This is a genomic window from Flavobacterium sp. (assembly GCF_044357305.1).
In the GTDB taxonomy this organism is placed as follows: Bacteria; Bacteroidota; Bacteroidia; order Flavobacteriales; family Flavobacteriaceae; genus Flavobacterium.
Map to the genome: position 1 here is coordinate 1 of NZ_JBIKPS010000016.1, position 57,671 is coordinate 57,671.

The following is a 57,671-nucleotide window of genomic DNA, read 5'->3' on the forward strand; positions in this document are numbered from 1 at the left end:
TAGTCAAAATCTTGGGTTCCTGTGGCGTCTTTTTGCCATATCAATCTTCCTGTTTGGTTACCATAATTGCCATATACATAATCTACATCTGCAATATTTGGTGCACCATTTATTTCTGGATAAATTAAGTGCTCCAATCTATTGAAATAGTATTTATAGGTAATAACACCGCCACTAATGGCTAAATTTGCAGTTTGCAAGTGGGTTAAATTACTTGCAGGATCGTATTTAAAGGTAGTTAATCCATTATCAGGATGGTTTACAGATAACTTTCTACCCAGGTTGTCATAGGTGTATTTAGTAACATAACCCTCGTCATCTTTATAATTCAATAATTCGCCAATTGCATTATAATTAAATTGTGTCCAAATAGCACCTGATGTACCACCTACATTTTTGGTGGCAATTACTTTACCTCTTACGTCTTTGTAGGTTTCGGTAATGATGTTTTGTGTGCCCTGATCTACTTTAGATACGGTTTTTATTGCTAAAGCACCATTATTTGAGGCAGCAATAGAATAATCCATAGTGCTAATTTTACCTGCAGGGTCAATAGTTTTTATCGGACGATCTAACTCATCGTATTGCGTAATACTATTAAGGCTGGTCATATAACTATGAAACAAGAAACAAGTTGTATTGGTTTTTGGTTCAAAATTAGGATGGAATTGTTGTATAGCTCGACCAAAATCATCGTAACTCGTCATACCACTAAAAGATAAATCTTCAACATATTCTGGGTGGCTAGTTTCCCCATTATTATACTGTATATCTTTCTTAACTTGTATAGGTCGGGCCAAACCATCTATAAAAGTATAGGTTTCTATAGGGTTGTCTGGTCTTTGCCAATCATAATGTTGCGTTCGAGCTACTGGAACAAAAGTTGTGTTTATTAGGTCATTCGGATTGTAAGTTACCCCACTATTAGCGGGTAAATTAGCATAAAATGGGTAATAATCAAATTTTATAGTGTAATCAGCTCCAGAGTAAATTTCTTTAGGGGCTATAATTTTAGTGCTTCTACCAAATTGATCATATTGGTATTTCATTTGATTTCCTGCCCTATCGGTAGTAGAAAGTATTTTATCAAAATAAGGGTCATATTCTGCAGTAGAAGAATAGGCAAAGGCATCTTCAATTCCAATTACATATTTATGCAAATTAAAAGGGTCCTCATAGGTATAATTATAGAACATTCTTTGGGAATTTTCATTTTCAGGATATTCAATATGAATTAAATTTCCATATTGATCGTACTCCATGTTGGTTTCCGAAAAGTCATTTGTATTTAAATAAGCCTTTATTGAGGTTATAGCACCAGTATCTGGATTTGCTTCGGTAGTCCTGTGTCTTACATCTTGCGATCCATTATTCACTATAATCTCTTTAGGTACATTAAGAATATTATTATTCAAAGAATGGTAAGCAATTGTTGAAAAATAATCATCTGCAGTAGAACTAAGATTGCCATTATCCATATATTCAATAACCCTGCCTTTATCATCATATTCCAATTTAACGTTAGTTACCAATTGTGGGCTTGAAGAAAGTTCATATAATTCATTAGTAGTCTCGGTTAATACCACAGCTGCACTTTTTCTACCTTCGGTACCACCAACATCAAAAGTATCTGGAAGTACCGTGTTTGTCATACTATTATTGTCAGAACTTGAAAGTTGTCTAACTTGATACGTATTGAGGGTTCTAGAGAATTTTTGATTTTCATCATTCCCTTTTAAAACAAAAGATTCTTTTAATAGCCCATTAAGGAAATAACTGTTGTTGTGGTACTTAGATACTGAAGTTCGATATGCATTTCCAATAGCATCATCCGAATAATAATAGTCAATAGTTTTAACGGTTTCAAATCCATAAAAATCTCGTTCTCTACGGTCGTATTTACCATTTTCATAAACAAAATCTTTTCTATACAAATCTTTACCGTCATTTTGTTTATCATAACCATCCTTAATAACCAAACTACTCATAGCCCATTTGGCATGCGGATTATTGAAATTCACTGGTTGCGACTTATAATTAATAGTAAAACTACCTCCTAGAGGGTTATGAACCGTTTTGAGCATGTCGGTTCTATTTATTACAGAATAAAACACTTTAATTCCTGTTCCTTCTTTTTCAATATAATCGGGATAACCATCACCATTAAAATCTTTAAACTCTCTGTTAGTTTCAGAAACGGTTAGATTAGCACTACCATCAATAGTAACTCCAAATTTACCCCATAATATTGGAATTCCAAAAATTGTGATAACTGGAAAATTATGTACATAAGGTGTAACACCACCGGAAACCGAAACCGAATTATTCGAATTATTTTTTAATAAATCAAAAGAAAGCGGAATTGCAGTATCTGAAAAACGATTCCCTAAATTATATTGAACTGTAGCATTATTGTTATTGAATTTCAATAAATCTACTAATCCATCGCCATTCATGTCTTGAAAAGAAACGTTAGTGTTTCCCCCAGAATTAGAATAGCCAAGCGAGATACTAAACGGCAAATTGGAAATACTACTTGCCATGGAAACACTTGCATTTACTCCTAAGGCATTGGGTTTAGATTCGGAGGATTCATATTGATTAAAGGATTCAAAATTATTATTGGAAAAAGAATTGCCTAAATTTAATTTATATAAAAATTGCCCATTGTCATCTTTAACTATCCTATCTGGTAAACCATCCCCATTTAAATCTGCAATGGACTCTTTTTCTTTATTCCTACCATCCAAATTAAGATTCAGTCCTAGACCTAAAGCAAAATCGGGTTTGCCATTGTCTGCTTGTTTTTGTTTTAATTTTTCCCTTCCAGCAATTGGCATAGAACCTCTACGGGATATAGCACTATTATTACTGTCATTGCCATTTAAAGGATTTAATCCATAATCTCCCGATGGAGTTCGATGTCCTCCTGTCATTGTTGTAGTTTGAATATCGTTAGACAAAAGAATTTCAGGATATCTATCACCATTTATATCAACAAAATCAGCATCGGTATTGCTATATCTTGATTTACTTTCTGAATATTGATAATTACCATATCCTCCTTGTTCACTAATGGAAACACTTTGTTGTACTTTATCTATTGCAAACATTCCAGTATCTTGATTAGGTATAAGCAACGGACTATCAATATCTGTTGGATCATTAAATAAACTGCCCAATTGAGTATCTTCCATTTCGCCATCTTTCATTGCAACAGCACTAGAATACTGACTATCAAAAATTCCTATCCATTTATTTATTTCTGCGTCTTGACTATCATAAGTTCTATAAGCCGACATGCTCAAAAAAACTAGTGAAGATTGTAACGCACTAAGATTGAAATTATCAGTCTCCATTATTTCATTAATAATCGTACTCAAATTTGAGTTATTTATAGGTACAGATGGCGCCGGAATATGCAAAGCGGCATTAATTGTATTTTGATAGCAATCATTAATTTGTTCACTTGTCCATGAACTATTATTACAACCACTAACATCTACACCAAATACGTTTGCAAGTGAATTCATATTTGATCCTGAAGGATTATCAATTATAGTAGTATTAATTAATTTACTATAATTATCTGATGGCATATTGCTAGTGTCTAATGTATCATTGTAAAGAAATTGACCCCAAGATCTATTCATACTTCCCAAATGTTGGTTATTGTTATGAAAAGCTTGAACACCAAAACGATGAAAATGAGCATAATTTGAAGTCGGAAAAGAATTAAATTCGTCATCATACCCAATAAGTACATTTCCTTTTCTAAAATTTAGATTATTGGATAAATAACTTACCGCAGCAGTATATCTATTGAATACTTCTAAATTTTTTCTATTGGATTCACAATTTACATAAAATTCGCATGAAATTTTTGGTGGATTTATTGTAGAAACAATTCCCGAATAAAAGGGTATTGGAGTGCTATCCCCATCAAAGGAAATCACTCCTGCAATCACTTTTATTTTTCTTTTTCCAACAACTAATCCATTTTTTTTTACCACAAATAAAAATTCACCATAATCATCACTTAATAGTTGAGGAGCTCCAGCATTCAATGTGGTATTTGGTAAAACTTTATAATTATGAAACCCAGACGGCAGTTGCCAAGTATTGTCACTTGCATCATTTTGCAATACGTAATCAGAAATACCAACCTCTTGAAAAATAGAATATTTTGGAGAAATGTATTTGGTAAACTCTTGTTCTTCAGACACAACATCTGGAGTGAAAGTTACATAAGGCTTCCAATTAATATTCGTCCATTTAACATTAGAATCAGAAGTAACTTCAAACTTAAAAACTATATTTTCACCAGTATTTGGGTCGCCAATTGCACCATAATTTGGAATTAAATAAGCACTGCTTATAGTAGTTGTTTGTCCCATTGGACAATTTATATTATAAACTGGATTACTAGTAACTCCAGTTGTAGTTTGAATTTCTTTGATAATTTTAAAATTAACATTATCCGTAGGATGTACTATCGTTATAGGATTCCAATTAATTACTACATTACCCGCAGCCGGTATATTAATTTCACTTGCACTGCTTAATACTAAATCGTTCCCATAATTATAAACTGCTCTGTTATTTCCATTGAAATCAATATTTAAAATATCCGATTCAGACAGACCATTTGATGTTTCAACTGTGGTATATTTTATTATTGGATTTGTAGTAAGTATATCATTTCTCCCTATTTTATTTTTATGCAATCTAAAATAAATTTTTTGCCCTTGAACTACATTAATTTCATCTATTTGATTGACCCCCAATGGAACATTGGGAACATAATTTGTCAATAAAACTTCGTCTGAAGTAGTATTAATATTAAATTCTTTCAAATACAAACGAATTGGTAAAGCCTCTTTTCTAGCCGTTTTAGATTCAATTGAATATACTATGCTACTGTTTTCATCCTCAGGACTGTATTGTATGGAGTCTGAAATGGTAATAGATCCAGTGTAGGGTGCCTGCCATACTCTAACTACATCATAATTGGTATCTACTTCAGGTGTTGTTGGGTCTGGGTCGGGAATATTGTTTACATCTAATGTATTCGGATTAGCAGTAATTACCATATTGGGTGTTAATTCACTACCGGTAACAAAAGTGTTTGAATCTGAGGAAGTATCTAATCCAGTGTTAAAATAAACTGTTTGATTATCCACAACATCGGGTAGCCCATCTCCATTACCATCCGTAATATAAATATCTGTATTTTCTCTAGTTTTAAATCGTTTATGTGACAAACCAAAACCAAAACAAGTTAAATCCCAAGATCCAAATGTGGTTTTTGTTTTTCCTTTGGTTCTACTAAAATTGCTTATATTAATAATTTGCTTGTAACTACTGTCAAAATACTGCGTTCCATCATTTAAATTAATATAGTGAGGAAAATAAAATAAATTATGATTAGTGTCTTTATATAAAATATCATCAAGTCCATTACCATCCATATCTGCCATGGTAATTTTTCCTTTATTTTTTGGATATGAAGTTCCAAAAGGAGCACCAAATACAATGTTTCTATAATTATTTCTACTTGGATACAAAAGTTCAAAACCAAAAAAAGGTTTGACTTCCCAGCTAGATTCATTGGATTCACTCGAATTTAATCGAGATGCATTTAATATATTCCCGTAGTTTAAAGTAAAATCAGAGGTAAAATCAGGAACAGCTATTGAAACAGGAGCATCAAACAATTCATCTTTACGTTCTGTTAATTCATCATAATACTCAAAGGTATGTTTATAAAATTCTTGACCAGGTACATTATTTGTAAAACTATTAGTACCACTATACTCTGCAACTTCTAATAATCTTGACTTACCAAACTTTCCATATTCATACTTTAGTCTGTATTCTCTAATTTCTTTAGACCCTAAACCTACTTTGATAGTATTCAATCGATAGGGCTCTATTTGTTTAATCCCTAAGCGACCATTAATAGTAATATCTTGTCTGTTTATTCCAACTTCATCAACAAATTGCACCCAATAATCTCCCTGCTCATTATTAAAACCGGTATAATGTATAGTGTCAATATGAAAAACTTTACCGTGGTCAAGATTGGTTCCAGCAACACTACTATCTGTTAATTCAATATTTTTATACTTATAAATCACATTATTTCCGAAAACATCTTCCGTCATGTAAAGACCCCAATGTACTATATCCCCATTGCTGTTTTTTAATACAGCATTTGGTTCTACAGCACTTTTACCTCCATACCAATTGATAGTACCGTCCGTATTGGTTACTTTCCAATGATAGGTACCTGGTGAGGTTCCTAATCGTTCCATTTTAGCGAAACTCCCTTGTTTTCTTGGTGTAAATAGTGCTTCGGCCTGATCTATTCTATTTCTTGGATCTGTATTATATATGGTTGAAGTACCTGAAGCATCATAATGTCTATTAGGCATCCAATCTACTTTATTATTATTTCCAATATTCAATTTTGGATACATCAATTGTTCCCCATTCATGGTGTAAATTTCTGTTTCGTGATCTGGGTCAAACAAGGGAGTTCCCCAACGGGTATCTATACTTATAGAAGGTGTAGTGATATTCCAGCCTTGTCCAAGCCAGCCATTACCGCCTTCATTACTATACTGAATGGCAATTTGCGGTTGCATCCCTTTTCTTCCTGCTGGAATTTTAATAGGATAACTCACATTAGCATCCCCTTTTTGAGAAACTTCTGGTGGGCTAATTAATGTCATTTCTGCAGATGGATCAGCTGCCTTGATGTCATTCATCATGGTAGGTGTAAAACCAGCTGTTTGTGGACTTTCAGGAGTTTGAATAATACCATTAATATAATCTGTAAAGTGATTAGTTGAGGAAGTAACCCGCTTATCTTTTTCATTAAGACTATCTCTTTTTACAGCTACCCAACTTTTAGAAGTAGTATTGAAATAAAATGTTTTAATATCGTTTGCAGAATATCCATTTGGAAGTAATTTTTCATCATATCCCAATTCAATTTTAACTGGGTTGTTAAACTTTGTGCCATCAGGAAGAAACCGGTATGCAGCGCTACCTTTGGTTACATTAATCATTCCCGAACTCATTGGAGGGATATCAATAATTCTAAGTTTTTGTATAGTTAATTCTTTATCTGTAACTAATGCTTCTTTCCCAAGAACTATTGCTGCATTTCCAGCACTCAATTTACCTGCTACATTTGCTTTGAAAAATGAAGATGCTTTGTCTGAAATTGTTTCAATTGCATACAATTTATCAGCTTCTAAAAGAGTGTTTAATGCAATAATTTCTTGTCCTAAAAAGCCATCAGAGTCTTGTGCTTTTACTACAATAAAATGTCTGTTTTTAATTTCGTCTGTTAGTTTTACAAATCCTTCAAAAGAGCCATCTGTCACTGTTAATAAATTATTTTCAGCAATTACTTTTACGTCGTTTTTGAAGTTTTTTATAAAACCTTTGATATAAACTTGATTGTCTTTTGAAAAATTAATTTCAGAATTGTTAACTACTAATTGTGGTAACACAGAATTAGTAGTTGCTTTTTCAAATTCAATTTTTACATTTCTAACACTGTATTGATAATCGGCACCTTTTGGTATAGAAAATAATATTTTATTCTCACCTTCATGTAGCCATTGGATATTAATTTCCTCTTTTTGATTAGTCCAGCCTTGTTGTTGTTTTACTAAATAACCGCCTGTTGCTTGTTGGTCGTTAATGCTTTTAGCAACACCCAAATTATCATTGATTCCATTCAATTCATAGCTCACATAAGCTCTATAGATTGAATTAGGAAGTTGATTAATTGAAAACTTAAATAAATTATCCGTTGCATCATCAAGAGGATTTTCTTTACTGACTCCAATAATGCCCTCTTTAATATCTGCATTTATAAATAAAATATTAGAAGAATTATTATCGACGCTAGCAATATTAGAAGTTAATAAAGGTGAATTTTTATATTTTTTTGCTAACAATAAAGGATTAAAAGATGAAACATTTGTATTAGTTCCGTTGTTACTTATAGTAGAACTATAACTACCTGCATAATAAGACTTTATCTTGCTTGGAAAATAGCAGTCATTAATCAATGTTTGCGAAGGAGCTACGACTGTGGCGTGTAACATTGCAATCAACATAAGTCTGTGAAAAAATAACACTACTTTTCTATTTACTCCAAAAATTGTTTTTCTGTTTTCCATGTTTTGAAAAATTATGTTTTTTACGATTACTTTACTATCAATTTATTGGCCTCTATTATCCCGTTTATAGAGACAAGAACTAAATAAGTTCCTGAAACAGCTAAACTTTCATTATATAAATGAGAGTCTATCAATCCTAAATCTTTACTTTTAACTATTTTACCATTGACATCGGTGATTTGAATAGTAACATTTGAAGCTTCTTTTAAATTAAATTGAATAGAAAAATTTTCATTAGTTACAACTGGATTTGGAAAAAGTTTATAACCACTAGCTGATTGGTTTTTGTTGTCTAATTTGGAGGAATTGAAAATTAAATTAATTAGATATTCTGGTGCTTTCACAATTGTAAATAAATAACTAGTATTAGTGCTAAAATTTACTTTATCAAAAACAACTTCATTTCCATCATTTTGGGTTGCTTTTATATATTTTGCGTTTGCATAGTTAAATTCCTTTGACTGTGTTGAGTCCATTGCTATCCACATAAAATCTCTATCGGGATTGCTTGAGTCATTTTCTAACATCATTAATTTTTTATTGATCTTAATTTGGGTTTTATAACTTAAGTCACCACTCGACTTAGTATTTAATTTCCAAATTCGCTTAATTCTTTTTTCTTCACTATTTTCCTGTTTAACTAACAAAGTATTCTTTCCGTTGTCTCCCCAAACAATAAAAGTTTTATCTGATACTATTGCTTTATTTCTAGCATTTGATAATTCTATTTTATCTATACCTATAGTTAATCCATCAGCAAGAGAATTACAGGACTGCATTTGATTTAAACCTAAAAAATCTTCTTTGCCTATCCCTGTAACATGTTTATTAAAACCTTTATTTTCTTTAACATCCCAAATTTTATCACCCTTTGCATTATAATAACTTTTATCTTCATTTAGAGAAATTCCGAATTTTATAGCCAAATAACTTTCAATTATATTTTTTTCGTTTTCATTTAGGAATCTAGGAATATTTATGAGTTCTACTAATTGATTCTTAAATTCCTTATCGTTTAGTAACAAATCATCAAATTCTAAACTTCCATTTTTTTTCCCTAATAATGAATTTTTGTTAAACAGATAGCTAACTAATGTTCCTGTTTGGGGATTTCCTTTATTTAAGGAAACATCTTTATCGCAAATAATTTTTTTATTACTTAATGTAGCCTTAAAACTTCCTCTTTGAATGGTTAACAGAATATTCTCTGCTTCTTCATTGCTTTTAAAAACAACAAACAGGGTAGATTTTTTTGTTACTATATTTTTATATTTCTTAAGAATTTTATCTTTTGAGAAATCAACAATAGGATTAAAATTCAACTGTTTTTTTAATATGTCTTCACTTTTAAGCTTTAAGCTATCCATAGTACCACTATTACTTTCGATTCCTTTGATCCATAAACAATCTTTATAAGTCAAATTTTTTTGTTGAGAAAACATAAAATTGTTAAAGCCAATCAAAATGATGGTAGTTAAAAGCAATTGAGAGATTGAAAATTTCATAATATAAATTATAGATTGAGGTTTAAGTAAATATTAAATACTACCATTATTGAAAATTGTTTAAAATAAAATATAGTTTAATAATATGCTAAAATAGATAGGTAGTAAAGTTCTGATTTACGGTTTTTTGGTCCTTTTTTTACGGTGTTTTTTTATTATAATATTTTTGGAGAAATACTATTTATGTAGAATTATCTGAGGTATTTCGAAAAGTGATAAATGAAAAGAGATACATCTTAATAGAAATATTAAGATGTGATTTGAAATACAAAAATAAAAAGCCCCCAAAAATATTTTTTTGGAGGCTATTTAAACAGATGATTTGGAAGTATTATATAAATCCTAAATTTTTTGCAACATCAATTAGATCTTTGTCGGAGCCATTATCCAGTATTAGTTGTTTTTTAATGTTTGCTTTTCTTTTTTCAATAGTACTTAACGATAGTGGAATAAAATTGGGGAGATTTATTGTTTTTTCTCCTTGAGCTATCAGTTGTAGTATTTTACTATCATTGTCGTCCCAATTGATGTTCTTTTGAATCATGATTTTTTGCGATAATTTAATTGATTGACTAAAATATACTTCATTTTTTTCAATGCTTTGAAACATTTCTGGAAAGCATTTGTAGTTTAAATCGCTTTTGGCTATGAAACCTTCTGGGTTAACTCCTTTATATATTTGGTTTACCCATAGAGGTTCGTTGTGCATGGAAATGATTACTATTTTGCATTGCGGGAAAACTTTTCTAATTAGCAATGCAATATCACTACCCGAAAACATTTTCTTTTCTTCATAAGCTGGAAGGCTTATATCTATAAAAGCAAAATCAATGGTTTTCTCTTTAAGAGAATTGTTATTGATGGTATTGTATGCTTGCTTACAATCAAAGGCTATAAGGTATTCTGCGTCTTTATTGGATTCTATATTAGCTAAAAGTGCTTGATAACCATCTACATTAATAGGGTGGTCGTCTACTATCAAAATAGTTCTTTTTGAATTATTGGATTTATTCATAGTAGTCTTTTTCTTGTTAAAGTGAATCAAATCTAATTAAAAAATATTAAAAATTACGGTTTTACCGTAAAATTGAATTTTGGGCCTCTATTAAATTGCAAAAAAAAAATGCAGTTTTCGTATATACTTATAGACGCTTCGGATTGTTTAGAATCTACTTTGGAACACCTTAAAGAATTTGATGATTTTTTGTGTGTTGCCATTTGCACAACAAGAACAGATGCTATTAATAGAATTCTTGAATTAAAACCCAATGTTGTATTCTTATCCATTACTAGTGCACGTAATGAAACGGATTCTATTTGCTTTTCTATATTGAGTGAGTTGCATGAGTTTTTGGACGAGTTGCCTACTATTATAGTATTAAGTGATGTTAAAGAAGGGGCTTATGAAGCTTATCAAAGAGGCGTTTCGGGTTACTTATTAACCCCTATTGATCCAAATGAATTGCGAAAATGCTTAATGCGTTACCAAAAGACGCATAAAGCTTTATATGCCGATACTATTTCAATTAAATCCAATGGTGATTATAATTTTATTCGTACGAGTGAGATTGTTTATTTGAAAGCAGATAATAACACGACTGATTTTTATTTGAAATCCGGTAAAGTAATCTCAGCCTATAAAACCCTTAAGTATTTTGAAAAATTACTACCGTTTTACTTTTTTAGAATTCATCACGGTTATGTGATTAATATTCAATATGTGAGTAGGATTAATTTAGGTAAGAACAGTTGCTATTTACAAAACAATGAAATAATACTTCCTTTTTCAAGAACGTATAAAGCCAATATTGATACTATCATTCTTCGTATTTCTTAAAAATTGTTGAGTTATTCTTAAAATACTACGTGTTACTCTTACAGGTAGGTGAGTTACTAAACACGATTAAAATCATGGTTATTAATGGCTTAGTCTTTATAAATTTGACTATTCCAAATACGGAATATTAAAGCTTTAATGGGTGTTTTAATGCAGGGAAAAGGCATTAAAACACTACTGTAAAAGACTTCCCTTCTTTTCAGAAAAATCAAATGAATTGTTGTGTCCAGAAGACACGACTGAGAAACTATTTCTAATTTTTAAACTGATTTTTTATGAAAACCAATTTTTTAGTAAAACTATTTTTATTTACCTTAGTATGTGTGTCCTTAAATTCTTGCACCGCAGATGAAGTATCAACCACACCCAAAACAAAAACCGATACCAGTACCACTGCCAAAGATGGAGAACCATTAATACCAAACCCTAAATAATAATTGAATGACCATTTATACATGGTCATTTTTTTTGATTATTTTTGAAAAAAAAACTTTGAAAAAATATCGTGTATTATTGATTTGTTTTAGTTTATTGCTAATTATATCCTGTAAGCAAGATAATGTTAGTAGTTTAAATTCCAACTTGTTTCAAAGCGAAGTCTATAAGAAAAGTAAAACAGAATTAAAAATAAAATATTTAGATTCCTTGGAAGGAATTACTAATAGAATTTCTAATGACTCCATTCTAAGATCTTTTTTATTTGAATTATCAGCTGAATATTATTATCAAAATAATAATAAAAAATCATTTGGGGTTTGTAAAAAAATACTTTGCCTCTCTTCAACTGCTAAAGATACTTTTTCAATAGCCAAAGCTTACTCGTATATTGGAGATACGTTCCAAATTTCCCAAAAAGATAGTGCTTACTATTATTATCAAAAATCAGAAAAACTATATCGAATTTTAAATAACAGAAATTATGTTGGGAAAATGTTATTTAAAAAGGCCTATATTTTGTTTTTTGAAGGTAATTATACAGAGAGTGAGATTCAAGTTTCAAACTCATTACTTTACTTGAAAAATAGTAAAGATGCTGAAATGCTATTTGCCGCTTATACTTTGATGGGAACTAATTTTGAAAAACTAGAAGAATATAAAGAAGCTCTAAAATATCAATTGCTAGCAAAGGATGTATTGAATAACATATATGGTTCAAATTCTAATCTTGAAAAAAAATACCTTCACAAGATAGAATCTGCAATAAATATTTCAAACATTTATGAAAAAACACATCAATATCAAAAATCAATTCAAGAATTGAAAAGTGTATTGATACCTGGTTTAAAAGAAAAATGGATACAAGGTTACGTTACTATCATAGGAAATTTGGGTTATTCCAAAATGAAAAGTGGAAATCTGGAAGGTGTCGAAAAATTACTAAATGAATCTTTGACGATCTCCAAATCAAAAGGTATTTATAATAATGTTGCACATAAATTATTAAATCTTGGAGAATATTATGTCAAAGTAAAAGATAGTGCTCGTGCAATAAGTTATTTAAAACAATCTCTTCAATTAGCTGAAAAACTTAAAACGGGTGAAGAAACTCAAAAATCTTTGAAGTTACTTTCTCAAATTGATAAGCAAAATGCTGCTATATATGACAAAAGATACATAGTCATTAGTGATAGTTTGGCCAAAGCCCAAAGAATCAATAGAAATAAATATGCTCGAATAGAATATGAAACTTCTGTGGTAGAAGATGAGAATAAGGTCTTGAGTGCTAAAAATACTTACATAATTATTGGGTCCTTGCTTTTGATTTTTATTTTAATAACAGTAATTGTTTACCGACATATTAAAAGTCAAAAAAGAGAAATTGAATTTAGAAAAGCACAGCAAAAAGCAGAAGAGGAGATTTTTGAATTATTGAAAGAATATCAAATAAAACTTGTAGATGCCAAGGAACAGGAACAAAATCGTATATCTAAAGAATTGCACGATAGTGTTATGAATAAGCTTTATGGCGCTCGAATGCAGTTAGGGATTTTGAATGATAGCGATGTTAAAGAAATAAAGGAAAAACGTTTGATTTATGTTGATTTACTTCAAGAAATTGAACAGGAAATTAGAACTATTTCGCATGATTTACAATCTGATGTAATTGATAATCAATTTGATTATGTTAGTTTATTGTCCAATTTAATCCAATTACAAAATGAAATTGGAACAACGATTTTTTCCTTTGAAATTGATAGTGAAATAGATTGGGATGTAATTGATAGTATAGTAAAAATAACCATTTTTAGAATTGTACAGGAATGTCTTTTGAATGTTACAAAACATGCAAAAGCTAAACAATGTATCGTTACTCTAACTGTTGGTGAGGAGTTAAATAGTTTGAAATTGACCCTAAAAGATGATGGAATTGGCTTTGATGTTGCTTCTAAAGCATCCGGAATTGGTTTGAAAAATATTAAAGACAGACTTTTACCTTTAAAATCGGAATTTAAAATCTTTAGTAATTTGGATGAAGGTACTAGTATTCAAATTACTTTTTTCAAAGTTCAATTGGATTAAGTTCCAACTTTAGCATTGTTTAAAATAAATTTTTGTTTGAGTATTTTCATATCCTCACTTACTTTTCTATCCAGAACTTTAGCATAGTGCTGGGTAGTGCGAAGGTTTTTGTGGCCTAGCATTTTGCTCACACTTTCTATTGGAACCCCATTGGTAAGCGTTACTGTGGTTGCAAAGGTATGTCTGGCAATGTGAAAGGTTAGTTCTTTATCAATGTTGCAGATGTCGGCTAGTTCTTTTAAGTAGGCGTTCATTTTTTGATTGGAAAGAATAGGGAGTAGTTTGTCTTCCTTGCAGCACTGGGGATGGTTTTCGTATTTATCGATTATCATTTGTGTTACCGGTAGGATTGGAATTTTGGAAGCGGATTCGGTTTTCTGGCGGTGGGTTGAAATCCATTTTTCACCGTCTATTCCAATAACAATATTCGCCTTGGATAAGTTGAAAACATCAATATAAGCTAATCCTGTGAAACAACTAAAAGCAAACATATCTCTCACCAGTTCTAGGCGTTTAATTTTAAGTTCTTTGTTTATTATTGTTTCGATTTCTTCTTGACTTAAATAGACTCTTTCAATTTCTCTCACTTTTCCTTTGTAACTCAAAAAAGGGTCTTTTTCTATCCAACCATTGACATAGCATTGTTTTATAATTTTGCCAAAGTTTCGGATGTATTTGATTGTGGAATTGTTATTGCAGTTTTTACTATTTCTAAGGAAAAAATCAAAGTCGTTGATAAACGCAATGTCAACTTTTCTTATTGCAATGTCGTTGCTATTGTATTGGCTTTTAAGAAACTCTCTAGTGTGGTTTATCGCTGTTTCGTATTTCTTGTGGGTGTTGATTGAGAATTCTTTTCCTATTAACTCTTTCATTCGCCGGTTATGGTCCTCAAAAATAATTAGAAGCATTCTTTGTTTTTCTTCAATGCCTAATAGTTTGTTTTTGAAGTTAAGCGCATTTATTTCCTGGTCATTATTGATCATCCATTTTTCCGTTTCGTATACTTTGTTTTTAAGTATATCCAGATGACTGTTTATTAATCGGGCTTCTTCTGAATTTCCTTTTATTTTGCCCGCAGCAGTGTTCCATTTTGATTTTTCAACATATCTGGAGGTGCTTAATTCAATTCGGATTCCATTGATGGTTATTCTTTGATAAATGGGTAGTAAGCCGTTTTTTGAAGCTTTAGAACTTTTCACGTAGAAAAGGATGGATATTTTGTGTTTCATTTTGTGGTACCTTTATTGTTATACAAATTACTTATTTAATCTTTATTTGTCAAGATGTTCATCTTTTGAACTGCTTGCTGTCATTGGCTTTGCGAGAAATTCGGTTACCCTATTTTTCTTTTTTTTGAGGTAACCGATTATGGCACCTTTGTAATGAGATTTAATGAATAATTTGAAAAGTAGTTAAAATGAAAAAGCCCATAAATCCTAAGATTTATGGGCTTTTAGTTTACTTTGAAAAGTTAATTGTGGAGTCGCCGAGAATCGAACTCGGGTCCAAACAAGCAATCAAAGAGCTTTCTACACGCTTATTTTCTGATTGAGTTTTCGTTATTTTGCTAGGCCAAAAACAGCCACAAAATACTTATCTTCTTAATTTTTCGTAACAGCTCCGAAGCTTTACTGTTCTTAGGTTCATATTTACGATTCACCTATATCGACCGCCATAAACCAAAGCTTTCGAGGTGAATCCTGCTTTCCTACCTAGTAGGAGCGTGGCTAATCTTACTATAATTCAGATTATGCAGCAAGAGCGTAGTTTCCTTCGCCGTTTGTGTGTTTTGAAAATTGATATTTACGAGCCAAAATTCAATGCTCGACGTGCTTACTGTTCAATTCCACTCGCTGTCAAAACCAGTCGACCCCAAGTATGCTTAGTCTTATTGCAAAAACCATGCCTGCAAATATACGAACTAATAATAGTGCAATCCAATCTTTTTGGATAGTCAATAAAAAAAGCTATCTCATTTGTATTTTGAGATAGCCTTTTTAGTCTTTTATAATCTTCAGGTACTAAAGTTTTGCGTCTGTTTTTTTAATGATTTTTGCAATTCTTTTTTGTAAATCTCCCATTAATTCCTCCAGTGCACTATCGCACATAGGAAGTAATTTTTCTGGACTGATAACTGGTACACCACCTACCATTACGCTTGTTTTTTTAGAATTTTCTCCTTCTGAAAAAGCAAAAACTTTTTCACCTGTTTTGTTGTACAAAGCTATTCTTGTAGTAGCTCTCATTTTTATGGTCATTGTTTTCCCAATTCCGAAACCTGGTACTAAACCAAAGTCAATATATACAAAAAGTACACCATCTACTTTGTCTGCTAAAGCTTTAGCTAAACCTTCTTCATTGTATTTTCCCATCATACCTTCATAAACATATTTGTAGTTTTGGTAAACCAAATAGTTTTGAGCATTATACTTACTTAATTCGTATTTTGGAGTAAAGGAAAGATAATTAGGATTGGATAACGTTTCTTTTTCTGAAGCTAATTCGAAAGGGAATTCTTTGCTATATTCATTAAAGAAATTGGAATGGTATTTTTCTAAAAGCGGACTTAAATTAAAGTTTGGATCATCTCTTAAGTTCAATACGTCTTTCATAATAAAATCGTATCCGCCACCAAGTTCAGTAAACGAAATCATTTTGTTGGCATAGAAAGTAACTACTGCAACTTTCTTCTTTTGTGCAAATGCACTTGTTGAAATTACTACTAATAAAAGTAGGATTAGTTTTTGAATTTTTTTCATTTTAAATTTGGGTTTAATTTTTTTTAAAAATACTATAATTTTAGTATAAAATAAGGTGTAGTGTAAAATTTTTGACAAAACAAAAAAAAGACGACTAAAAGCCGTCTTTTAAAAAGGATATTTAAAAAATTAAACTAATTTCACGTCTAAATTTTCTTTTATTGCTGCTAAGAAACCTTCGGTAGTTAAGTAATCTGCAGAAGTTAGACCTTCTGGTTTTACTAACATTGCTAAGTCTTTAGTCATTTTACCACTTTCCACAGTTTCCACACAAACTTGCTCCAGTTTCAAACAAAAATCAATTAATTCTTGATTTCCGTCTAATTTACCACGGTGCTCCAAACCTCTAGTCCAAGCAAAAATAGATGCAATTGGGTTAGTAGAAGTTGCTTTACCTTGTTGGTGTTGTCTGTAGTGACGAGTTACTGTTCCGTGCGCAGCTTCAGCTTCAACAGTTTTTCCATCAGGAGTGACCAAAACAGAAGTCATCAATCCTAAAGAACCAAATCCTTGTGCTACCGTATCCGACTGCACATCGCCATCGTAGTTTTTACAAGCCCATACAAATCCACCATTCCATTTCATGCAAGAAGCCACCATATCATCTATAAGTCTGTGCTCATAAATCATTCCGTTTGCTTCAAAATCTGCTCTGTAAGTGGATTGGTACACTTCTTCAAATATATCTTTGAAACGTCCGTCGTAAGCTTTTAAGATGGTATTTTTGGTAGAAAGGTATAATGGCCATTTTTTAGTCAATGCCATTTGAAAAGAAGAATGTGCAAATCCGTAGATGCTTTCGTCGGTATTGTACATTGCCATAGCAACGCCATCTCCTTGAAAATCAAAAACTTCCCAAGATTGCGTTTCACCCGTTTCCGAAACAAAACTCATAGTTAGTTTACCTTTCCCTTTAATAACCGTATCGGTTGCTTTGTATTGGTCTCCAAAAGCATGACGACCAATAACAATTGGTTTTGTCCAGCCTTGCACGTAACGAGGCACGTTGCTCATGATAATTGGTTCTCTAAAAACAGTTCCGCCTACAATATTACGGATAGTTCCGTTTGGAGATTTCCACATTTTAGATAAGTTGAATTCTTTAACACGCTCTTCATCAGGAGTGATGGTTGCGCATTTAATTCCAACATTGTATTTTTTTATTGCCTCTGCAGAGTCAATCGTGATTTGGTCTTTAGTAGCTTCGCGGCTTTCAATTCCTAAATCGTAGTATTTAATATCTAAATCAAGATACGGAAGAATTAATTGTTCTTTGATAAAGCTCCAAATAATTCGAGTCATTTCATCGCCATCCAATTCCACAACTGGATTAGCTACTTTAATTTTTGCCATTGTATAAGGTTTATTGTTTGTTTATTCTAAATATTTCAGTTTGCAAATATAAGGATAAGATGCTAATTTCATTATAGGTGTAATACGAAATCGATTGAATTATGAATTTAATATTTTAAAGCGTCTTAATTATGAATTTGACAATTAGGAGCTGGGTTTTTTACGCATAAAAAAAGTCTCAAAAAAATTGAGACTTGTTTTATAATTAGAAAATTTAGAATTATCTTCTTCTTTCTTTAATTTTTGCTTTTTTACCAGTAAGTTCTCTAAAGTAGTAGATACGAGCTCTACGAACTTTACCTCTTTGGTTTACTTCCACTTTTTGTAAAGCTGGCATGTTAACTGGAAAGATACGCTCTACTCCAACTGCACCAGACATTTTACGAATTGTAAAAGTTTCAGTCATTCCTGATCCTTTTCTTTGAATAACAACTCCTTTAAAAAACTGAGTTCTTGTTTTTTCACCCTCTTTAATTTCGTAGAAAACTGTGATAGTATCACCAGCTCCAAACGCAGGGAAATCTTTTTTTGTTGATAATTCGTTATTAACGAAATCTACTAAATTTGCCATTTTTAATGCTAATTATGGTTTGAAATCTGAGCAACATTCACGGTTTTCGCCAGAGGTTAGTCAAATGTGGGTGCAAATATAATTAAAAAAATCAATTTTCAAATCCCAAATCCCAAAACTTTTCAAAATTAGGTAGAGTACTTTGGAATTTGGAATTTATTTATTGGAATTTTATTCTAATAAATCCGGTCTTCTATTTTTAGTATGTTCATACGCCATATCATCCCGCCATTGATCAATTTTAGCAAAGTGACCACTAGTTAAAACCTCGGGTACTTTCCATCCTTTATAGTCTGCAGGTCTTGTATATATAGGTCCCGAAAGTAATCCATCTTGAAAACTATCGGTCAATGCCGAAGTTTCATCGCTTAAAACCCCAGGAATTAATCGAATTATGGCATCGCAAAACACAATAGCACCAATTTCACCACCACTTAAAACATAATCTCCAATAGAAATTTCTTTGGTAATAAAATGATCTCGAACTCGTTGATCGACACCTTTATAATGTCCGCAAAGGATAATGATATTTTCATACATCGAAGCGGTATTGGCCAATTTTTGATTCAAAGTTTCCCCATCTGGCGACATATAAATAATTTCGTCGTATTCTCTTTCGCTTTTCAAATGGGTGATACAAGCATCTATTGGCTGTATCGTCATGACCATTCCGGCACCACCTCCAAACGGATAATCATCCACCGATTTCTGCTTATTTGTAGTATAATCTCGTAAATTATGAAAATTAACTTCCACCAATCCTTTGTCAATGGCGCGTTTCATTATAGAAGCTTCAAAAGGACTGTGTAATAATTCGGGTAATATGGTTATGATGTCTATTCGCATTTGGCAAAGATAATTTTTTATTTTTTTTAGGAGCTATTCCCGCTATTCATTCCAATCTTTTCTTTTTTTAAAGAAAAAAAAGAAAAGGATTTCCATTTCTATCGGGGCTAAGAGAGAAAAATACTTTTGGATTTATTTTTTAGTTCCTTTTATAGAATAGACCATCGGGATTTTATTTCCAAATTGCTTAATTCGGAATTTATTTGGTTCGAATTCTTCTGTTTCATTAAAACAATTATAAGGAGAATAATCGTATTCGTTAAAACAATTGATCTCCAAACCATTGTTAATTAAGCTGTTTAAAATTTCTGAAATTGGATGATTCCAACCAATAGTTTTTGCAGAAAGTTCAGCATCTTTTTCAGCATAAGTCCCAGTTTCTTCTTCTATTATTGGTTCAACATTGAAATAATTATAAAAAACTTCCTTAAAATCATTGTCGTACATCCAAACAACAGGATGAAAATCGGCCATAATAAATTTGCCGTCAGGTTTTAAAAAATGGGAAACCACCTTAGCCCATTTATCCAAATCGGGAAACCAACCAATAGTTCCATAACTGGTGAAAACAATGTCAAATTTCTCGTCAATATATTTTGGAGTGTCATAAATATCACAACATACAAAAGTAGTATCTAAGTTTAATTTTGTTGCAAATTCTCGTGCTCTTTCAATTGCTTTGTCTGATAAATCAATACCTGTTGCTTTGGCACCCATTCTTGAAAAAGTCATGGTGTCTTGACCAAAATGGCATTGCAAATGCAAAATATTTTTACCAGAAATATCTTCCAAAAGTTCCAACTCAATAGAATTTAAAGTAGATTTTCCATCCAAAAAACCTTTCATATCATAAAATTCGGAATCAATATGAACATCCGTTTTATTGTTCCAGGTTTGTTTATTAATGTTGATGTAGTTTGTTTCTTCTTTCATTTTGTTATATTAAACACCAAATTGTCTTAAATGATGGTCTAGGTGTTTCCACATTAATTTATCCCAATCTTCATAGGTCATGTTTCCCCAAAAAGGATGTTTCATAACGGTAATAGCACTTTTTCCTTCATTAGAAAATCGGCTGTATTTTTGAATCAAAGTAGTTTTAGAAGTTTCAAAATCATAGCTGTCATCAAAAATAAATTCGGGAGCAGTTGGACTATTGTGTTGAAAATCACTATTGAATATTTTTTTCTTGACTAATTTTCCAAGAAGTCGCATCATCCAATTTACCGTTATTTCTTTCTCTCCAAAAGCCACTTCAATAGCAGCATTACAATGTTGTAGCATTTGATCTACAGTCATTTTACCCCAAACGGCTGGAGTTTCTGAAGTTAGCGATTGGATTCTAGCTATTATTTTTTCGGTATCCGATTTATCGTAAATAGAATTCGTCATAGTAATTTTTGGTTTATTCAAAGGTACAATTTTACAGTTTATATCCAATAATATATTAAATTTGCATTATTATTTAAAAAATTAAGACATGGAAAACGGAATATATGCTAAATTCAACACCACTAAAGGTGCAATTATAGTAAAACTTACACACGATTTAACCCCAGGAACTGTTGGTAATTTTGTAGGATTAGCCGAAGGGCAACTTGAAAATTCAGCAAAGCCAATGGGAAAACCTTATTATGATGGATTAAAATTTCATAGAGTAATTCCAGATTTTATGGTTCAAGGAGGTTGCCCTCAAGGAATTGGAACTGGTGGTCCAGGGTATAGTTTTGAAGATGAATTTCATCCAACTTTAAAACACGATAAACCAGGAGTTTTATCTATGGCTAATTCGGGTCCGGCAAGTAATGGATCTCAGTTTTTTATTACACACGTTCCAACTAATTGGTTAGATAATAAACATACCGTTTTTGGAAATGTTATTGAAGGACAAGATGTTGTAGACGCAATTGCTCAAGGCGATAGTATTGAAAACATTGAAATCCTTAGGGTAGGAGCAGAGGCTGAAAAATGGAATGCTATTGAGGCTTTTAGAACTTTTGAAGGTTCCCGTCAAAAAAAAATCGAAGCCGCTAAAAAACTTGCTGAAGAAACTATGGAGCGTTTAGCTGCTGGTTTTGATAAAACCGAAAGTGGTTTGCGTTATAAAATGATTCAAAAAGGCTCTGGGAAACAAGCAGAAAATGGTAAAACAGTTTCGGTTCATTATGAAGGTTCTCTAGAAAGTGGAAAAGTTTTTGATTCTTCTTACCCAAGAAAAAAACCAATTGAATTCCGTCTTGGTCAAGGTCAAGTGATTGAAGGTTGGGATGAAGGTATTGCTTTGTTACAAGTTGGAGATAAAGCACGTTTTGTAATTCCTGCTTATTTAGGATATGGAGAAAGCGGTGCGGGTGGCGTAATTCCTCCAAATGCTACATTGATTTTTGATGTAGAATTAATGGACGTTAAATAAAAGTACGAGGTTATAAATACGAGGAACTAAGTAAAAATTAATCCTGATAGTTAATTCTATCGGGATTTTTTTATATTTACTTTTTTAAAACCAATAATTATGAAAATAAGAATACTCTCTCTAACTTTAATTGCTCTAATACTTAACTCATGTGGTCCATCTAAGACTAGAGTTGCAAAATCGGAACTGGATATTTTAATTGCCAAGCAAAATGCGGGTAAAGAAATATATGAAAATAATTGTGCTAAATGCCACCAACTGTATGACCCTAAAAGTTATTCTCTTCAAGATTGGCAACCCATCTTGAAGCGAATGCAAATTGAAGCACGTTTGCAAGACGCTGATATGGATAAAATCCTTACTTACTTGTCTAAAAATTAATTTATGAAATCATTAAATCAATGGTTTGAAGAATATGCAGTAAGTCATCAAAATAAAACAAATAAAAAAATTCATTACATCTGTGTTCCTGCCATTTTCTTTTCTATAGTAGGATTATTGATGAGCATCCCAAGTGAATTTTTGGCAAATAACTTAACGTTACACCAACCAATTATTGAAAATTGGGCGGTAGTTGTTTTAGTTTTTGTTATTATTTTTTACATTCGTTTATCTATTGTAATGGCTGTAAAGATTGCTGTTTTCGCATTATTCTGTTTGATTACAAACTACTATATTGGTCAGTATGTAACTTTAAGTATATTCTCAATTGCCGTTTTTGCAGTAGCTTGGCTTGGACAATTTTACGGACATTCTATTGAAGGAAAAAAACCATCATTTTTAAAAGATGTACAATTTTTAATGATTGGTCCTGCTTGGGTGGTTCAAAATTTATTCTCCAAAAAATAACACTATGATTGATTGGAAGGATTTTGAAAAAGTTGAAATGCGCATTGGAACCATTTTAGACGCTCAAGATTTTCCAGAGGCGAAAAATCCAGCATACCAACTAATAATTGATTTTGGAGAAGAAATCGGAATTAAAAAATCATCGGCTCAAATTACTAAGCGATATTCTAAAGAAGATTTGATAGGTAAACAAATTATAGCAGTGGTAAATTTCCCAAAGAAACAAATCGGAAAATTTAATAGCGAATGTTTGGTTCTTGGCTCTGTGAATGGAGAGGATATTGTTTTGTTGACTCCCGATTTGAAAGTACAAAATGGCTTGCAAATAGGCTAAAAAAATCCGAAAAAATTAATCTTCGGATTTAGTTTTATTTGGATTTGTAGATTTGAAAATATTAAATATGGCTAAGATTACAAACAGAATTGGAATTATAATTTTTGTAGAAAAGCCTTGTGAAGAAAGACCTTCATAGATTATAAATAACCAAAACAGCATTAAAACAATGTTTAAAGGTATTTTATATTTTATAAAAATATTCATCGTTGATTATGGGATTAAATATCATCGAAATTAATATCCGTGAAGTTTTTTTCTGCTTGCGGAGTTTCTTCCTGATTATCGGAAACGTATTCTCTTTTAAAATCTTTTTGGTGTCTTTCAGAAATTACTTCTTCTCCTTTATTATTTAAAACAAAGGAAGTCATTTCTTCAAGAATTTCTTTAAAAGCTGAAAAATCCTCTTTGTATAGATAAATTTTGTGCTTTTTAAAATGGAACGAACCGTCTTCTTCGGTGAATTTCTTACTTTCAGTAATGGTGATGTAGTAATCTTCGGCCTTTGTTGATCGTACATCAAAGAAATAAGTTCTTCTTCCTGCTCTTAATACTTTAGAAAAAATCTCGTCTTTTTCTAACATGTCGTTTTCTCTCATATTTCGTTCGGTCAATTAGTAGTTTTTCTAATTCCAAAAATGCTAAAAAAAATAGTACTACGCAAGAATTATAGAACTTCTTTTTCAGAAAGTTGTTTGTAGTATAATTCTTTGTAATATCCCTCTTGGCTTAGAAGCTGATTATGAGTTCCTTGCTGGATAATTTCACCATCTTCTAGTATAAGAATTTTGTCTGCATTTTTAGCAGAGGAAACTCTATGGCTAACAATTATTGTAGTTTTGTCCTTGGATATTTCAAGCAAATTATTTAATATTTTTTCTTCGGTTTCTGTGTCTACTGCCGAAAGACAATCGTCTAACAATAAAATTTCAGGGTTTTTAATGATGGCTCGTGCAATAGAAACACGTTGTTTTTGTCCTCCCGAAAGAGTGATACCACGTTCTCCTAAAATGGTTTCGTATTGTTGGTTGAATTGGGTAATATTGTCGTGAACCGCTGCTTTTGTTGCAGCATTAATAACTTCCTCATCAGTGGCGTTTTCTTTGCCAAACTTGATGTTATTTTTTATACTATCGGAAAATAAAAAAGCATCTTGTGGTACTATCCCAATACTTTCTCTTAAATCAAATAAATTCACTTTCGCCAAAGGAGTTCCATCCATAGTGATAGAGCCCACTTTCACATCGTACATTCGGGTAATTAAAGAAAGAATACTCGATTTTCCTGAGCCAGTTTTTCCTAATATTGCTAAGGTTTCCCCTTTGTTAACTTTAAAAGAAATATTTTTTAAAGCCATAATATTGGTGTCATCATAAGTAAAACTAACATTTTCAAATGCAATAGTTCCTTTAATTATAGATTTTTCGGAAGTCGTATTTTTAATTTCAGGTTCTGTTTTTAAAAATTCATTAACTCTTTTTTGGGAAGCCTCTGCTTCTTGAATCAACGAAGAAACCCATCCGATAGAAGCAACTGGCCAAGTAAGCATGTTGACGTAGAGAATAAATTCGGCTATAATTCCAATGGTTTGAATTTCAGGATCGTGTGCGATGTACATCATCCCGCCAAAATAAATTACCACTAAATTACTAACGCCAATTAGAGTAACCATTAAAGGTCCAAATAGCGATTGCACTTTAGCCAAACTCATGCTTTTAGTTTTGCTTTCCTGGGCTAATTCGGTAAGGATATCTTGATTTTGTTTTTCTAAAGAATAGGCTTTAATTACCCGAATTCCAGAAAAAACCTCTTGAGTATAGCTCGAAATTTTAGATAAATATTGCTGAAAAATGGTGCTTCGTGTATTGATTTCCTTGCTTAATTTGAAAATGATATACGATAAAAAAGGTAAAGGTAGCAAAGTGTATAAAGTCAGTTTAGGAGAAACATTGTACATGTAAATAGTTACGACCGTAAAACGAATGATAGTATTTATCGAATACATAACCGCCGGGCCTACGTACATTCGGACTTTGGCAACATCTTCACTAATACGGCTCATTAAATCTCCGGTGCGGTTGCGTTTGTAGAAATTTTGATCTAAAACTTCATAATGTTTAAAAACTTCATTTTTCAAATCGAATTCTACATGTCTAGACATCACGATTAGGGTTTGCCGCATTACAAAAGTTAGTATTCCTGCAATGATGGTGGTGCCTATGATAAGTAGTATGTTTTCAATAAGTTGGCTTTTAACCCCATTCATTCCAATAGCATTATTGAGGTATTCTTCAATAGCTTTAAAGGATTTGCTAATTAGTTTTGGTGTGAAAAGCGAAAATATCTGCGCAACGATTGTAATAAAAATACCCAACAAAAAACGGTATTTATATTTGATGAAATATTTATTTAAATATTGTAATTCTTTCATATTATTTCTTTAATTCAGTACAATATAGCTTCTTTATTTGTTAAATGTATAAATATAATGCAATATCAATATATTTAATTAAAATTAAATTTATTAACAATATGATAATTAAAACCAAAATAAGTACGTTATTTTGAATAATAAGTTAAATTTGCTATGACTTATTGATAAAGTCGCAACCCAAATAATTATTATGACTACAGAAATCACTACCCCAAAAGAACTTAAAAAAATGGATCCTGTATTTGGTCAATTATCTTTTGATAATCATGAGCAAATTGTTTTTTGCAACGACAAAGATACTGGATTAAAAGCAATTATTGGCATTCATAACTCTGTTTTAGGGCCAGCTTTAGGTGGTACTAGAATGTGGAATTATACCAACGAATGGGAAGCATTGAACGATGTTTTACGTCTTTCTCGCGGAATGACCTACAAAGCTGCGATAACTGGTTTGGACCTTGGCGGTGGTAAAGCCGTAATAATAGGGGATGCCAAAACCCAAAAAACGCCAGAAATGATGCGTAAATTTGGTGATTTTGTAAACTCACTGTCCGGAAGATATATTACTGCGGAAGATGTAGGTATGGAAACTGCCGATATGGATACCGTTAGAGACGTTACACCTTACGTAACTGGAATTTCAGAATCTCGTGGTGGTTCTGGTAATCCTTCTCCCGTGACTGCTTTTGGCGTTTATATGGGAATGAAAGCTGCTGCAAAATACCAATTTGGTTCGGATAAATTAGATGGAAAGAAAATCCTAGTTCAAGGTATTGGGCACGTTGGAGAAACTTTAGTAGATTATTTGACTAAAGAAGGCGCTCTTGTTCAAATTACCGATATTAATGAGGCAAGAATGCAAGAGGTAAGTGCAAAATACGGCACTACTATTTATTCTGGTACGGACTTGTATACTGCCGATGTAGATATCTATGCACCTTGTGCGCTTGGAGCAACTATCAACGACGATACCGTTTATAAAATTAAAGCGAAAGTTATTGCTGGAGCGGCTAACAATCAATTGGCGAATGAAAATATTCACGGACCAATTCTTCAAGAAAGAGGGATTGTTTATGCACCTGATTTCTTAATTAATGCAGGAGGAATTATTAATGTGTATGCTGAAATTGCCCATTACGATAAAGCAGAAGCGATGCGTAGAACTGAAAATATTTACAATACTACTTTAGAGATTTTCGCTTATGCTAAAGAGCATAAATTGACTCCGCAAAAGGCTTCTATGGAAATTGCAGAAATTAGAATTGCACAAAGAAAAAAAGAAAAGGCTAATTTATAGCCTAAGGTTTTAAAAATAGTTTTATTTTTGCAAAGCGAAAGAGAACCTCTTTCGCTTTGTTTATTTTATTCAAAAATTAAAAGTTCTTATCCGTGCTAAACCGAAGACATATTAGAATTAAAGTCATGCAATCCATTTATGCAATGCACCAAAGTGGATCTGACAACCTTGAAAAACAAGAAAAGTTTTTACAAGCCAGTTTAGAAAACATAGTTGATTTATATTTAATTATGTTGTCTTCTTTAGTAGAAATCCGTAAAAAAGAAATGGAATACCAGGTTCTTGCGCAGCAAAAACACCTTGCTACTCCAGAAGAACGCAATCCAAATTTACGGTTTATAAATAACCCAATTTTAGTGGCATTAGACGATAATAATTCGTTGAGTATCGCTCTTGAAAAAAGAAAAATCACCAATTGGCAAGCCAATGATGATACAATTTTATTGCTTTTGCAAGTGGTAAAACAAAGCGAATTGTATCAAAAATATATGGCTAAAAAAAATGTTACTTTTGAGGAAGAACGTTTTTTTGTTGCCGATATGTTTTCAGAATTGATTGCGCCCAATGATAAGTTGTATTCGTATTTAGAAGACTTTAAACTTACTTGGGTAGATGATATTCCGGTGGTGAATACCCAAATATTGAAGCAGTTAAAACAAATTACAGACAAAGAACAATCCCTTAGAGTTCCTGCAATTTATAAGGATGAAGAAGATAAAGAATTTGCTACTGCTTTGTTTAGAAAAACTGTTTTAAACGAAACCGAATTAGCAAAAGAATTTATAGATAAAACTCCAAATTGGGATATTGATCGTATTGCAGAAATAGACACCATTATCTTGAAAATGGCTATTTGTGAGTTCTTGAAATTCCCATCTATTCCGTTGAAAGTTACAATAAACGAATATTTAGAATTGGCAAAAGAATATTCTACTCCAAAAAGCAGTATATTTATCAACGGAATTTTAGATAATTTAGTAAAAGATTTCCAATTAAATAATAGAATCAATAAAGCTGGAAGAGGCTTAATGTAAATAAAAATTTTAAAACAAAAATCAATAAATTATGGAACAAATAAGTCAGTTTTTGCCGTTTATTTTAATGTTCGTGGTTATCTATTTCTTTATGATTATGCCACAACAAAAGAAGGCTAAGAAAGAAAAAGAATTTGAAAGCGCTTTGAAAGTAGGGGATAAGATTATCACTAAAAGTGGTATTCACGGAAAAATTTCGGAATTAGCAGAAACTACTGTGGTTCTTGAAACCATGTCTGGAAAATTAAAAATGGAGCGTTCTGCAATTTCATTAGAAATGAGTGCTTCGTTGAATAAGAAAGCATAAATTTTTTAAATTCCAATAAAGAAATTCCAAATTCCAATAAGGAAATTTTAAATTCCATTAGAAAAATTCCAAATTCCAAATTCCAAATTCCAATTGTAAAGTTGGAATTTGGAATTTTTTCTTTTGGAATTTTATTTTATTGCAAGACCATCACTGTTTAGCCCTGACAGAAGTGGAAATCCTTTTTCAACTCCGACAGAGTTTTGAACTCTGTCGGAGTTGAAAAAGATTGGAACGGATGGCAGGAATTGCCATTACGGATAAAGCCCAAACGATTCGCTTCTACTAATTTATAAATATAAAAAAAATCCACAAATTTCATAAAGCGAAATTTGTGGAATGTATATTTTAACTATTTTCTTATTTGGAGAAATCGGTTGTGGCAGTTAATTGGGCAATTTTTACAATTACGTCTACTGCTTTTTGCATGCTTTCTACTGGTACATACTCGTATTTTCCGTGGAAATTATGACCGCCAGCAAAGATATTCGGGCAGGGTAAACCCATATAGGACAATCGGGAACCGTCGGTACCGCCACGAATAGGCTTGATTAGTGGCGTGATGCCTAATTCTTGCATTGCTTTTTCGGCTAAATCTACGATGAACATCATTGGTTCTACCTTTTCGCGCATGTTGTAGTATTGGTCTTTAACCTCGGCAATACAAATATCTTCTCCGAATTGTGCTGCATATTGTGCGTTGATTTTGGCAACAATAGCAAGAACCAATTCTTTACGTTTTTCAAATAATTGCATGTCGTGGTCGCGAATGATAAGGTCTAGTTTGGTTTCTTCTAGGCTTCCGGAAAGTCCGGTAACGTGGAAAAATCCTTCGTAATCTATAGTTTCTTGAGGGATTTCATTTTTAGGTAATTGGTTGATAAAATCGTTTGCAATAAGCATGGAGTTTATCATTTTGCCTTTGGCATAACCTGGGTGAACGCTTTTCCCTTTGAAGGTGATTTTGGCACCAGCAGCATTGAAGTTTTCGTATTCTAATTCGCCAATTTGACTTCCATCCATGGTGTAAGCCCATTGTGCGCCGAATTTTTCGACATCAAAAATATCGGCGCCACGACCAATTTCTTCATCGGGAGTGAAACCAACTCTAATTTTTCCGTGTTTAATTTCGGGATGTTGCACAAGGTATTCCATTGCGGTAACAATCTCGGTAAGTCCTGCTTTGTCGTCGGCACCAAGAAGGGTCAATCCGTTGGTAGTGATTAAAGTTTGCCCTTTGTATTGTACTAAATCTTTGAAATAACTTGGAGAAAGGATTATGTTTTGCTCTTTATTTAAAACGATATCCCCACCATCATAATTGTGGATGATTTGTGGTTTTACATCTTTTCCTGTAAAATCAGGAGAAGTATCGTAATGCGAAACAAAACCAATGGTTGGCACTTCATGGTCAACATTGCTTGCTAAGGTACCCATTACATAACCGTTTTCGTCGATGGTAACTTCGGTTAAACCGATAGTATTAAGTTCTTTTACTAATAAATTAGCAAGGACTAATTGTTTTGGTGTACTTGGTGTTGTTGGAGAATCGGCATCCGATTCGGTGTCCATAATTGCATAACTGATAAAGCGATCAATAATATGTTGCATGAAGTTTAATATTTAATTAGTGTTGCAAATATACAAATTGCAAGTGTTTTTATTCAAAGATTTTGATAAAACCAATTCTTAATTAATTCTATTTTTTTTGAACTTATAATAATAAAATTATTCAAATGTTTGAAAGTCTTTTCGTCTTTATAAACCATTACGAATTGACATATATGATAAAAAAACGCCTGAAAATATTCAGGCGTTAATTATCAAAAATAAAAATACTTTTATTCTTTTATGAATTTTTGAGAATAATCTTTATCATTTGTATCTCTTAAAAGTAGGATATAAGTTCCTTTGCTTAACGAATCAATTGCAATTGTTGTTGACGTTAATTTGGTTTCCAAAACTATTTTTCCGTTTAAATCATAAACTTGTGCAAGTTTCATTAAAAGGTTTCCATTGGTTTTAATATTTAAAATATTTTTCGCTGGAATAGGGTAAATGCTAAAATTAGAATTAGTGAAATTTTCAACAGCAAGAGTTGCACCTTCAACCACCAAAGTAGCTTGATTAATACTCGGATTTAATACAGTATCTACTAATCCGGATGGCCATCTAATAATAATTTTGGTAATTGCTGTAGCAGTTCCAATTCCGAAATGAGCATTTAAAGTGCTTTGTTGAGCAAAGCCATTACCACTTTTTATTTCTCTAATTTGCTTTCCAAAAGTGCCATAAATTTCTACTCTTGCACCAATTCCGTTGCCGTTACTTCCAATTCCTTGAAGATTAATTTTTATCCAATTATTTGCATTTGGAACATTTAAATACACCTGATTTGCATATTGAAGATCTAAAAACCCATCGTTATTCAAGTCGCCAATTCCACCTTTGCTAAACGGCATGTCATATCCTGTAAAGGTTAAATCGCCATTATTTATATACAATTCTTTGTTGTTTTGCCATAAAAAATCCATCCATCCATCGTTGTTAAAATCAGCCGCTTGAATTTCCCACGATCCAACTTGAGCTGCAATACCAGTAGTTGCATAGATGTCTGTAAAAGTTCCATTACCATTATTTCGGAATAATTTATTGGTATCCGATATATTCGATAATAAAATATCCATAAATCCATCGTTATCATAATCTTCAATTGCTGAAGCCCAAGATTGCGAACCATCATTTACTCCAGCAGCAGCTCCTGATTCAGTGAATGTGCCATTTCCATTATTTTTGTACAAAAGATTGATACGTTGTGGGTCGTCTAACGCAGCACTTGCACGACATTTAGCTATATACAAGTCAATATCACCGTCATTGTCATAATCTGTCCATTGCGATTGGTAGTTACCTCCAACGGCTAGAGTTGGCATTAATGTAGTGTCAAAAATTAAATTCCCAGCTCCATCGTTTTTATAAGAATAACTTTGAGCAGTATCATGACATGCCCATAAATCTAAATTTCCATCGTTATTGATGTCTACAAAATTGGTTCTTTGGGTAAAAATGCTTTGTGGATAAGGAACTTCAGTATAGCTATCTCCTCCATTATTAGATTTTATTACTGTCAATCTATTACTGTTGCCAAACACCAAATCGTTATAACCATCTTTATTGAAATCTCCGGCTGTTATACTCCATCCGGGTATAGTTGTAAGTCCAGGTAACTGATAAACAACAGGGTTAAAACCTCCTGTTGGTAATTGTTTTTGAATAGTCATTTGATTAGTTTCAACAGTTACAATATCGTCTAAAAAATCATTGTTCATATCAACCACATTGCAAATAGTAGACGTTGTAGAAATAGTTTGATTTGTAAAAGAAATCGCTGGTGCAATTAATGGATTTTCAGTTAATTGAAAATCAAAACCACTTCCGTTCCATCTGTTGTCCCAAGCAAGATAATAAGTAGTATTAGCAACCACATTAAAAGTTACTATAGATAAATAACCATTACCAATTACGCCGTTATCATCATCGGAAGCATAACAAACTAAGTTCCCGCAAGTTCCAGTATAAACATGAATTCGAGTGTCTAATCCAGTATTTATTGTTAAATCGGAGGTGATAGTAACTGTGTAGTTCTGAGTAGGCGTATAGGTGTACCATTCTGCAAGTGGTGTAGTTGCATTACCAGTTAAGCAATTAGGTGTTGGAATATCCGTTCCATCTATATTTCCAACAGTCGTCATTCCGGGAAATATTGGTAATGCATTAGCACAGGAATTTTGTGCGGCAACCCATTGAATTCCGAAATTTAAAATAATAAACAAGGTGATTTTTTTCATATTGGTAGAGTTTTTGTTAATGGCAATTTGCCGGTAAAGTATTGATCCAATCTTTCATTAATTGAACGCCTTCTTGGTGCACTAAAGAGCGCCCTATATATGGCATCATTATATCGCCTTGCGTGGAACTCATTCGAATAATCATTTCCGAATAATCCGCATTTCCGCCATTGATAACGAAAGGCCCATTTGGAATGTTAAACAACGGAACTAAACATACTCCAAAAGTATGTAAGTCGTTGTTGCTGAAATTAAATCGCTGAGATACATAGGCGCAATGACCGCCTTCTCTGTGGCAATGCGCACAGTTAATGTCAATATAGGATCGTGCTCTTGATTCTAATGATTTGCTAATGTCTCTCCAATCTACTGTAGAATGAATAGCTGAAAGTGCCGGAACATCCGTGCCAAGGATGCCTAGGCTTTTCCATTTGGTAATTTGATTTTCTGCACCAGTGCTGTAATTAAAGATGGTGTTTAAATTTTGAGGTTTTGGTCCAATCGGAATTGTTATTTCCCCAGTTTGATTTGGATTTATTTTATGACAAGTTATACATTCTGTTTGGGAAGGTACCCAATAGTTTACTGTTTTGTTTTCCCCATTATCATCTATCCAATTTACAGGTTTGTGCACTCCGTTACCAGTAGTTTCAAGAAGAGCATCCGTTTGTTCGTCATTCCAAACATAAGTATATGCTTGCCATCCGGTGGATTTTCTAATTAACAATCGCGTCTCCACCATTTTGGTAGTATTGCTAGGTTGCACATGATCGTAATAAAAGGTTTTTATCATTGCTGCTCCAACCGGAAATTCAAAAACATTTTCATCGCCATTATAGGTGGCATGGGTATTGTTTGGTAGCCAAATAAAACGTTTTTTATGGGCATAATCTGAAAATAAAGCACTTGCGGGTTCGTAAGGAACAACATTAGCAGTTGGGTTTTGCTCTTTTAGTGCACCATCAAAAAAATGGTATTCGGATAATTTAGCGTACGGAACCGTTGCAAGGTTAACTGAAACTTTTGGTAATGCAACATATTCTTCTTCATTAGATTTGGAACAAGAGAAAATTACGATAACAAAAAGCAGTACTATTACAGAAAAGGTGTATTTTTTTTTCATTATTTTGAATTTGTACTTCCCAAAAATACTAAAAATAGGTGTAATTACATATTAAATTAAGAATTTTTTCGACAAAATGCAAATAATTATGATTAATTACATGTTAAACTACTAATTTAATTCTAATTTCACATTGTAATTAACCAATTCCAAAATTGCTTTTTCCGACTTATAATCAAATATTTCTTCATGCAATGCTAAATCCTTTTTGATTGCAATTTGTTTTACGCAGGTGTAAAAACGTCTTAGTTCTTCATCATTGGATAGCAATAATCCAGGTACTTTGGTGTTTAATCCTTCCGCATCTTTCGCAACCATAGTAAAATAACTGGAGTTGCAATGCTTTACTTTTCCGGTTTGTATGTTTTCGGCTTCCACTCGAATGCCAACAATCATCGAACTGTTTCCTACATAATTCACGCTGGCTTTTAAGGTAACCAATTCGCCAACCTCAATAGGATTCAAGAAATTAACCGTATCCACCGAAGCAGTAACGCAATAATTTCCAGAATATTTAGAGGCGCAAGCAAAGGCAATTTGATCTAATAAAGAAAGAATATACCCTCCGTGAATTTTACCACTAAAATTAGTGTGGGAGGGAAGCATTAATTGCGAAATGGTGATTCGAGAGGATTTTACCGATTTGTAGGTGCTCATAAATTATTTATTGAAAGGCGATTTGTCTTTTTTAACTTCTGTAACAAAATATTTAGAATCTCCCCACCAAGAAAAGGTGCGGTAGCGTTCTTTGTAGGTTAGTTTTACATATTGTCCTTCCAACTCTTTTAAGTCGGCAATTACTTTCGCGTCTTTATCCAATACCGAAAAAGAAAAAACTTGTGCTCCAGAAATACCTTGGCTAATTTCACCTTCCCAGGTTTTAAAAATAATGCCTTTATGACTGAATTTAATCACTTGACCTGATCGAACCCCTTCGCTATAAGTTGCGTAATAAACAAATGAAAAGTAAGCGGTAACTATAACAGCAAGCGCTAAAACTAAATAAATAATAAATTTACGTACCATAATGAACTTATTTTAATCAGAAATTTCTTCCGAGTTAGTTACTAAATTATCCGAGATAGTGGCTCGGTTTAGGATATTATCTGGAAGCGATTTTTTAGCTTTTGCTCCCATTTTTTTTAATTTTTCTACACTAGTTACAAGATTTCCTTTTCCGTCGACAAGTTTATTCATGGCACCTTGGTATTCTATTTTGGCTTCATCCATTTTCTTGCCAATTTTCACTAAATCGGTAACAAAACCTTCAAATTTATCATATAACGCTCCCGCTTGACGCGCAATTTCCAAAGCGTTTTCTTGTTGTTTTTGGTTGGTCCACATACTATCAATAGTGCGCAACGTAGCCAATAGAGTAGAAGGTGTAACAATTACAATATTCTTTTCAAAAGCCTTGTTGTACAAAGTGGTATCTTCATTTAATGCTAATGCAAATGCCGATTCAATTGGGATAAACAGCAATACAAAATCAGGGCTTTCCATTTGATACAAATCGTGGTAATTCTTGTTGCCCAATTGCTCCACATGACGATTAATTGCAATAACATGGTCCTTCAGATGTTGCGCTTTTAAAGTATCGTCTTCCTCATTAATGTAACGTTCGTAAGCCGTTAAAGTTACTTTCGAATCGACTACCATTTTCTTTCCATCAGGTAAATTAATCACCACATCAGGGAATACTCGGTTGCCATCTTCAGTAACAAAACTTTGTTGCACAAAATATTCGCGGTCTTTTTCCAATCCCGATTTTTCTAACACACGTTCCAAAATAAGTTCGCCCCAATTCCCTTGCATTTTGCTGTCGCCTTTTAATGCTTTAGTTAAATTAAGGGTTTCTTTACTCATTTGCTCGTTCATTTCCCGAAGGCCCAATATTTGTTGGCGCAAAGCGGCATGATAATCAATGCTTTCTTTGTGTGTATCTTCGACTTTCTTTTCAAATAGTTGAATTTTATCTTGTAAAGGCGATAAAATAGTTTTTAAATTTTCTTTGTTTTGCTCGGTGAATTTAGAAGTTTTTTCTTCCAAAATTTTATTGGCTAAATTTTCAAATTCTTTAGTGAATTTCTCTTGAAGTTGCTCCACTTCTTGTTTTTGTTCCTTATTACGTTCCCAAAGATTTTCAAAATCGGTTTCTTTTTTAGATAATTGAATGGCTAAGGCTTCTTTTTCGGAACGGATAGTTTCCTTTTCTAAATTGGATGCTGTTAATTGTTTTTCAAAATCAGTGCGATCCATTTGAACCTGCTCTTTCATCTGATTTATTTGCGAAATCAAGCCGTTATTTTTTTCTTCCAAAGTTGCTTTTTCCGATTTGGAATTGGCGGTAAATAGCAATTTTCCAAGGAAAATCCCAATAGCTAAGGCGATAATAAATACTACTAAAATAGGTAAAACTGCAGTCATTTTTTAAATGGTATTAGTATGTAAATATACTAAAGAAGTAATAAAAAAAATAATTATATTTGTAAAAATAAAGGTTATGAAGATAGTTATTGAGACAGACGAACAATACCGAAACATGTTTTTGGAAATAGCTAATTCTATTAAAGCTAAAATTTCATTTAACGAAGAAGTTGATTTTTCGGATAATTTACCAGAACATGTGATAAAAGGAATTACCGAAAGTAGAAACCAAATTACTAGTGGTGAATTTTTATCTCATGAAGAGGTTATGAAAAAATATTTAGCAAAATACCAGTAATGGAAGTTTTTTGGACTACAAAAGCAGACATAACTTTTGAAGTTATTACGGATTCTATTGAAGCCCAGTTTGGTAAAAAAGCAGTATTGAAATTTGTTTTGAAAGTAAATTCTTTAGTTGGTTTAATTGAAAAATTTCCATTCCTTTTCAAATCTAGTTTGAAATTCTATAATGTTAGAAAAGCAACAATAAACAAACAGTGTTCTTTGTTTTATGAAATAAATAATACTTCAATTTATCTACTCTATTTTTGGGATAATCGTCAAAATCCTATAGATTAATCCTAAAAAAAAACAATGCACCACCATTTTATAATTTACAAACCCTACGGCTATTTATCGCAGTTTATTTACGAACTCAAGCGCCCAAAAAAGTTACTCGGAGAATTGCATGATTTCCCCGAGAATACTATGGCAATTGGTCGATTAGACGAAGATTCGGAAGGCTTGCTTTTGCTTACCACCGATGGTAAAATGAGCGAAATGGTGCGCAGCAAAAAAGTAGAAAAAGAATACTACGTTCAAGTGGACGGGGTAATAACTCCAGAAGCCATAGCCGAATTAAAAAAAGGAGTTCTAATTGGATTTGATGGAAAAAAATACCTTACCAAAGAATGCGAAGCACATTGTGTAGACGAAATTCCAAATTTCCCACAACGTGCCAAGAAAATACGAGATGAACGTCACGGGCCAACTTCTTGGTTGTCGATAACCATCAATGAAGGCAAATTTCGACAGGTGCGAAAAATGACTTCGGCAGTTGGTTTTCCTACTTTACGATTGGTTCGAGTTCGCATTGGGAATATCCATTTAAATAATTTACAAGCTGGGGAAGTTTTGGAATTAGATGATTTTTCAAAAATCAATGACAATAGCAATATCAAAAATCAATAAATAATGTTAAACATCGTTTTAGTTGAACCCGAAATTCCAAATAATACTGGAAACATAGGTCGTTTGTGTGTTGGAACCGAAAGTCGTTTGCACCTAATACATCCTTTTGGATTTGTTATTAATGACAAAAATTTAAAGCGTTCGGGTTTGGATTATTGGATACATTTGGACGTTACTGAATACCAAAATAGTGCCGAATGGATTACTCAAATTCCAGACACATCGAGAGTTTTTTTAATGAGTTCACATGCCGATACTTCTATTTATGAAGCCCAATTTCAAGATGGCGATTGGTTGGTTTTTGGGAAAGAAAGTGTCGGATTGAGTCAAGAAGTTTTGGCACAGTTCGAAAATCATTTAACCATTCCAATGTCGAAATTAATTCGGAGTTTTAATATTGCCAATTCAGTTGCTTTTGTTGTTGGAGAAGCAAAAAGGCAAATAAATAAAAAAATTTGAAAAAAATAATATTATTCTTCCTGATTTTTTGTGTCCGATTGAATGCACAATGTTTTACTATTGGTGCTGATTTATCCTATACAAATTCAGTTCTAGCAAATGGTGGAGTTTATCACGACAGCAACAATATTGCAGTAAATCCATATTTTCTTTTTGCTCAAAAAGGTGCAAATATGGTTAGAATGCGCTTGTTTCATTCCCCTCAGAACATTGTTGGTAATTGTGGAAATACCATTACGGCAAATGATATTAACGATGTTATTTTAGGATTTACAAACGCCAAAACCAATGGAATGAAATTAAATTTGGCCATTCATTATGGAGATTATTTTAATGATCCAAACAAACAAAAAAGACCACAAGCATGGGATGGACTTTCAGGAACGAATCTTCTTAATTCCATATACAATTATACTATTTCTGTATTACAAATTCTAAAAAATAATAATGTTACTCCGGATATTGTTGCAATTGGCAACGAAACTACTTGGGGATTTATTGATGATACAAATACTACAAATGGTTGGAGTTGGCCTGAAGACGCTAATAAATTTAATATTGCTTTAACTGCGGTTGATGATTTTAATTCTTCTAATGGTACCTTAATAAAAAAAGCTGTTCATTTCACTGATAATACGGCCTCTTGGCTTTCTGCATTATTTAGTAGCCAAAACATTACGAATTATGATATTATAGGTATTTCCTATTATCCTTTTTGGTCTAATTTTACTTCTTTACCTCAATTAGGGAATTTAATTAATACATTAAAAAATACATATAACAAAGACGTAATGATTTTTGAAACAGGTGTACCTTGGACGACTGAAAGTTCTGATGGATATACAAATATTGTAAATTCGTATGGAAATTTAAATTACCCAATAACACCACAAGGGCAAAAACTATTTTTTACAGATTTAGTAAATACAGTTTATAATTCAGGCGGAAAGGGCGTTCTTTACTGGGAGCCTGATTGGATAAGCTCCTCCATGTGTGATCAATGGGGACAAGGATCGTCATATGAAAATATGAGTTTTTTTAATTTCACAACTAATAATACGGCTTTGCCTATTTTTGATGTTTTCAATTTTTGTAATGAACTTTCTTTAAATAATCCGATAGAAAGTGAAATTCAACTATACCCAAATCCTGCCCATGACAAAGTTTTTTTTGAAGGAGTTGAGGATCAAACAAAGATTGTTGTTTTGGATGTTTTTGGAAGAATAATTATGAAAAATACATTACAAGAAAATAATCTATCTATTTCCGAATTAAATTCTGGGATTTATTATTTTGTTTTTTACATTAAGGATTACAAGGTGGTTAAAAAAATGATAGTGAATTAATATTTTTACCTTATCATAAAGCGTCCTTTTTCGCTGTCAAATTTTATGTTTTCGTCTTTGAAAAGAGTGTCGAAAACTCCTTTAATAATCAAATTACACGGTTGGTCTTGAACCAGATAATCCTCCGTCATAACAATCATTTCATCGGATAATTGAATTGCCAAATCGATGTCGTGGGTAGAAAATAGGATACACTTATTGGATTCTGCTGCTAGTTTTTTTAATAATTTAAAGAGCGAAACTTTATGAAATAAATCCAAATGTGTTGAAGGTTCGTCTAAGATTATTAACGGAGTATCTTGTGCTAGAGCCCTCGCTACGAGTACATTCTGAAATTGACCATCACTAATTTCGTAGTATTTTTTATTCGATAAATGTTCAATTTGGGTTAAGGCAATTGCCTCGTTTACTTTTTCAAAATCTTCTGGGTTTAATTTTCCAATCCAATTGGTGTAAGGTTGTCTTCCCAAGGCAATTAATTCGAAAACAGTTAAGTTGCTAGTTGGTAATTTTTCGGTTAAAACCAAACTTAAATTTTGTGCTAAGTCAACAGGGCTGAATTCTTTTAAATTTTTATTATTCAAATGAACAGCGCCTGATAATGGTTTTTTAAGTCCCGAAAGTGTTCGTAATAGTGTTGATTTTCCAATCCCGTTTTCACCAATTAAAGCAATTAATTTCCCTGCTTCTAGTTTTAAATTAATGTTTTTAGCAATAATATTCTCTTTCGATTTGGATTTGTATCCAATCGATAGGTTAGTAGAAGTAAGTATGTTTTTGTTATCGCTCATTTAATTTTTTATAAATCTATGTGCCTATGTGGTAATCATTTCTGCCACAGATTTCACGGATTTTTACAGATTCTTCTAAAATCTTATAATCTTTTGTTGATAAATCAAACCAATCTATTCTTCCTTACCAACAACCAAATAACCACTGGCGCTCCCACAATAGATGTTATAGCGTTTATTGGCAACGTAAAATCAAATCCTGGCATTTGTGAAATCATATCGCAAAAGAGCATTATAATCGCTCCGATTAAGATGGTGCTCCAAAACAATATTCTATGGTTACTCGTTTGAAAAAGTAATTTCGACAAATGCGGCACCGCCAATCCTACAAAGGCAATCGGCCCTGCAAAAGCCGTAATGCTTCCTGCTAAAATACTTGTTGCAAGAATAATTAATCTTCTGGATTTTTTTACTTTTAAACCCAAACTTTTGGCATAATTTTCTCCTAAAAGTAAGGCGTCTAATGATTTTACAGAAAATAAACTTAATAGTAATCCGATGGAGACGGCAACCAATAAAATGCTGATATTTTGCCAAGATAGATTCCCAATGCTACCCATACTCCAAAAGGTGAATTTTTGCAATTTTTCTGCCGAACTAAAAAAGGTTAATACCGAAACTATAGCGCCTGCAAAACTGCTAAACATCAATCCTGCAATTAAGATTGTCATGGTGTCCCGCAGAAATTTGGATATCAAAAGCACTAATAGCAAGACAGAGAAACTTCCCAAACAAGAAGCTAAAATGATTCCGTAAGACGATAATAAAAATGTAGAAATTACAGTCGGCAATGCTCCAGCTCCTAAAATAACAAAAGCAACTCCCAAACTGGAACCGGAACTTAAACCCAAAACATAAGGCCCAGCAAGTGGATTTCTAAATAAAGTTTGCATTAATAATCCACTAATGGATAGCCCAATGCCAACTAAAATAGCGGTAATTGCTTTCGGTAATCTAAAATTAATGATAATATATTCCCAAGTGTCTTTACTTGCCGAAGAGCCAAACAAACTTTTAATTACTTCTTTAAACGGAATGCCAACTTGTCCCAAAGAAATATTTAATAACAAAGCCATTAGCAATAGCAAAGTCAATATTGAAAATAGAAAAGTATTTCGGGTTTGGAACATTTTTGATAATTAAAACCAAAAAGAATTAATATTCTCTAAAGTTGGAATAGTTTGCAAAGTTAAAAGAAAAATTGGTGTAATTTCTATACTTTTTTCGTGCAAATTTGCAGAATTCGTGTTTACTTTAACTTTTCAAAAAAGAATGGTTTATAACCTACCAATAATTCGGGATGCAATATTTTTACAATATCCTTCAATACAATGTCTGGTCTATTTGGAGCCAATTCATAATATAAAACGCCTCCGGTTTTTCCTTTTTTTCCGCTAAACGAATACACATTTTTGTTTTGGAACGCTTTAAATTGCGAATAATGGGAGTTTGTATCGAGCATTTCTTTTAACGATCCAAATTGCCCGGAAGTTATCCATAAATCGGCATTTTTTCCTTTTTCTAAAACTGTTTCAAACGATAACGAAAGACTTCCAGTTCCTGTTGTAGCAGCCCATAAATAGTTGCCTTGCGCTTGTTTTAATAACTGGCAACCCCAACTAGTTCCTTGCGGTAAATACCATTTATCTTCAAACATGTCTCCGGCTAAAATGGTTGGATGGGTGGTGGCTCTTTTGGCGATTTCCAAAGTATGTAAATAGTCTTTTTCTATTTTAGAAAATAGTTCGTTGGCTTTTTCTTGTTTGCCATACAAAGCGCCAAAAAACTTAATCCATTCGGCTTTTCCTAACGGCGTTTGTTCGTTCCAATCGCCATTCAATAAGACTTTTAATCCGTTTTTCTGAAGATTATCCAGCGTTGGATTGTTGTTGTCTAAACCATATCCAATGATTACTTCCGGTTGTAAATCGATTATCACTTCGGTATTTAAGGCTTGATTATTACCCAATTCTTTTACTTTTTTGGCATCAATTAAAGCACGAACTTTCTGGGAAGAAATGTAATTCAAATTTGGAAATCCAACCAACGTATTTTCCACGCCTAGCATTTCTAAGGAAGGAATGTGCGTGGTAGAAGTGACTACAATTGTTTTCACGGGAACCGAAATAGTAAGAAACTGTTTCAAACTATCGGGAATAATTCCGTTTTTTTCTTTCAGAATATACGTATACGATTTATCGGCTTTAGGCCAAGGATTGGAAACGGTTACCACAGAAAATCCGTCGTGGTTTAGTATAGAAAATCCTTTGGCATAGTGAATTTCGTTTTTCGGAACTAAAGTTGTTGGTTCGTGGACTTCCTTTTTGCATTGCACAAAAGGAAAAACGAGGAGAACGAATAAAAAGGATTTTAAAAAATGCGACATGGAATTATTTTTTGCAAAAGTAAAATAATGTTTTCACAAATTGGTGCTTGTGTAACATTTGATGCAAAATCAAATTTTTAAAATCTCTAAATTTGAATAAAATTTCAAAATGAGAGATTCCAATACTTTTATGTACCTCGTTGGTGGAATAATTCTACTGCACTTTATAGTAGGTTTTGTTTGGTTGATCGTGAAATTTTCTAAAAAGAAAGAAGATAAGTAATAAAAACGACTACATTTGCACTCGTATTTCGGTTGTGACTTTGATTTTTCAGAGGAACATTAAAAGGGAATTTGGTAACAGAATTAAGAATTAAGAAAGCAGATTAAAATCTAACTTTCTAAAAATCTAATTCCTAAATCCAAAGCTGTACCCGCAACTGTATGCTATTATGCTTGTTGTTATCTACAAAGTCACTTTTCGTTACGGCGAATGGGAAGGCAAACAACAAGACGCAAGCCAGGAGACCTGCCATTTTACATTGAGTATCAAACTTTCGGGAAAAAAGGTTTGGGTATGGGTAATTCTGTGCTTTTCTCCCACGATTATTAAATTAGTACTAACTAAAAAAAATGAACAAAAAATTCATTCGTTTCAGTGCATGTATTGCATTGGCGACCACTTGCGGCTATGCCCAAGTAAAAGATTCCATTAAAGTTAAACAACTAGAGGAAGTAGTGTTTTCCGACACTAAATTTGCGCAAAGCAAAGAAAAATCAGGAAAAGTAATCACCAAAATTACGGCTGCCGAACTCCAAAAAAAATCAGGGCAATCCTTAGCCGGTATTCTAAATTCGGTAGCAGGAGTAGAGATTAACGGAACCCAATCGGCCAACGGTAAAAACCTTGGCTACTACATTAGAGGTGGAAAAAACCAACAAGTTTTAATTGTAATTGACGGAAATCCAGTTACGGATGCTTCCGGAATTAACTTGGAGTACGATTTGCGTTTGCTTCCTATCGATCAAATTGAAAGCATCGAAATCATGAAAGGTGCTGCAAGTACGCTTTACGGCTCGGGTGCTGCAACGGCAGTAATCAATATTACTTTGAAAAAATCGAGTAAAAAACCGCTTCAAGCCAATGCGTATTCCAATATTGGTTCAAACAATACAGCAACGAACCACAAGTACAACGGGCAAGATTTTAACCAAGGATTTTCGGTTAACGGAACGGTAAAAAAAGTGCATTATTTGGCTTCGATCAACAGCACCGAAACCAAAGGAATGTCACAAGTAGCAGAACCAACTCCCGATTCTAATTACGATAAAGACCGATTTTCAAGAATTAATTATTTGTCGAAATTCGGATTTAAAGCAACCGAAAAATTGACTTTAGATTTCTTCGGAAATTACGATAAAGTGAACAACGATTACGATTTTCCTTTTGATAATACAGGTTTTAACGACACTTACAGCAATAAATCGAAAACCGAACAATTCCGTTTTGGATTTTCGCCAAAGTATGTTTATGCCAAAGGCGAATTGCATTTGAATTCTAATTTCACCAAACTACAAAGGGAATATCAGGAATTCAATTCTTGGACTAATGGCATCGATAATTCTAGTTATGGCTCGCGAAGTGTAACGGTGGATGCTTTCAATAAGAATAAATTTTCTACTAATTTTTATTTGATAACGGGTGCCAATTACCAATTTCACGATATGAAAAGCGAAACACCCTACAGCATTATTGCCAAAGAAGGTGCTAAATTTAATATGGTAGACCCATATTTTACGGGAGTTTTCACTTCTGATTTTGGTTTAAATCTAAATGCTGGCGCACGGTTGAACGTGCATAGTCAATATGGCAATCAATTGGTGTATAATGTGAATCCGTCGTTTAATTTTGGAAAGGAAATTCCGGTTAAGTTATTGGCTTCCTATAGCACTGCATTTGTTACGCCGAGTTTGTACCAATTGTACTCCGAATACGGAACTGCAACTTTAACTCCCGAGAAAAATTCAACAATCGAATCGGGTTTGGAAGTTTCGGTAGCCCAAAAGAAACTTACGTTTAATGTGGTAGCCTTTTTTAGAGAACAAAACAATTCCATCGGATTTGATGCGACTTACCATTATGCCAATGTGGAAGGTTTGAACAAAGCCAAAGGGATAGAAACCATTGTGAATTACGCTCTTTCTACAAAATTAAATTGTAGTGCCAATTATACTTTCACGCAAGTAGATGAAGCCTTGAACCGATTAATTCCAAAACATAAAGTTAACGCGTCTATTGATTTTTCGGCAACTAAAAGATTGTTTTTCAATGCCAATTACCAATATGTTGATGCTAGACAAGATGCCTTTTTTGATGGAAATACGTATGCAATTGTTGCCGCAAAACTGGGTTCCTACCAACTGCTAAATGCTTTAGTGAAGTATGAATTAGTAAAAGATAGACTGAACATTTTTGGAAATGTAACTAATATTTTTAATCAAGATTTTGTAGAAAATATAGGTTATTCCACAAGAGGAAGAAATTTTAAATTGGGATTGAATATTAAACTTTAAAATTAATTAATCTAATAGTTACAACGCTTTCAGAGTTTTTTACTTTGGAAGCGTTTTTTTTTGCCAGCAGAATTTGCTGATTTATTAAAATATCCTATACAAATCTGAAAATTCTGTGGACATTTTTTTAGTTATGCTTGAAGTATTTATTAGTCATAGTATGAATTAGTAAAAGATTGATTGACTATTTTCATAAATGTAACGAAATTTTTTTAATCAAGATTTTTAGAAAATATAGGTTTTTACACTTGAGGAATAATTATTTGCCCGCAGATTTCACAGATTTCGCAGATTTCGCAGATTTTTTATATTAATCTGTGAAATCTGCGGGCATAAAAATAGTAAACCATTAATTACAAAATAGTGTGTTTATTATTAGCCACAGATTAAAGGATTTAAAAGATTTTTTAAATTAATCTGCGAAAATCTGTCAAATCTGCGAGCAAAAAAAAGTTATATCTTTAAATAATAAGGGTGTATATATCATTTGCTAAATATTAAAACATTTGATAAGTAAATCTGTGGAAAAAAACTAGATACAATTTAAAAAAAACAAAGTATCTTGTAACAAATTAAATCGTGTCTCGTCTTCTTAATATAACAACCTAACAATGCAGCAAAAGGAGTTTATAACGATGGTTTCTCCGTTTAAAGATAAAATCTTTAGATTGGCCAAACGATTACTAATAAGCACCGAAGAAGCCGAAGATGCAACCCAGGAAGTTATGGTGAAATTGTGGACTAAGAACGAAACGCTAAGCGAACTTCGAAGTATGGAAGCCATGGCGATGACAATGACTAAAAATTATTGTTTGGATCAACTGAAATCGAAACGCGCTGGAAATTTAACCTTAGTACATACCAATTACACCGACAGTCAAGCGAGTTTGCAGCAAAAGTTGGAAGATGTAGACAGTTGGAGTTGGGTAGAAAAAATAATGAACGACTTGCCCGAACAGCAAAAATTAATTATTCAAATGCGGGATATTGAGCAATACGAATTTGAAGATATTGCCAAAACACTAGGAATGAGTGAGGCAACCATAAGAGTTGCGCTTTCTAGAGCCCGCAAAACGATTAGAGAAGTAATGACCAAAACACATAATTATGGCATTAAATAGAATAGAAAAATTAATAGAAAGTTACCTCGAAGGAGAAACTAGTGTTGCAGAAGAAAACGAACTAAAAGTATATTTTTCTTCTACGGATGTTGCGCAGCATCTGAAACACTACCAACCTCTTTTTAGTTATTTTACGCAAGCGAAAGAAGAACAGTTTTCTCGAGAGATTTTACTTCCAACGAAAAAGGAAAATAACGTACAAATGTGGTCTATTGCTGCTTCGGTAGTAGTCTTATTGGGAGTTGGCACTTTTATGTATGTTCAAAATACTAAAGCCGATGATTTTGTAGCCTGTTCTCCAGAAGACAGTCCAGAATTAGCATTGGAGCAAACCCAAAAAGCCTTGGCATTAGTATCCGAACATTTAAATACGGGCATAAAAAGTGTAAGTTATATTAATGAGTACGAAGAATCTAAAGACAGAATTTTTAAATAATAATCATCAATAAAAACGAATAGAAATCATGAGAAAAGTAATTTTAATCATCGCATTAGTAGTAATATCGAATACGATTTTTGCCCAATCGGTCTTTGATAAATTTGATAATCAAGACGATATTACAACGGTAATTGTCAACAAAAAAATGTTCTCGATGTTGAGTAAAGTAGATGCGAAAGACAAAGAATCGCAACAGTACTTGAATCTTATCAAGAAATTAGACAACCTTAAAGTTTTTGTAACTGCAAGCGATAAGAAAAGCGACGACATGAAAGCGGTTGCCGATAAATACATCAAAACTGCTGGTTTAGAAGAGTTAATGCGAATTAACGAAAAAGGTAAAAACGTAAAAATTTTCGTAAAATCTGGTGCTACAGAATCGGAAGTGAAAGAACTATTAATGTTTATTGAAGGTTCTGGAAAAGAAGAAAGCGTGCTAATGTCCTTAACAGGAAGTTTTAGTCTTGAAGAGCTTTCTGCGTTAACCGACAAAATGAAATTGCCAGGTGGAGACGAATTGAAAAAAGCAAGTAAAAAATAAGAATCGATTTCAAAAATCAATAACATTGGCAATTTCAAAAATCAATTTTGAGATTGTCATTACTATAAAATCCAATTATTATGAAAGTATTTTATTTTTTAGCCATAGCCTTGTCGATGCTTCTTTTTGGATGTAATTCCAAACCAAGCATGCAAGAATATTTTGTTGACCATCAAGAAAAACCTGGTTTTATGGTGGTGGATATTGCGCCAAGCATCCTAAATGTTAACAAAGCAAAATTATCTGCAGAGCAAACTAAAGCCTTAGCATCATTTACTAAAATGAATATTTTGGCATATAAATTAAATTCTAAAAATAAAGTAGAATTTGATCAAGAAAGAAAAAATGTTGCCGAAATTTTAAAGGACACTACCAATTACCAACCACTGATGAAATTTGGTTCGGGTAAAAATGGAGCTTCCATTAGTTTTATTGGCGATGAAAACCACATTCAAGAGTTTTTACTTTACGGATGTAAAGGTGATAATGGATTTGCAGTGGTACGAATTTTAGGAAAAGATATGAATCCAGCCGATGCTATGACTATGCTATCGGTATTGAAAAATTCTAATGTGGATATGAAACAATTAGAAGCTTTGAAAGGATTGATGAAATAGTTATATTTGTTGTTTTATTGCAGGAAGAATTTTTTAATTATTCCTTTTTAAATCTCCCCAGATTTACTTTTTTTAAATTTAAATTATTAGTCTTAATCAAACAAATAATAATTTAAAATTAAGGACATGAAAAATTCAATTTCTAATGCAACCCATTCTATTCCAACTGCTGTAAAAATCTTTACTTGGATTTTAATTTGTGCAGGTTTATTCTTTTTTTATGTATATACTTTTTACCCAAGTATCAGTTTTCCTAATGCCAATTTAGATACTTATTCTGCAAAAGTTGGTTTTGAAAGCACGGGTGTTCGCATACTAGGAAGTGTACTTGCGCTATTTATTTCTGTAGTTTACAATAAACCACATTGGTTGTTTATTACCCTTATTTCAAGAGTTTTTATAGAACTCGGAGATGTGTTGGTCGGACTAACTCTTGACGGGGTAACTGCAAATACTTTTGCTTTAATAGTATTAGCCTCATTAGAAATTTGGGCAGTTGTTCAACTTTGGAACGTAATGCAAGTCAATAAAAAATAATTAAAAATCCCGATTTCTGTTATGAAATCGGGATTTAATTATTTTTTGTAATACTTAAACGGAACCACTAACATTCCAAAACATTCGCCATGTTCTTTTCCAACATGCTTGTGGTGCATTTTGTGTGCTCTTCGCACTGCACGAGAAAAACGATTGTTGGCGTTTCTAAAGAGTTTAAATCGTTGGTGAATGAAAATGTCGTGTACTGTAAAATAAGCTAAACCATATGCGAAAATTCCTAGTCCTACGGCAATCCCAAGATCAAATATTCCTTTTTGCCAAAGCAAAAAACAACCAATACTTACTACTGCATAAAATAAGAAAAAGGCATCGTTACGTTCAAACCACGAATCGTGGTCCTTTTTATGGTGATCGGCATGCAAGGACCAAAGAAATCCGTGCATGATGTATTTGTGGCTAAACCACGCCATAAATTCCATGATGCAAAAAGTTGCGAAAAAAACTAAAATTTGTAAGAACATACTATTTGAATTTTAAATACTGTTTAATTTATAAGTAAAGTAACACTTGGCAAATAATTGAAATTTTTGATAATCCGAAACACGAATTCTAGTGTTTTTAATCTCTGCCGAAGGTGTCTTCTTCAGTTTGGAAAGTAATTTTTTATAGTAAATATAGGCGGTGTAAACGCCAAATTTAGCTTCTATTGGAAGTCCTACAATCCCTTTATAGCCAGCTTCAAAATCGGCTTCGATTTCAGAAATGATTTCATTTTTAGAAACTTCATCCAATTGGTTCAAATCTGTATTTGGGAAATAAGTTCTGCTTAAATCTTCGTGATCGGCTTTTAAATCTCTTAGGAAATTTACTTTTTGAAATGCTGACCCCAATCGCATTGCAGATTGCTCTAATTCTTTATATTTAATATCGTCTCCGTTTACAAATACCTTCAAACACATTAAGCCTACTACGTCTGCCGAACCATAAATATACTCTTTATATTCGTCATCGGTGGCATAATTGGTTTTTACTAAATCCATTTTCATACTTTTCATAAACGAAGCAATCAAAGAATTTGGAATTTTAAATTTATGAACCGTATGTTGGAAGGAATTCAAAATTGGATTCAAACTAATCTTGTTTTGTAAAGCAGCATCGAGATCTTTTTCGAACATTGCAAACAACTTTTCTTTATCATAATCGTGAAAAGAATCTACAATCTCATCGGCAAAGCGAACAAAACCATAGATGTTATAAATGTCTTGTCGGATAGTAGGGGACAACATTTTTACAGCAGAAGAAAACGATGTACTGTAAGCCCGGGTTACATTCTTGCTACATTCAAAAGAGATGGTATCGAAAAGGGGTTTCATAATTCTTTTATAATTTAGCTATGTTTTTGTATTAAATCGGCAACTAATTTTCCAGAAATTAATGCAGGAGGAACTCCCGGGCCTGGAACAGTTAATTGTCCTGTAAAATAGAGGCTTTCCACTTTTTTACTTTTCAATTTTGGTCTTAAAAATGCCGTTTGCAAAAGCGTATTTGCCAATCCGTAAGCATTTCCATTGTAGGAATTATAATCTTTTACAAAATCATTCACACAAAAGGACTCCTTAAAGATAATGTTATTTTTTATATTTTGTTGGGTTAATTTCTCTAATCGAGTAATTATTTTTTCAAAATAGGTTTCTCTTAATTCTGGAGTATCTTGTAATCCGGGTGCAATTGGAATTAAAAATATTGCAGCTTCTTTTCCTTCGGGTGCCGAATTAGAATCGGTTTTAGACGGGAAACTTGCATAAAACAAAGGATTTTCGGGCCATTTTGGGTTGTCGTAAATATCTTGGGCATGCACATCAAAATCGACATCAAAAAACAACGAATGGTGCTCCACATTGGCAACTTTCTTATCCAAACCTACGTAAAATAAGAGCGAAGAAGGTGCAAAAGTTTTATTTTCCCAATATTTTTCGGAGTAAACTCGGTGTTTTTCGTCTAATAAGGTTTCTGTATGGTGGTAATCGGCTCCGGAAAGCACCACATCGGCACTCACATTTTTGCCATTTACTTTAATTCCAACCGCTTTACCATTTACAACTTCAATTTTTTCAATATTGGAATTCGTATGAATAATAACGCCAAGTTCTTTAGCCAATTGTTCCATGGCAAGAATAACCGAATACATTCCGTTTTTGGGATGCCAAGTACCTAAACCAAAATCGGCAAAATTCATAAAACTATAAAAAGAAGGCGTGTCCGAAGGTTTTGCACCCAAAAACAACACCGGAAATTCTAGTATTTGAACTAGTTTTTTATTTTTAAAACGTCTTCGAATGTCTTTTGATATATTTCCAAAAAACTGATTGACTTTCATTGCAGTTTCTACGGTAATCAATTCTAAAGGCGAAACTCCTGGTCGGTACACCAAATCTTTAATAGCAATATTGTAATTGCTTTGCGCTTCTTTCATGAAGGTTTCCAATTTGGCACCGCTTCCTTTTTCGATAGATTCAAAAGTGGTAATAATTTCTGGAAGATTATCTGCAATAGTCACAAAATCAGCCTCTCCAAAATATACTTGATAGGCAGGAGAAAGTTTTTGTAAAGAATAATAATCGGAAGGTTTCTTACCAAAATCGGCAAAAAATCGTTCAAAAACATCGGGCATCCAATACCATGTCGGACCAATATCAAAAGTGAATCCGTCTCGTTTTAGTTGTCGTGCTCTACCTCCAATAGTGCTATTTTTTTCGTAAATGGTTACTTTGTTTCCTTGTTGTGCCAAATAACAACTTGCTGCTAAAGCAGAAAATCCAGAGCCAATTATTTTAATGTCTTTGTTCATATAGATTAATTACTTTGCTTATAAGCTAAAGTTATTAGTTTGATTTAATTACAATTCTTTTACCAATTCGCTAATGTTTTCAAAGACTTTAATCTTGGAATTAAGCAATGATTTTTCTACATTTTGAGCGCTTCTTCCAATTAACCAAATAGTTGAATCGTCTTCTAAAATTTGTGATTTCAATTCTTTAACGTAGGCGTTGGCACTAGTGTTTGTTGGTTCTACGGTCATATAACAAACATAAACAATATTATTAAAATATTTTTTTAGTGGTATCAAACTGCTTACTGGAACACTTTCTCCCAAATAAATACTTTTATAACCACTATTTAAAATTTCGTAATTTAGATACATTAATCCCAATTCATGCATTTCATCCATTGGTAGGTAAAGCACAAATATTTTATCCTCATTAGTTGGAGCTTTACTTTGAAGTTTCTCAGTATTTACCAATAATTTTAACTTAATTAAATAACTTATAAAATGCTCGTGTGCTGGACTAATTGTCTCGGCTTGCCAGAGAAAACCAATTTCTTCCATTAGAGGAATAAAAACTTCGAAAAACACTTCTCTAAAAGATTTTTCAGAAAGCAAATCATTGTAAGTATCCAAAAACAACTTTTGATCAAAGTTCATCATGGCCATTTTGAACGAACTAATGGCGTGATTTTTAGCGCTTTTAGAAGAAATAATGTCTTGAACTAATAGCGGTATTTTTTCGGAAGGCATTTGTGAAATCTTAGAGATTTTATAGCCGTAATCGTGCAGTAAAGTAATGTTCAGTAATTTTTGTAATGCCGATAAATCATAATAGCGTATGTTGGTATCTGTTCGCAAGGGCTCTAATACGTTATAGCGTTTTTCCCATATACGTATAGTATGTGCTTTAATTCCAGATAAATTTTCTAGGTCTTTAATGCTAAAAATATTTTTAACGCTACTCATTGGTTTTTGTTTTGTTTAACAAAAGTAATGAATAAATTAAACAACCAATAGTAAAAACTATAATATTGTTGAAATTATTACAAAATACTTTATTTTGAGTTTTTTAAGTTGGAATATTTTATTTTTGGTTTGTAATTTGTTAAGTAATTAGTTGTTTTTTAGAATAAACTATTTAATCACCTTATTAAATTTAAGACCTTCAATTACTTTGTGGAATGTTTAATTTTTATTACCTATTATTTCTTCAGAATCTTGTATTGCTCATAGCATTGGCTAATAGCGTCAAGTATCTGTAAGTCGTTTGCCGTCTGAATAAATGCTTCCGAGTAGTTGCAGTGTTGCAGTATTTCTGGGATGTCTTTTTTGTCAATACCTAGTAATACGGCTATGGTTTCTCTATCAAATTTAGTTTCTAAAAGAGCTTTTACCGTATTGTCTTTTTTCATTTCCTTTAATTTCTTGAGTTCTTTTGGCTTTTTACCAAAGAAATTATACAGCATATCAGCAGGATTGAAAATGGAATTCATCACTCTTGAAAATGCTTTAGGCGAATATTCTCCAGCCTCATAACCTTGGGGTAATCCAGATATACTATAGCGGAAATTTTCTTGATCCGGGATTAATTTAGTATCTACTTCCAGATAGCCTGTAAGATTGTATTTTCGTACAACTACTTCTTCCAGTGCAATTGCTTTTTCGGTAAGTTCAATTTTAGCATTCCCATTTTTTACCCAGTCGTTAGTTACTCGAACCCGTAACGACTGAAACCCTATCATGGTTATGTGTAGTGTATCATTAACTTCGGCATCAATATCAAAATTCCCTCGAGCGTTAGAAATTGTACCTTTAACTTTATTGATGTTGATAATATTTGCACCCAATAGCGGAAAAGTAGTAGTGCCATTAACCACAGTTCCGTGAACTCTTTTGGAAACAATAGTTTGCTGCGAAAATGCAGTTATTGATAAGGTAAAGAATAATAAAGCTACAAAATATTTCATGTCCTGGTTTGAAGGTTTAAAAGTATAAAACTCTGCAAGATATTTCCTCTCTTTGCTAAAATTATTATAAGAAAATTAACAAAACGGATTGATTTGAAAAGAAAAATCCCAAATCCCAATAGTATTTCATTGGAATTTGGGATTTATATGTAACTAAAAAGTATTAGCTTCTTCTTGGTCTTCTTGTTTTAGCTTCGTCAAAAGAGCGACTAGCTGGACGTTCAGACGATCCTTCTGCACGTCTTGGAGCTCTGTCTTCTCTTTGTGCAGAACCTGGTTCTCTTCTTGGAGCATCACTTCTAAATCCGCCTTCTCTGGCAGGTCTGTCCGATGAAAAACCACCTTCACGTTTTGGAGCATCACTTCTAAATCCACCTTCTTTTCTTGGTCCGAAACTACCAGGACTTCTGGATGAAGAACTTCTTTCGTTTCTGTCGCCACCTCTAAATCCACCAGAGCTTCTGCCTCCACCGAAACCACCACCAGAACTTCTTCCGTTGTGATCGCGTCTTCCGCTTCCGCCACCGCCTTCGTTTTTAGAAATCTCAACGTTGATGCGTCTTCCATTAAGGTCAAATCCGTTAAGAACTGACATTACTTTATCGGTATGTTCTCCATCGGTGTTAAAGAAAGAGAAACCTTCTTTAACATCTACTTTAAATACATCATCACGACCTAAATCTAGAGTTTCTTTTAAGAAATCTTTCAATTGCATCCAATCGAAATCGTCTCTAGAGCCAATGTTTACAAAATAACGAACAGGATCTCCCGCTCTAATTTCTCTTGGTTCCGAACTTCTTTCGCTTCTTTCGTTACCTTTCTCTCCAGATAAATCGCGTTTCTTTTTATAGTAATTGATAAAACGGTTAAATTCTACCGAAACCATTTTCTTTATTAATTCTTCTTTAGTCAAACCATCCAATACTTCGTTGATAGCAGGAAGATAGTTGTCTATCTCGTGATCAACTTCGGTATCTTTAATTTTGTTTGCTAAGTGCAACAATTGAATTTCGCAAATTTCCATTCCAGAAGGAATTGTTTTTTCTTGAAATTTTTGTTGGATGATTCTTTCAATTGCAGAAATTTTACGAATTTCACTTTTAGTGATAATTACAATAGAAGTTCCTAATTTTCCAGCTCTACCAGTTCTTCCAGAACGGTGGTTGTAGGTTTCAATTTCGTCTGGTAATTGATAGTTTACTACGTGCGTAATATTGTCAACGTCAATCCCACGAGCAGCAACGTCAGTAGCAACAAGCATTTGAATTTGACGACCTCTAAACGATTTCATTACACCATCCCGTTGCGCTTGCGATAAATCTCCGTGCAATGCAGCAGCGCTATACCCATCTTCAATTAATTTTTCGGCAACCGCTTGAGTATCTCTTTTGGTTCTACAAAAAACTACCGAAAAGATGTCTGGATTAGCATCGGCTAAACGTTTCAAAGCTTCGTAACGGTCCCGAGCGTTTACACAATAAAATTCGTGAGAAACGGTAGCCGAACCTGAATTTTTGCTACCTACAGTTACTTCTGCAGGATCGTGCATAAATTTCTTAGCTATTCTTGCAACCTCTGCAGGCATTGTAGCAGAAAATAACCAAGTATTTTTCTCGTCTGGAGTATCGGATAAAATCGATACAATGTCTTCATAAAAACCCATGTTCAACATCTCATCTGCTTCGTCAAGAATACAAAAGTTGATGTTTTTAATGTTTACAAGACCTCTGTTAATCATGTCTTGCATTCTACCTGGAGTTGCCACAATAATTTGTGCTCCACGTTTAATTTCTCGGGCTTGTTCTGTGATGCTTGCACCACCATAAACTGCCACTGTATGAATACCTTTTACGTATTTTGAGTATTGTTTAATCTCGTTGGTGATTTGTAAGCATAGCTCACGCGTTGGGGATAAAATTAACGCTTGTGTACTTCTATCATCCGCATCTAATTTTTGAATTAGCGGAAAACCAAAAGCTGCTGTTTTCCCTGTACCTGTTTGTGCTAAAGCTACTAAGTCTGTGTTTTTTTCCAATAAGACTGGAATCGCTTTTTCTTGCACTTCTGACGGATTTTCAAATCCTAGATCTTTAATCGCCAGCAGTAACGATTCATTCAGACCTAATTGTTCAAATTTATTCATATTGTATTTTAAAATTGGGTGCAAAGGTAGGTTTTAAAAATCATATAAACTAATTTGTTATTTTTTGATTATCAATAGGTTAGTTGATGATTTTCTGTTTCACTACTAATAAAGAGTTTTGTTTGTTATTAAAAGTACTAAATACATAATTAAAAAAATATTAAATTTTTTTTTCATTTTTTATATTTTAACGATAATAAATGTATATTTGTCGAGAAATTATAATTAAAAAATCGTTTATCGTTAATAAAAGTAAATTTAGCGTTTTTTTAGTCAATTTATATATACTCAATTCTAAGATGTAAAATTAATTTTGCAAGTGTTTAGTGTGTTTAATTCAAAAATATAGTGAAAATAGATACAATATAATGCATTACTCAGTGCTTAATAAACAATTTAGGAGTTTTAAGTCTTTGTAATGTTGTTAGTTAAAGATTAAATAATAATAATAATAATAATAATAATAATAATAAATATAAAAATTATTAACCTATTTAATAAGGTTGGTAATTGTGTAAACCAAGAATTATGCTAAATAGTACTTTTTTAAAAACGGTAAAAAATCTATCTTTTTTATTTTTATTTACTACTTGTGGTCTTTCTGCAAGTACAACTTTAATTAATGAAAATTATTTTATTGATGCTTCGGTAACCCATCCGGAAATTATTAATAATAAATTAAAATTAATAGATTATAAGGAATACCACTTGTTTTCGCATGGTCGCGCAGGGGAATTGTTCCTTGATGGTAAGTGGTGTAATGCAAAACAAATTGTAGCCTTTTTAAGGCCAAGAATTCACAATTCACAATTTACAATTCATAATCTAAACATTTATGGATGCGAATTTGCCCAAGGTTTAAAAGGACTTTCGGCAGTATCTTATATTGAATCAAAATTGAATGTACATGTAGCTGCTTCAATTAATGTTACTGGTAAAGATGGCGATTGGAAATTAGAACTAGGAAATTCTAGTGCTACTATTAATTTTGATAATTATCCTTTCAATTTACAATGTACAGGTACAGTCGGTGGTACTGGATTAAATGATGATTTTGATGGGGATGGTATTTGTAATAGTTCAGATATTGACGATGATAATGATGGTATTTTGGACGCAGTTGAAGCTCCTTCTTGTTATTCTACTCAAGCTGATGTTGCAGGAATTAGTTCTGTAACTTCCCAATTATCTTCAAATTCTTATCCAACAAGGACCAATTGGTATGATAATAATTCTTCTACTTTATCTGATTTTGTGTTAAATGTACCTGCAATAAATAAAGAAATTTACAATATAACTCCAGCAATAAGCCCATTAGCTATTAATGCTATTAGCTTTGAAATGGGGTACTACTCAATGTTAACTGCATATTCTACTGCAAAACTACAAGGTTTTGATGGCTCTGTATGGGTCGATTTATCTACTGCACAATTGGCAACCGTAAAAGAGGAAACTCAGACTTTCATCAATACATTACACCCAACAACTGCTTATCAAAAATTCCGCATATTAGGAGTTTCTGGAACTATTAATTGGGCTTATTGCAAAGAAATACATCTTATTCCCAATGCCGTTAGTTATGGATCTGCTTATCCAAAAGCCACATGTTTAGTCGATACCGATAGTGACGGAATAACAAATGATAAAGATTTAGATTCGGATGGGGATGGTTGTCCAGATGCTAAAGAAGGTGGGGTAATAGGTGTTTTGTTAAGTGGTAGTATAAAAAATGGTTTGCCAATTACTACTACACCAAATGTACCAAGTGCTATTGCAAAAGGTCCTTATGGTCCAAACGGATTGGCAAATTCGATAGAAACAGATGGTACTGTTTTAGCAACTACGCTATACCTACCTAATTATACTTATGTATCTTCCAAAGCATTAAACACTTGTGCCGATACCGATGGTGATGGAATTGGAGATTTAGTAGATATAGATGATGATAATGATGGTGTTTTAGATGCCATAGAAGCACCTTATTGTTATTATACCCAAGAAGAGGTTGTAGGAATAAGTTTAGTAACTTCCCAAATAGCACCCACTGATTTACCACCAAGAATCAATTGGTATGACAATAATTCCACCACTTACTCTGATTTTTATGCTAATGCAAGTATTGTTTATAAAGAATTATATAACATTACCCCAAGTATAAGTCCTTTAGCAATTAGTGCTGTTAGCTTTGATATGCTTACTCAAGCTATGTTAACTGCCGGTTCAACTGCAATATTACAAGGATTCGATGGTACTACATGGGTAGATTTATCTTCGCCTCAAACTGCAACGGTTACTAGTGGAACACAAATTTTCACCAATACATTACAGCCAACAACACGATTTCAACAATTCCGTATATATGGTGTGAGTGGAAGATGCTGGTACGGCTATTGTACTGAAATTCATTTAATACCATCAGTACCTTCTTATGGATCTTCTTCACCAAAACCGATTTGTACAATAGATACGGATGGTGATGGACTAACCAACGACAAAGATTTAGATTCGGATGGTGATGGATGTGGGGATGCCAAAGAGGCAAGTGCCACAACCAGTACTACTCCAAATTATACTTTTGCTGGACCTTATGGAGTAAATGGTTTATCCAATGTGCTAGAAACAATAGTAGATAATGGAATTACTAATTATTTTTCTACTTATAGTGCTAATGCTACAAGCAGTTTTATTAACACTTGCAAGGATACTGATGGAGATGGTATATTAGATTATATAGCTGATATAGACGACGACAATGATGGTGTTTTGGATTCAGTTGAAGCACCATCATGTTATTATAATGCTACAGAAATTGGTATTCCAACAGCTGTAAGTAGTGAACTAGTTAGTGGATCGGGAATAATGGCAAACTTATTTGATAATAATCTTACTACAAATCAAAGTTTTATAGCACAAGATATTGCAGGTAAAACCATTTACGAGGTAATTCCAGCATTACCGCTAGCAATAACTGCCTTAAATTTATATAATGGTTCCCCAATATTCGTTTCAACCAACAAAGTAAAATTACAAGGTTGGTCAGGTTCTGCGTGGATAGATTTATCCACAGCGACAACTCCAACAACTCCTGATGCATATAGTTTAGTTGCATTTCCTAATTCGATTAATCCAACCGTTCCTTATCTTAAATATCGATTATGGGGTGACAT

At 32.7% G+C, this 57,671-nt stretch carries 49 protein-coding genes, 1 other RNA gene and 1 riboswitch (1 of these 51 running past the window's edge); of the genes, 22 read left to right on the forward strand and 28 right to left on the reverse strand.

Translation table 11 applies throughout. The features are described from left to right. From ACIQ2J_RS10310 to ACIQ2J_RS10320, 3 genes are all read right to left on the reverse strand, one after another. A partial coding sequence (locus tag ACIQ2J_RS10310; RefSeq protein ID WP_396169386.1) for a SpvB/TcaC N-terminal domain-containing protein occupies positions 1-8,204 on the reverse strand: 8,204 nt, incomplete at its 3' end. A gap of 26 nt (positions 8,205-8,230) precedes the next feature. Then, positions 8,231-9,709, reverse strand: a complete 1,479-nt coding sequence (locus ACIQ2J_RS10315) for a T9SS type A sorting domain-containing protein (protein WP_396169388.1) — start codon at positions 9,707-9,709, stop codon at positions 8,231-8,233. A 331-nt stretch (positions 9,710-10,040) separates the two neighbouring features. After that, positions 10,041-10,724: a response regulator gene (locus tag ACIQ2J_RS10320; RefSeq protein ID WP_396169390.1), complete on the reverse strand. Its 684-nt coding sequence runs from the start codon at positions 10,722-10,724 to the stop codon at positions 10,041-10,043. A 108-nt stretch (positions 10,725-10,832) separates the two neighbouring features. Here ACIQ2J_RS10320 and ACIQ2J_RS10325 point away from each other — a divergent pair, with 108 nt between their 5' ends. The 3 genes from ACIQ2J_RS10325 to ACIQ2J_RS10335 all read left to right on the forward strand — a co-directional run bounded on the left by ACIQ2J_RS10325 (position 10,833) and on the right by ACIQ2J_RS10335 (position 14,066). Next, the gene (locus ACIQ2J_RS10325) at positions 10,833-11,546 is read left to right on the forward strand and encodes a LytR/AlgR family response regulator transcription factor (RefSeq protein WP_396169392.1); all 714 of its coding nucleotides are present in this window, start codon (positions 10,833-10,835) and stop codon (positions 11,544-11,546) included. 275 nt (positions 11,547-11,821) lie between these two features. Next, a complete protein-coding gene (locus ACIQ2J_RS10330; RefSeq protein ID WP_396169394.1) occupies positions 11,822-11,980 on the forward strand; it encodes a hypothetical protein in 159 nt (52 codons plus the stop codon). A 58-nt stretch (positions 11,981-12,038) separates the two neighbouring features. Beyond that, a complete protein-coding gene (locus ACIQ2J_RS10335) occupies positions 12,039-14,066 on the forward strand; it encodes a sensor histidine kinase (RefSeq protein WP_396169396.1) in 2,028 nt (675 codons plus the stop codon). On the opposite strand, the gene ACIQ2J_RS10340 is transcribed toward ACIQ2J_RS10335, so the two are convergent. From ACIQ2J_RS10340 to ACIQ2J_RS10375, 8 genes are all read right to left on the reverse strand, one after another. Then, on the reverse strand, positions 14,063-15,298 hold the full coding sequence (locus ACIQ2J_RS10340; protein ID WP_396169398.1) for a site-specific integrase: 1,236 nt from the start codon (positions 15,296-15,298) through the stop codon (positions 14,063-14,065). The two genes, ACIQ2J_RS10335 and ACIQ2J_RS10340, sit on opposite strands and share 4 nt — an antisense overlap. 246 nt (positions 15,299-15,544) lie before the next feature. Further along, positions 15,545-15,943, reverse strand: a transfer-messenger RNA (tmRNA) gene (gene ssrA / locus ACIQ2J_RS10345). Positions 15,944-16,090: 147 nt separating this feature from the next. After that, the gene (locus ACIQ2J_RS10350) at positions 16,091-16,828 is read right to left on the reverse strand and encodes a hypothetical protein (RefSeq protein ID WP_396169400.1); all 738 of its coding nucleotides are present in this window, start codon (positions 16,826-16,828) and stop codon (positions 16,091-16,093) included. 129 nt (positions 16,829-16,957) lie between these two features. After that, on the reverse strand, positions 16,958-18,181 hold the full coding sequence (locus tag ACIQ2J_RS10355) for an NADP-dependent isocitrate dehydrogenase (RefSeq protein WP_396169402.1): 1,224 nt from the start codon (positions 18,179-18,181) through the stop codon (positions 16,958-16,960). 220 nt (positions 18,182-18,401) lie between these two features. Next, the gene (rplS, locus tag ACIQ2J_RS10360) at positions 18,402-18,752 is read right to left on the reverse strand and encodes a 50S ribosomal protein L19 (RefSeq protein ID WP_396169404.1); all 351 of its coding nucleotides are present in this window, start codon (positions 18,750-18,752) and stop codon (positions 18,402-18,404) included. 171 nt (positions 18,753-18,923) lie between these two features. After that, positions 18,924-19,598, reverse strand: a complete 675-nt coding sequence (gene trmD / locus ACIQ2J_RS10365) for a tRNA (guanosine(37)-N1)-methyltransferase TrmD (protein WP_396169406.1) — start codon at positions 19,596-19,598, stop codon at positions 18,924-18,926. A 132-nt stretch (positions 19,599-19,730) separates the two neighbouring features. Continuing rightward, positions 19,731-20,531 (reverse strand): class I SAM-dependent methyltransferase, encoded by an 801-nt coding sequence (locus tag ACIQ2J_RS10370; protein ID WP_396169408.1) that lies wholly within the window; start codon positions 20,529-20,531, stop codon positions 19,731-19,733. Between the two features lie 9 nt (positions 20,532-20,540). Then, positions 20,541-20,990 (reverse strand): DUF1569 domain-containing protein, encoded by a 450-nt coding sequence (locus tag ACIQ2J_RS10375; protein ID WP_396169410.1) that lies wholly within the window; start codon positions 20,988-20,990, stop codon positions 20,541-20,543. Between the two features lie 88 nt (positions 20,991-21,078). Here ACIQ2J_RS10375 and ACIQ2J_RS10380 point away from each other — a divergent pair, with 88 nt between their 5' ends. The 4 genes from ACIQ2J_RS10380 to ACIQ2J_RS10395 all read left to right on the forward strand — a co-directional run bounded on the left by ACIQ2J_RS10380 (position 21,079) and on the right by ACIQ2J_RS10395 (position 23,194). Next, a complete protein-coding gene (locus tag ACIQ2J_RS10380) occupies positions 21,079-22,011 on the forward strand; it encodes a peptidylprolyl isomerase (protein WP_396169412.1) in 933 nt (310 codons plus the stop codon). Between the two features lie 99 nt (positions 22,012-22,110). Beyond that, the gene (locus tag ACIQ2J_RS10385) at positions 22,111-22,392 is read left to right on the forward strand and encodes a cytochrome c (protein WP_396169414.1); all 282 of its coding nucleotides are present in this window, start codon (positions 22,111-22,113) and stop codon (positions 22,390-22,392) included. 3 nt (positions 22,393-22,395) lie between these two features. After that, positions 22,396-22,860, forward strand: a complete 465-nt coding sequence (locus tag ACIQ2J_RS10390) for a DUF962 domain-containing protein (RefSeq protein WP_396169416.1) — start codon at positions 22,396-22,398, stop codon at positions 22,858-22,860. Positions 22,861-22,864: 4 nt separating this feature from the next. Continuing rightward, complete coding sequence (locus ACIQ2J_RS10395) at positions 22,865-23,194, forward strand: tRNA-binding protein (RefSeq protein ID WP_396169418.1); 330 nt, start codon at positions 22,865-22,867, stop codon at positions 23,192-23,194. Between the two features lie 221 nt (positions 23,195-23,415). Here ACIQ2J_RS10395 and ACIQ2J_RS10400 read toward each other — a convergent pair whose 3' ends face one another. Beyond that, positions 23,416-23,793, reverse strand: coding sequence for a PUR family DNA/RNA-binding protein (locus tag ACIQ2J_RS10400; protein WP_396169420.1), 378 nt, complete (start codon positions 23,791-23,793; stop codon positions 23,416-23,418). Positions 23,794-23,861: 68 nt separating this feature from the next. Continuing rightward, entirely contained in the window at positions 23,862-25,625 is a 1,764-nt protein-coding gene (locus ACIQ2J_RS10405) for an ABC transporter ATP-binding protein (protein ID WP_396169422.1), read from the reverse strand. Positions 25,626-25,818: 193 nt separating this feature from the next. Between ACIQ2J_RS10405 and ACIQ2J_RS10410 the strand changes: the two genes are divergently transcribed. From ACIQ2J_RS10410 to yajC, 3 genes are all read left to right on the forward strand, one after another. Beyond that, a complete protein-coding gene (locus ACIQ2J_RS10410; RefSeq protein WP_396169424.1) occupies positions 25,819-26,925 on the forward strand; it encodes a Glu/Leu/Phe/Val dehydrogenase in 1,107 nt (368 codons plus the stop codon). A 125-nt stretch (positions 26,926-27,050) separates the two neighbouring features. Further along, a complete protein-coding gene (nusB, locus tag ACIQ2J_RS10415; protein ID WP_396169489.1) occupies positions 27,051-27,959 on the forward strand; it encodes a transcription antitermination factor NusB in 909 nt (302 codons plus the stop codon). Between the two features lie 31 nt (positions 27,960-27,990). Further along, positions 27,991-28,266 carry a preprotein translocase subunit YajC gene (gene yajC / locus ACIQ2J_RS10420; RefSeq protein WP_396169428.1) on the forward strand — a complete coding sequence of 92 codons (276 nt, stop codon included), beginning with the start codon at positions 27,991-27,993 and terminating at the stop codon, positions 28,264-28,266. A 360-nt stretch (positions 28,267-28,626) separates the two neighbouring features. Here yajC and pepT read toward each other — a convergent pair whose 3' ends face one another. The 6 genes from pepT to rmuC form a co-directional block, all read right to left on the reverse strand. Next, on the reverse strand, positions 28,627-29,877 hold the full coding sequence (gene pepT, locus ACIQ2J_RS10425) for a peptidase T (RefSeq protein WP_396169430.1): 1,251 nt from the start codon (positions 29,875-29,877) through the stop codon (positions 28,627-28,629). 230 nt (positions 29,878-30,107) lie between these two features. Beyond that, positions 30,108-32,114 carry an FG-GAP-like repeat-containing protein gene (locus ACIQ2J_RS10430; RefSeq protein WP_396169432.1) on the reverse strand — a complete coding sequence of 669 codons (2,007 nt, stop codon included), beginning with the start codon at positions 32,112-32,114 and terminating at the stop codon, positions 30,108-30,110. 16 nt (positions 32,115-32,130) lie between these two features. Continuing rightward, positions 32,131-33,237: a hypothetical protein gene (locus tag ACIQ2J_RS10435; RefSeq protein WP_396169435.1), complete on the reverse strand. Its 1,107-nt coding sequence runs from the start codon at positions 33,235-33,237 to the stop codon at positions 32,131-32,133. A gap of 111 nt (positions 33,238-33,348) precedes the next feature. Then, entirely contained in the window at positions 33,349-33,894 is a 546-nt protein-coding gene (locus ACIQ2J_RS10440; RefSeq protein ID WP_396169437.1) for an acyl-CoA thioesterase, read from the reverse strand. Positions 33,895-33,897: 3 nt separating this feature from the next. Further along, a complete protein-coding gene (locus tag ACIQ2J_RS10445) occupies positions 33,898-34,263 on the reverse strand; it encodes a 6-phosphogluconate dehydrogenase (protein WP_396169439.1) in 366 nt (121 codons plus the stop codon). 12 nt (positions 34,264-34,275) lie between these two features. Then, entirely contained in the window at positions 34,276-35,664 is a 1,389-nt protein-coding gene (gene rmuC / locus ACIQ2J_RS10450; protein WP_396169441.1) for a DNA recombination protein RmuC, read from the reverse strand. Positions 35,665-35,740: 76 nt separating this feature from the next. Between rmuC and ACIQ2J_RS10455 the strand changes: the two genes are divergently transcribed. The 5 genes from ACIQ2J_RS10455 to ACIQ2J_RS10475 are packed head-to-tail and all read left to right on the forward strand — an operon-like array spanning position 35,741 to position 38,660. After that, on the forward strand, positions 35,741-35,962 hold the full coding sequence (locus ACIQ2J_RS10455) for a hypothetical protein (protein WP_396169443.1): 222 nt from the start codon (positions 35,741-35,743) through the stop codon (positions 35,960-35,962). Continuing rightward, complete coding sequence (locus ACIQ2J_RS10460; RefSeq protein WP_396169445.1) at positions 35,962-36,243, forward strand: type II toxin-antitoxin system RelE/ParE family toxin; 282 nt, start codon at positions 35,962-35,964, stop codon at positions 36,241-36,243. Before ACIQ2J_RS10455 ends, ACIQ2J_RS10460 begins: the two co-directional genes overlap by 1 nt. A 15-nt stretch (positions 36,244-36,258) precedes the next feature. Continuing rightward, entirely contained in the window at positions 36,259-36,855 is a 597-nt protein-coding gene (locus tag ACIQ2J_RS10465; RefSeq protein WP_396169447.1) for a pseudouridine synthase, read from the forward strand. A gap of 3 nt (positions 36,856-36,858) precedes the next feature. After that, positions 36,859-37,314, forward strand: a complete 456-nt coding sequence (locus ACIQ2J_RS10470; RefSeq protein ID WP_396169449.1) for a tRNA (cytidine(34)-2'-O)-methyltransferase — start codon at positions 36,859-36,861, stop codon at positions 37,312-37,314. Further along, positions 37,311-38,660 carry a glycosyl hydrolase 53 family protein gene (locus ACIQ2J_RS10475; RefSeq protein WP_396169451.1) on the forward strand — a complete coding sequence of 450 codons (1,350 nt, stop codon included), beginning with the start codon at positions 37,311-37,313 and terminating at the stop codon, positions 38,658-38,660. The genes ACIQ2J_RS10470 and ACIQ2J_RS10475 overlap by 4 nt, the downstream gene beginning before the upstream one ends. Before the next feature lie 5 nt (positions 38,661-38,665). On the opposite strand, the gene ACIQ2J_RS10480 is transcribed toward ACIQ2J_RS10475, so the two are convergent. From ACIQ2J_RS10480 to ACIQ2J_RS10490, 3 genes are all read right to left on the reverse strand, one after another. Continuing rightward, a complete protein-coding gene (locus ACIQ2J_RS10480) occupies positions 38,666-39,451 on the reverse strand; it encodes an ABC transporter ATP-binding protein (RefSeq protein WP_396169453.1) in 786 nt (261 codons plus the stop codon). A gap of 104 nt (positions 39,452-39,555) precedes the next feature. After that, positions 39,556-40,581: an iron chelate uptake ABC transporter family permease subunit gene (locus tag ACIQ2J_RS10485; RefSeq protein WP_396169456.1), complete on the reverse strand. Its 1,026-nt coding sequence runs from the start codon at positions 40,579-40,581 to the stop codon at positions 39,556-39,558. Positions 40,582-40,700: 119 nt separating this feature from the next. Further along, entirely contained in the window at positions 40,701-41,837 is a 1,137-nt protein-coding gene (locus ACIQ2J_RS10490; RefSeq protein ID WP_396169458.1) for an ABC transporter substrate-binding protein, read from the reverse strand. Between the two features lie 235 nt (positions 41,838-42,072). Continuing rightward, positions 42,073-42,329: riboswitch (cobalamin riboswitch) on the forward strand. Positions 42,330-42,410: 81 nt separating this feature from the next. On the opposite strand from ACIQ2J_RS10490, the gene ACIQ2J_RS10495 reads away from it, so the two are divergent. The 6 genes from ACIQ2J_RS10495 (at position 42,411) to ACIQ2J_RS10520 (ending at position 47,606) form a co-directional block, all read left to right on the forward strand. After that, positions 42,411-44,351, forward strand: a complete 1,941-nt coding sequence (locus ACIQ2J_RS10495; protein ID WP_396169460.1) for a TonB-dependent receptor plug domain-containing protein — start codon at positions 42,411-42,413, stop codon at positions 44,349-44,351. Positions 44,352-44,962: 611 nt separating this feature from the next. Further along, entirely contained in the window at positions 44,963-45,472 is a 510-nt protein-coding gene (locus ACIQ2J_RS10500) for an RNA polymerase sigma factor (RefSeq protein WP_396169462.1), read from the forward strand. Next, a complete protein-coding gene (locus tag ACIQ2J_RS10505; protein WP_396169465.1) occupies positions 45,459-45,908 on the forward strand; it encodes a hypothetical protein in 450 nt (149 codons plus the stop codon). Before ACIQ2J_RS10500 ends, ACIQ2J_RS10505 begins: the two co-directional genes overlap by 14 nt. A 28-nt stretch (positions 45,909-45,936) precedes the next feature. Beyond that, the gene (locus ACIQ2J_RS10510; protein ID WP_396169467.1) at positions 45,937-46,452 is read left to right on the forward strand and encodes a DUF4252 domain-containing protein; all 516 of its coding nucleotides are present in this window, start codon (positions 45,937-45,939) and stop codon (positions 46,450-46,452) included. Between the two features lie 80 nt (positions 46,453-46,532). Continuing rightward, positions 46,533-47,069 (forward strand): DUF4252 domain-containing protein, encoded by a 537-nt coding sequence (locus tag ACIQ2J_RS10515; protein ID WP_396169469.1) that lies wholly within the window; start codon positions 46,533-46,535, stop codon positions 47,067-47,069. Positions 47,070-47,195: 126 nt separating this feature from the next. Beyond that, on the forward strand, positions 47,196-47,606 hold the full coding sequence (locus tag ACIQ2J_RS10520; protein ID WP_396169472.1) for a hypothetical protein: 411 nt from the start codon (positions 47,196-47,198) through the stop codon (positions 47,604-47,606). Between the two features lie 38 nt (positions 47,607-47,644). On the opposite strand, the gene ACIQ2J_RS10525 is transcribed toward ACIQ2J_RS10520, so the two are convergent. The 6 genes from ACIQ2J_RS10525 to ACIQ2J_RS10550 form a co-directional block, all read right to left on the reverse strand. Next, the gene (locus tag ACIQ2J_RS10525; protein ID WP_396169474.1) at positions 47,645-48,088 is read right to left on the reverse strand and encodes a beta-carotene hydroxylase; all 444 of its coding nucleotides are present in this window, start codon (positions 48,086-48,088) and stop codon (positions 47,645-47,647) included. Between the two features lie 12 nt (positions 48,089-48,100). Further along, positions 48,101-48,940, reverse strand: coding sequence for a phytoene/squalene synthase family protein (locus ACIQ2J_RS10530; protein ID WP_396169476.1), 840 nt, complete (start codon positions 48,938-48,940; stop codon positions 48,101-48,103). Between the two features lie 14 nt (positions 48,941-48,954). Next, the gene (locus tag ACIQ2J_RS10535; RefSeq protein ID WP_396169479.1) at positions 48,955-50,415 is read right to left on the reverse strand and encodes a phytoene desaturase family protein; all 1,461 of its coding nucleotides are present in this window, start codon (positions 50,413-50,415) and stop codon (positions 48,955-48,957) included. Positions 50,416-50,463: 48 nt separating this feature from the next. Next, a complete protein-coding gene (locus ACIQ2J_RS10540) occupies positions 50,464-51,360 on the reverse strand; it encodes a MerR family transcriptional regulator (protein WP_396169481.1) in 897 nt (298 codons plus the stop codon). 236 nt (positions 51,361-51,596) lie between these two features. After that, complete coding sequence (locus ACIQ2J_RS10545) at positions 51,597-52,361, reverse strand: carboxypeptidase-like regulatory domain-containing protein (protein ID WP_396169483.1); 765 nt, start codon at positions 52,359-52,361, stop codon at positions 51,597-51,599. A 163-nt stretch (positions 52,362-52,524) separates the two neighbouring features. After that, a complete protein-coding gene (locus ACIQ2J_RS10550) occupies positions 52,525-54,504 on the reverse strand; it encodes a DEAD/DEAH box helicase (protein ID WP_396169485.1) in 1,980 nt (659 codons plus the stop codon). Between the two features lie 528 nt (positions 54,505-55,032). Here ACIQ2J_RS10550 and ACIQ2J_RS10555 point away from each other — a divergent pair. After that, positions 55,033-57,671, forward strand: partial view of a discoidin domain-containing protein gene (locus ACIQ2J_RS10555; protein ID WP_396169487.1) — the 5' end (the start) only. It continues 12,199 nt past the right edge of the window; the window shows 2,639 of its 14,838 coding nt (coding positions 1-2,639); it begins with the start codon at positions 55,033-55,035; the stop codon falls past the right edge of the window.

Bases quoted from the DNA above. Each gene is read 5' to 3' on its own strand.
- ACIQ2J_RS10505 (WP_396169465.1), top strand. From the start codon at position 45,459: ATGGCATTAAATAGAATAGAAAAATTAATAGAAAGTTACCTCGAAGGA.
- ACIQ2J_RS10520 (WP_396169472.1), top strand. From the start codon at position 47,196: ATGAAAAATTCAATTTCTAATGCAACCCATTCTATTCCAACTGCTGTA.
- ACIQ2J_RS10445 (WP_396169439.1), bottom strand. From the start codon at position 34,263: ATGGTACGTAAATTTATTATTTATTTAGTTTTAGCGCTTGCTGTTATA.
- rmuC (WP_396169441.1), bottom strand. From the start codon at position 35,664: ATGACTGCAGTTTTACCTATTTTAGTAGTATTTATTATCGCCTTAGCT.
- ACIQ2J_RS10385 (WP_396169414.1), top strand. From the start codon at position 22,111: ATGAAAATAAGAATACTCTCTCTAACTTTAATTGCTCTAATACTTAAC.
- ACIQ2J_RS10455 (WP_396169443.1), top strand. From the start codon at position 35,741: ATGAAGATAGTTATTGAGACAGACGAACAATACCGAAACATGTTTTTG.
- ACIQ2J_RS10485 (WP_396169456.1), bottom strand. From the start codon at position 40,581: ATGTTCCAAACCCGAAATACTTTTCTATTTTCAATATTGACTTTGCTA.
- ACIQ2J_RS10530 (WP_396169476.1), bottom strand. From the start codon at position 48,940: ATGAAACCCCTTTTCGATACCATCTCTTTTGAATGTAGCAAGAATGTA.
- ACIQ2J_RS10430 (WP_396169432.1), bottom strand. From the start codon at position 32,114: ATGAAAAAAATCACCTTGTTTATTATTTTAAATTTCGGAATTCAATGG.
- ACIQ2J_RS10510 (WP_396169467.1), top strand. From the start codon at position 45,937: ATGAGAAAAGTAATTTTAATCATCGCATTAGTAGTAATATCGAATACG.
- ACIQ2J_RS10350 (WP_396169400.1), bottom strand. From the start codon at position 16,828: ATGAAAAAAATTCAAAAACTAATCCTACTTTTATTAGTAGTAATTTCA.
- ACIQ2J_RS10490 (WP_396169458.1), bottom strand. From the start codon at position 41,837: ATGTCGCATTTTTTAAAATCCTTTTTATTCGTTCTCCTCGTTTTTCCT.
- ACIQ2J_RS10325 (WP_396169392.1), top strand. From the start codon at position 10,833: ATGCAGTTTTCGTATATACTTATAGACGCTTCGGATTGTTTAGAATCT.
- rplS (WP_396169404.1), bottom strand. From the start codon at position 18,752: ATGGCAAATTTAGTAGATTTCGTTAATAACGAATTATCAACAAAAAAA.
- ACIQ2J_RS10395 (WP_396169418.1), top strand. From the start codon at position 22,865: ATGATTGATTGGAAGGATTTTGAAAAAGTTGAAATGCGCATTGGAACC.
- ACIQ2J_RS10535 (WP_396169479.1), bottom strand. From the start codon at position 50,415: ATGAACAAAGACATTAAAATAATTGGCTCTGGATTTTCTGCTTTAGCA.
- ACIQ2J_RS10540 (WP_396169481.1), bottom strand. From the start codon at position 51,360: ATGAGTAGCGTTAAAAATATTTTTAGCATTAAAGACCTAGAAAATTTA.
- ACIQ2J_RS10470 (WP_396169449.1), top strand. From the start codon at position 36,859: ATGTTAAACATCGTTTTAGTTGAACCCGAAATTCCAAATAATACTGGA.
- ACIQ2J_RS10465 (WP_396169447.1), top strand. From the start codon at position 36,259: ATGCACCACCATTTTATAATTTACAAACCCTACGGCTATTTATCGCAG.
- ACIQ2J_RS10355 (WP_396169402.1), bottom strand. From the start codon at position 18,181: ATGGCAAAAATTAAAGTAGCTAATCCAGTTGTGGAATTGGATGGCGAT.
- ACIQ2J_RS10400 (WP_396169420.1), bottom strand. From the start codon at position 23,793: ATGAGAGAAAACGACATGTTAGAAAAAGACGAGATTTTTTCTAAAGTA.
- ACIQ2J_RS10545 (WP_396169483.1), bottom strand. From the start codon at position 52,361: ATGAAATATTTTGTAGCTTTATTATTCTTTACCTTATCAATAACTGCA.
- ACIQ2J_RS10440 (WP_396169437.1), bottom strand. From the start codon at position 33,894: ATGAGCACCTACAAATCGGTAAAATCCTCTCGAATCACCATTTCGCAA.
- ACIQ2J_RS10405 (WP_396169422.1), bottom strand. From the start codon at position 25,625: ATGAAAGAATTACAATATTTAAATAAATATTTCATCAAATATAAATAC.
- pepT (WP_396169430.1), bottom strand. From the start codon at position 29,877: ATGCAACATATTATTGATCGCTTTATCAGTTATGCAATTATGGACACC.
- ACIQ2J_RS10315 (WP_396169388.1), bottom strand. From the start codon at position 9,709: ATGAAATTTTCAATCTCTCAATTGCTTTTAACTACCATCATTTTGATT.
- ACIQ2J_RS10330 (WP_396169394.1), top strand. From the start codon at position 11,822: ATGAAAACCAATTTTTTAGTAAAACTATTTTTATTTACCTTAGTATGT.
- ACIQ2J_RS10380 (WP_396169412.1), top strand. From the start codon at position 21,079: ATGGAAAACGGAATATATGCTAAATTCAACACCACTAAAGGTGCAATT.
- ACIQ2J_RS10435 (WP_396169435.1), bottom strand. From the start codon at position 33,237: ATGAAAAAAAAATACACCTTTTCTGTAATAGTACTGCTTTTTGTTATC.
- ACIQ2J_RS10495 (WP_396169460.1), top strand. From the start codon at position 42,411: ATGAACAAAAAATTCATTCGTTTCAGTGCATGTATTGCATTGGCGACC.
- nusB (WP_396169489.1), top strand. From the start codon at position 27,051: ATGCAATCCATTTATGCAATGCACCAAAGTGGATCTGACAACCTTGAA.
- ACIQ2J_RS10525 (WP_396169474.1), bottom strand. From the start codon at position 48,088: ATGTTCTTACAAATTTTAGTTTTTTTCGCAACTTTTTGCATCATGGAA.
- ACIQ2J_RS10320 (WP_396169390.1), bottom strand. From the start codon at position 10,724: ATGAATAAATCCAATAATTCAAAAAGAACTATTTTGATAGTAGACGAC.
- ACIQ2J_RS10480 (WP_396169453.1), bottom strand. From the start codon at position 39,451: ATGAGCGATAACAAAAACATACTTACTTCTACTAACCTATCGATTGGA.
- ACIQ2J_RS10390 (WP_396169416.1), top strand. From the start codon at position 22,396: ATGAAATCATTAAATCAATGGTTTGAAGAATATGCAGTAAGTCATCAA.
- trmD (WP_396169406.1), bottom strand. From the start codon at position 19,598: ATGCGAATAGACATCATAACCATATTACCCGAATTATTACACAGTCCT.
- ACIQ2J_RS10460 (WP_396169445.1), top strand. From the start codon at position 35,962: ATGGAAGTTTTTTGGACTACAAAAGCAGACATAACTTTTGAAGTTATT.
- ACIQ2J_RS10410 (WP_396169424.1), top strand. From the start codon at position 25,819: ATGACTACAGAAATCACTACCCCAAAAGAACTTAAAAAAATGGATCCT.
- yajC (WP_396169428.1), top strand. From the start codon at position 27,991: ATGGAACAAATAAGTCAGTTTTTGCCGTTTATTTTAATGTTCGTGGTT.
- ACIQ2J_RS10340 (WP_396169398.1), bottom strand. From the start codon at position 15,298: ATGAAACACAAAATATCCATCCTTTTCTACGTGAAAAGTTCTAAAGCT.
- ACIQ2J_RS10550 (WP_396169485.1), bottom strand. From the start codon at position 54,504: ATGAATAAATTTGAACAATTAGGTCTGAATGAATCGTTACTGCTGGCG.
- ACIQ2J_RS10375 (WP_396169410.1), bottom strand. From the start codon at position 20,990: ATGACGAATTCTATTTACGATAAATCGGATACCGAAAAAATAATAGCT.
- ACIQ2J_RS10370 (WP_396169408.1), bottom strand. From the start codon at position 20,531: ATGAAAGAAGAAACAAACTACATCAACATTAATAAACAAACCTGGAAC.
- ACIQ2J_RS10500 (WP_396169462.1), top strand. From the start codon at position 44,963: ATGCAGCAAAAGGAGTTTATAACGATGGTTTCTCCGTTTAAAGATAAA.
- ACIQ2J_RS10515 (WP_396169469.1), top strand. From the start codon at position 46,533: ATGAAAGTATTTTATTTTTTAGCCATAGCCTTGTCGATGCTTCTTTTT.